Annotated in this window: 52 protein-coding genes and 1 pseudogene (1 of these 53 running past the window's edge); 34 read left to right on the top strand and 19 right to left on the bottom strand. The window is 63.9% G+C overall.

The features are described 5' to 3' along the window. Both AC1DZ8_RS25660 and AC1DZ8_RS25655 read left to right on the top strand, forming a co-directional pair. Positions 1-505 carry the 3' end of an IlvD/Edd family dehydratase gene (locus AC1DZ8_RS25660; protein ID WP_477300901.1) on the top strand. 1208 nt of this gene lie to the left of the window's left edge, so only the last 505 of its 1713 coding nucleotides appear in the window; its start codon lies beyond the left edge, outside the window; it ends in the stop codon at positions 503-505. Positions 506-514: 9 nt separating this feature from the next. After that, a complete protein-coding gene (locus AC1DZ8_RS25655; RefSeq protein ID WP_477300903.1) occupies positions 515-1417 on the top strand; it encodes a dihydrodipicolinate synthase family protein in 903 nt (300 codons plus the stop codon). Between the two features lie 36 nt (positions 1418-1453). On the opposite strand, the gene AC1DZ8_RS25650 is transcribed toward AC1DZ8_RS25655, so the two are convergent. Further along, entirely contained in the window at positions 1454-2401 is a 948-nt protein-coding gene (locus AC1DZ8_RS25650; protein WP_477300905.1) for a GlxA family transcriptional regulator, read from the bottom strand. Positions 2402-2488: 87 nt separating this feature from the next. Between AC1DZ8_RS25650 and AC1DZ8_RS25645 the strand changes: the two genes are divergently transcribed. From AC1DZ8_RS25645 to AC1DZ8_RS25615, 7 genes are all read left to right on the top strand, one after another. After that, entirely contained in the window at positions 2489-3196 is a 708-nt protein-coding gene (locus tag AC1DZ8_RS25645) for a DJ-1/PfpI family protein (RefSeq protein ID WP_477300907.1), read from the top strand. Positions 3197-3318: 122 nt separating this feature from the next. Continuing rightward, complete coding sequence (locus AC1DZ8_RS25640; RefSeq protein WP_454574738.1) at positions 3319-4053, top strand: FadR/GntR family transcriptional regulator; 735 nt, start codon at positions 3319-3321, stop codon at positions 4051-4053. Continuing rightward, entirely contained in the window at positions 4050-5246 is a 1197-nt protein-coding gene (locus AC1DZ8_RS25635; protein ID WP_477300909.1) for a PLP-dependent transferase, read from the top strand. The genes AC1DZ8_RS25640 and AC1DZ8_RS25635 overlap by 4 nt, the downstream gene beginning before the upstream one ends. A 26-nt stretch (positions 5247-5272) precedes the next feature. Then, a complete protein-coding gene (locus AC1DZ8_RS25630) occupies positions 5273-6550 on the top strand; it encodes an ABC transporter substrate-binding protein (protein WP_477300911.1) in 1278 nt (425 codons plus the stop codon). 210 nt (positions 6551-6760) lie between these two features. Further along, positions 6761-7684 (top strand): carbohydrate ABC transporter permease, encoded by a 924-nt coding sequence (locus AC1DZ8_RS25625; RefSeq protein WP_477300913.1) that lies wholly within the window; start codon positions 6761-6763, stop codon positions 7682-7684. Further along, complete coding sequence (locus AC1DZ8_RS25620; RefSeq protein ID WP_477300915.1) at positions 7684-8532, top strand: carbohydrate ABC transporter permease; 849 nt, start codon at positions 7684-7686, stop codon at positions 8530-8532. Before AC1DZ8_RS25625 ends, AC1DZ8_RS25620 begins: the two co-directional genes overlap by 1 nt. 3 nt (positions 8533-8535) lie before the next feature. Next, positions 8536-9603 carry an ABC transporter ATP-binding protein gene (locus AC1DZ8_RS25615; protein ID WP_477300917.1) on the top strand — a complete coding sequence of 356 codons (1068 nt, stop codon included), beginning with the start codon at positions 8536-8538 and terminating at the stop codon, positions 9601-9603. Between the two features lie 25 nt (positions 9604-9628). Here AC1DZ8_RS25615 and AC1DZ8_RS25610 read toward each other — a convergent pair whose 3' ends face one another. After that, entirely contained in the window at positions 9629-10471 is an 843-nt protein-coding gene (locus AC1DZ8_RS25610; protein ID WP_477301469.1) for an AraC family ligand binding domain-containing protein, read from the bottom strand. A 248-nt stretch (positions 10472-10719) separates the two neighbouring features. Here AC1DZ8_RS25610 and melA (AC1DZ8_RS25605) point away from each other — a divergent pair, with 248 nt between their 5' ends. The 6 genes from melA (AC1DZ8_RS25605) (at position 10720) to melA (AC1DZ8_RS25580) (ending at position 19704) form a co-directional block, all read left to right on the top strand. Next, complete coding sequence (melA, locus tag AC1DZ8_RS25605; RefSeq protein WP_477300919.1) at positions 10720-12186, top strand: alpha-galactosidase; 1467 nt, start codon at positions 10720-10722, stop codon at positions 12184-12186. Between the two features lie 96 nt (positions 12187-12282). Continuing rightward, positions 12283-14391, top strand: coding sequence for an ABC transporter substrate-binding protein (locus tag AC1DZ8_RS25600; RefSeq protein ID WP_477300921.1), 2109 nt, complete (start codon positions 12283-12285; stop codon positions 14389-14391). A 101-nt stretch (positions 14392-14492) separates the two neighbouring features. Continuing rightward, positions 14493-15500 (top strand): ABC transporter permease, encoded by a 1008-nt coding sequence (locus AC1DZ8_RS25595; protein WP_477300923.1) that lies wholly within the window; start codon positions 14493-14495, stop codon positions 15498-15500. Beyond that, positions 15501-16634, top strand: coding sequence for an ABC transporter permease (locus tag AC1DZ8_RS25590; protein WP_477300925.1), 1134 nt, complete (start codon positions 15501-15503; stop codon positions 16632-16634). 10 nt (positions 16635-16644) lie between these two features. Beyond that, positions 16645-18312 carry an ABC transporter ATP-binding protein gene (locus AC1DZ8_RS25585; RefSeq protein ID WP_477300927.1) on the top strand — a complete coding sequence of 556 codons (1668 nt, stop codon included), beginning with the start codon at positions 16645-16647 and terminating at the stop codon, positions 18310-18312. Between the two features lie 21 nt (positions 18313-18333). After that, positions 18334-19704, top strand: coding sequence for an alpha-galactosidase (gene melA, locus AC1DZ8_RS25580; RefSeq protein WP_477300929.1), 1371 nt, complete (start codon positions 18334-18336; stop codon positions 19702-19704). A 32-nt stretch (positions 19705-19736) separates the two neighbouring features. Here the strand turns inward: melA (AC1DZ8_RS25580) and AC1DZ8_RS25575 are convergent. After that, positions 19737-21382, bottom strand: a pseudogene (locus AC1DZ8_RS25575) (acetolactate synthase large subunit). Positions 21383-21653: 271 nt separating this feature from the next. Here AC1DZ8_RS25575 and msuE point away from each other — a divergent pair. After that, positions 21654-22214 carry an FMN reductase gene (gene msuE / locus AC1DZ8_RS25570; RefSeq protein WP_477300931.1) on the top strand — a complete coding sequence of 187 codons (561 nt, stop codon included), beginning with the start codon at positions 21654-21656 and terminating at the stop codon, positions 22212-22214. A 282-nt stretch (positions 22215-22496) separates the two neighbouring features. Then, positions 22497-22826: a YciI family protein gene (locus AC1DZ8_RS25565; protein ID WP_112562143.1), complete on the top strand. Its 330-nt coding sequence runs from the start codon at positions 22497-22499 to the stop codon at positions 22824-22826. Here AC1DZ8_RS25565 and AC1DZ8_RS25560 read toward each other — a convergent pair whose 3' ends face one another. Then, positions 22827-23858, bottom strand: a complete 1032-nt coding sequence (locus tag AC1DZ8_RS25560) for a hydroxyacid dehydrogenase (RefSeq protein ID WP_477300934.1) — start codon at positions 23856-23858, stop codon at positions 22827-22829. A 201-nt stretch (positions 23859-24059) separates the two neighbouring features. On the opposite strand from AC1DZ8_RS25560, the gene AC1DZ8_RS25555 reads away from it, so the two are divergent. From AC1DZ8_RS25555 to AC1DZ8_RS25535, 5 genes are all read left to right on the top strand, one after another. Continuing rightward, complete coding sequence (locus AC1DZ8_RS25555) at positions 24060-25121, top strand: LacI family DNA-binding transcriptional regulator (RefSeq protein ID WP_477300936.1); 1062 nt, start codon at positions 24060-24062, stop codon at positions 25119-25121. A 75-nt stretch (positions 25122-25196) separates the two neighbouring features. Beyond that, positions 25197-26186, top strand: a complete 990-nt coding sequence (locus AC1DZ8_RS25550; RefSeq protein WP_477300937.1) for a sugar ABC transporter substrate-binding protein — start codon at positions 25197-25199, stop codon at positions 26184-26186. Positions 26187-26251: 65 nt separating this feature from the next. Next, complete coding sequence (locus tag AC1DZ8_RS25545; RefSeq protein WP_477300939.1) at positions 26252-27244, top strand: ABC transporter permease; 993 nt, start codon at positions 26252-26254, stop codon at positions 27242-27244. Further along, on the top strand, positions 27241-28017 hold the full coding sequence (locus AC1DZ8_RS25540) for an ATP-binding cassette domain-containing protein (protein ID WP_477300941.1): 777 nt from the start codon (positions 27241-27243) through the stop codon (positions 28015-28017). The genes AC1DZ8_RS25545 and AC1DZ8_RS25540 overlap by 4 nt, the downstream gene beginning before the upstream one ends. Before the next feature lie 4 nt (positions 28018-28021). Next, on the top strand, positions 28022-28876 hold the full coding sequence (locus AC1DZ8_RS25535; RefSeq protein ID WP_477300943.1) for a sugar phosphate isomerase/epimerase family protein: 855 nt from the start codon (positions 28022-28024) through the stop codon (positions 28874-28876). Between the two features lie 171 nt (positions 28877-29047). On the opposite strand, the gene AC1DZ8_RS25530 is transcribed toward AC1DZ8_RS25535, so the two are convergent. The 8 genes from AC1DZ8_RS25530 to pcaQ all read right to left on the bottom strand — a co-directional run bounded on the left by AC1DZ8_RS25530 (position 29048) and on the right by pcaQ (position 37320). After that, a complete protein-coding gene (locus tag AC1DZ8_RS25530) occupies positions 29048-30493 on the bottom strand; it encodes an aldehyde dehydrogenase (RefSeq protein WP_477300945.1) in 1446 nt (481 codons plus the stop codon). 87 nt (positions 30494-30580) lie between these two features. Beyond that, positions 30581-31366: a coniferyl-alcohol dehydrogenase gene (locus AC1DZ8_RS25525; RefSeq protein WP_477301471.1), complete on the bottom strand. Its 786-nt coding sequence runs from the start codon at positions 31364-31366 to the stop codon at positions 30581-30583. Between the two features lie 2 nt (positions 31367-31368). Further along, positions 31369-32433: a branched-chain amino acid ABC transporter permease gene (locus AC1DZ8_RS25520; protein ID WP_477300947.1), complete on the bottom strand. Its 1065-nt coding sequence runs from the start codon at positions 32431-32433 to the stop codon at positions 31369-31371. Further along, positions 32430-33326: a branched-chain amino acid ABC transporter permease gene (locus AC1DZ8_RS25515; protein WP_477300949.1), complete on the bottom strand. Its 897-nt coding sequence runs from the start codon at positions 33324-33326 to the stop codon at positions 32430-32432. Before AC1DZ8_RS25515 ends, AC1DZ8_RS25520 begins: the two co-directional genes overlap by 4 nt. After that, positions 33323-34045, bottom strand: coding sequence for an ABC transporter ATP-binding protein (locus AC1DZ8_RS25510; protein ID WP_477300951.1), 723 nt, complete (start codon positions 34043-34045; stop codon positions 33323-33325). The genes AC1DZ8_RS25515 and AC1DZ8_RS25510 overlap by 4 nt, the downstream gene beginning before the upstream one ends. Then, a complete protein-coding gene (locus AC1DZ8_RS25505; protein WP_477301473.1) occupies positions 34042-34716 on the bottom strand; it encodes an ABC transporter ATP-binding protein in 675 nt (224 codons plus the stop codon). The genes AC1DZ8_RS25510 and AC1DZ8_RS25505 overlap by 4 nt, the downstream gene beginning before the upstream one ends. An 89-nt stretch (positions 34717-34805) precedes the next feature. Continuing rightward, complete coding sequence (locus AC1DZ8_RS25500; protein WP_477300953.1) at positions 34806-36104, bottom strand: ABC transporter substrate-binding protein; 1299 nt, start codon at positions 36102-36104, stop codon at positions 34806-34808. A 298-nt stretch (positions 36105-36402) separates the two neighbouring features. Further along, complete coding sequence (pcaQ, locus tag AC1DZ8_RS25495) at positions 36403-37320, bottom strand: pca operon transcription factor PcaQ (protein ID WP_477300955.1); 918 nt, start codon at positions 37318-37320, stop codon at positions 36403-36405. 93 nt (positions 37321-37413) lie between these two features. Here pcaQ and pcaD point away from each other — a divergent pair, with 93 nt between their 5' ends. From pcaD to pobA, 6 genes are read left to right on the top strand one after another with little or no spacing between them, the layout of a single operon-like run. Continuing rightward, entirely contained in the window at positions 37414-38223 is an 810-nt protein-coding gene (gene pcaD, locus AC1DZ8_RS25490; protein ID WP_477300957.1) for a 3-oxoadipate enol-lactonase, read from the top strand. Beyond that, the gene (gene pcaC, locus AC1DZ8_RS25485; protein WP_477300959.1) at positions 38216-38629 is read left to right on the top strand and encodes a 4-carboxymuconolactone decarboxylase; all 414 of its coding nucleotides are present in this window, start codon (positions 38216-38218) and stop codon (positions 38627-38629) included. Before pcaD ends, pcaC begins: the two co-directional genes overlap by 8 nt. Beyond that, the gene (gene pcaH, locus AC1DZ8_RS25480) at positions 38619-39374 is read left to right on the top strand and encodes a protocatechuate 3,4-dioxygenase subunit beta (RefSeq protein WP_477301475.1); all 756 of its coding nucleotides are present in this window, start codon (positions 38619-38621) and stop codon (positions 39372-39374) included. Before pcaC ends, pcaH begins: the two co-directional genes overlap by 11 nt. Further along, a complete protein-coding gene (pcaG, locus tag AC1DZ8_RS25475; RefSeq protein WP_477300961.1) occupies positions 39374-39988 on the top strand; it encodes a protocatechuate 3,4-dioxygenase subunit alpha in 615 nt (204 codons plus the stop codon). The genes pcaH and pcaG overlap by 1 nt, the downstream gene beginning before the upstream one ends. An 18-nt stretch (positions 39989-40006) precedes the next feature. Next, positions 40007-41059, top strand: a complete 1053-nt coding sequence (locus tag AC1DZ8_RS25470) for a 3-carboxy-cis,cis-muconate cycloisomerase (protein WP_477300963.1) — start codon at positions 40007-40009, stop codon at positions 41057-41059. Then, complete coding sequence (pobA, locus tag AC1DZ8_RS25465; protein ID WP_477300965.1) at positions 41059-42231, top strand: 4-hydroxybenzoate 3-monooxygenase; 1173 nt, start codon at positions 41059-41061, stop codon at positions 42229-42231. Before AC1DZ8_RS25470 ends, pobA begins: the two co-directional genes overlap by 1 nt. Before the next feature lie 13 nt (positions 42232-42244). Here pobA and pcaF read toward each other — a convergent pair whose 3' ends face one another. From pcaF to AC1DZ8_RS25450, 3 genes are read right to left on the bottom strand one after another with little or no spacing between them, the layout of a single operon-like run. Continuing rightward, on the bottom strand, positions 42245-43450 hold the full coding sequence (gene pcaF, locus AC1DZ8_RS25460; RefSeq protein WP_477301477.1) for a 3-oxoadipyl-CoA thiolase: 1206 nt from the start codon (positions 43448-43450) through the stop codon (positions 42245-42247). Positions 43451-43452: 2 nt separating this feature from the next. Continuing rightward, entirely contained in the window at positions 43453-44241 is a 789-nt protein-coding gene (locus AC1DZ8_RS25455; RefSeq protein ID WP_477300967.1) for a CoA-transferase subunit beta, read from the bottom strand. Beyond that, positions 44238-45095 carry a CoA transferase subunit A gene (locus AC1DZ8_RS25450; RefSeq protein ID WP_477300969.1) on the bottom strand — a complete coding sequence of 286 codons (858 nt, stop codon included), beginning with the start codon at positions 45093-45095 and terminating at the stop codon, positions 44238-44240. The genes AC1DZ8_RS25455 and AC1DZ8_RS25450 overlap by 4 nt, the downstream gene beginning before the upstream one ends. Before the next feature lie 118 nt (positions 45096-45213). On the opposite strand from AC1DZ8_RS25450, the gene AC1DZ8_RS25445 reads away from it, so the two are divergent. From AC1DZ8_RS25445 to AC1DZ8_RS25425, 5 genes are all read left to right on the top strand, one after another. After that, positions 45214-45984, top strand: a complete 771-nt coding sequence (locus tag AC1DZ8_RS25445) for an IclR family transcriptional regulator domain-containing protein (RefSeq protein ID WP_477300971.1) — start codon at positions 45214-45216, stop codon at positions 45982-45984. Between the two features lie 118 nt (positions 45985-46102). Next, complete coding sequence (locus tag AC1DZ8_RS25440) at positions 46103-47191, top strand: Gfo/Idh/MocA family protein (RefSeq protein WP_477300973.1); 1089 nt, start codon at positions 46103-46105, stop codon at positions 47189-47191. A gap of 57 nt (positions 47192-47248) precedes the next feature. Then, entirely contained in the window at positions 47249-48163 is a 915-nt protein-coding gene (locus AC1DZ8_RS25435; protein ID WP_477300975.1) for a sugar phosphate isomerase/epimerase family protein, read from the top strand. 18 nt (positions 48164-48181) lie between these two features. After that, positions 48182-49276 carry a fatty acid desaturase family protein gene (locus AC1DZ8_RS25430; RefSeq protein WP_477300977.1) on the top strand — a complete coding sequence of 365 codons (1095 nt, stop codon included), beginning with the start codon at positions 48182-48184 and terminating at the stop codon, positions 49274-49276. Between the two features lie 74 nt (positions 49277-49350). After that, the gene (locus tag AC1DZ8_RS25425) at positions 49351-50154 is read left to right on the top strand and encodes a 3-methyl-2-oxobutanoate hydroxymethyltransferase (protein WP_477300979.1); all 804 of its coding nucleotides are present in this window, start codon (positions 49351-49353) and stop codon (positions 50152-50154) included. Here the strand turns inward: AC1DZ8_RS25425 and AC1DZ8_RS25420 are convergent, their stop codons facing one another. Then, the gene (locus tag AC1DZ8_RS25420; RefSeq protein WP_477300981.1) at positions 50155-51663 is read right to left on the bottom strand and encodes an HAL/PAL/TAL family ammonia-lyase; all 1509 of its coding nucleotides are present in this window, start codon (positions 51661-51663) and stop codon (positions 50155-50157) included. It lies immediately after the preceding gene. Then, a complete protein-coding gene (locus AC1DZ8_RS25415; protein WP_477300983.1) occupies positions 51660-52661 on the bottom strand; it encodes an ornithine cyclodeaminase family protein in 1002 nt (333 codons plus the stop codon). Before AC1DZ8_RS25415 ends, AC1DZ8_RS25420 begins: the two co-directional genes overlap by 4 nt. A 119-nt stretch (positions 52662-52780) precedes the next feature. On the opposite strand from AC1DZ8_RS25415, the gene AC1DZ8_RS25410 reads away from it, so the two are divergent. Beyond that, positions 52781-54214 carry a DHA2 family efflux MFS transporter permease subunit gene (locus AC1DZ8_RS25410; RefSeq protein WP_477300985.1) on the top strand — a complete coding sequence of 478 codons (1434 nt, stop codon included), beginning with the start codon at positions 52781-52783 and terminating at the stop codon, positions 54212-54214. A 381-nt stretch (positions 54215-54595) separates the two neighbouring features. On the opposite strand, the gene AC1DZ8_RS25405 is transcribed toward AC1DZ8_RS25410, so the two are convergent. Together AC1DZ8_RS25405 and AC1DZ8_RS25400 are read right to left on the bottom strand one after the other, a co-directional pair. Beyond that, positions 54596-55483 carry an amidohydrolase family protein gene (locus AC1DZ8_RS25405; protein WP_477300987.1) on the bottom strand — a complete coding sequence of 296 codons (888 nt, stop codon included), beginning with the start codon at positions 55481-55483 and terminating at the stop codon, positions 54596-54598. Beyond that, the coding region (locus tag AC1DZ8_RS25400; protein ID WP_477401823.1) for a vWA domain-containing protein at positions 55483-56645 on the bottom strand (1163 nt) is incomplete at its 5' end. The genes AC1DZ8_RS25400 and AC1DZ8_RS25405, both read right to left, overlap by 1 nt.

Raw genomic sequence — 56645 nt, 5'->3', positions numbered from 1 at the left:
CGTCGTGTTCGAGGACATCGACGACTACAAGGCGCGCGTCGACGATCCGTCTCTCGACATCGACGAGACCTCGATCATGGTGCTGAAGAATTGCGGGCCCAAGGGTTATCCGGGCATGGCCGAGGTCGGCAACATGGCGCTGCCGCCGAAGCTGCTGAAAAAGGGCGTGCGCGACATGATCCGCATTTCCGACGCCCGCATGTCCGGCACCGCCTTCGGCACGGTGGTGCTGCATGCGGCGCCTGAGGCCGCTGTCGGCGGTCCGCTGGCGCTGGTCCGCAGCGGCGACATCATCGAACTCGACGTCGAGGCGCGGCGGCTGCATCTCGAAGTCTCGGAACAGGAGCTGGCACGGCGTCGTGAAGCCTGGCAGCCGCCCGTACCGGCGATGCGCGGCGGCTACCAGAGCCTTTATGTCGACCGTGTGCTGCAGGCGGATCGTGGCGCCGATCTTGATTTCCTTGTCGGCAGCCGCGGCCACGCCATTCCACGCGAAAGCCATTGAGGCCGACCGATGCCGAATTTCCGGCCTGACGATTTCCACGGCATTCACGCCATTCTTTACGCGCTGTTCGACGCCCAGGAAAAACTCGACCGCGCGGCGATGCGCAGGCAGGTCGAGATTTGCCTGGCCAGTGGCGTGCATGGCACGGCAGCGCTCGGTCTCGCCACCGAAGTCGCAAAGCTGACTGAGGCCGAACGGCGCACGATCATGGATTGGACGGCGGAGGACGCTGCCGGCAAGGTGCCGCTCGCCTTCACCATTTTCGGCTCGTCGGTTGCCGAACAGGTCGCGCAGGTCCGCCACGCCGAAAGCGTCGGCGCCGACTGGGTGATCCTGCAGCCGCCACCCGGCGGATCCTACGGAGCGGAATATATCCGCTTCTTTGGCCGTGTCGCCGAAGCCACCGACCTGCCGGTGGCGATCCAGAATGCGCCCGCCTTTTTCGGGCGCGGCCTGACAGCGGATGAAATCCGCGACCTCGTTATGCTTCACCCCAACATAAGGTTGATCAAGGGCGAAGGCCCGGCCACCGACATTGCCGGGCTGATCGAACGCACCGAAGGCCGTATCCCGGTCTTCAACGGACGTGGCGGGCTGGAACTGATCGACAATTTCCGCATCGGTTGCCGTGGCATGATCCTGGCGCCTGATTGCATCGACCTCGCCGTGCGCGCCTGTGAGGCGTTCCGCGCCGGTGACGAAGCCGTGGCCGAGGCCGAGTACGCAAAGATGTTGCCGGCGGCGGTCTTCGTCATGCAAGGCATCGAGAACCTGATCTGCTACGGCAAGCGGCTGTTCGGCGCCCGCGCCGGTGTGCAGATACACGACCGGGCGCCGGCGATGCGGCCGAGCGAGGTCGGCCTTGCAATGGTGGAGCGCTTTGCTTCGGGTCTCGGCAGATTGCCGGGATAAGTAAGCATCAGTGCCCGCAGGCGCGAGCGGTCGCGATCAGAAACGCTCGCGATAGGCGCGCGGGTTGGTGCCCAGCACGCGCAGAAAGCCGCGCCGCATCGTTTCTTCCGAGCCGAAACCGCAGCGGCGCGCGGTCTGGTTGACGGGCTGGCCGCGCTCAAGCATCCGTCGCGCTGCCTCGATGCGGATCTCCTCGATCGCCCGGGCGGGTGTCCGGCCCGTGGCTTCGCGATAGCGCCGCGAGAAACTGCGCGGGCTCATATTGGCGTGGTCGGCCAACTGCATGAGCGACAGGTCGCCCGAAAGGTTTTCAAGGATCCAGCCATGCAACCGGTCGAAGCGCCCGTCGCCTTGCTGCAGCTTGAGCGTCTGGCTGAATTGCGCCTGGCCGCCAGGGCGTTTCAGGAAGACCACCAACTCGCGCGCCACCGCCAGCGCCGTGTGCCGGCCAAGATCGGCCTCGACGAGGGAGAGGGCGAGATCGATCCCCGCCGTTACGCCGGCCGATGTCCAGACATTGCCGTCGCGGATGAAGATCGGATCGGGTTCGAGGCGAACCGCGGGAAAGCGGCGGGCGAACTCAGCGCAGCGTCCCCAATGGGTCACCGCGCGACGCCCGTCGAGCAGGCCCGCCTGCGCCAGCAGCATGGCGCCGCTGCAGACCGAAGCGGTTCGCGTGGCATCGCGCGAGCGACCGGCGATCCACTGGACCAGCACGGGATCGTCGCAGGCCGCGTTGACGCCCCATCCGCCGGGCACGATCAACGTATCGGTCTCGCCTCCGTGCGCCGGCAGCGCTGCTGCCTCCAGCACGAGACCGGCCGATGTGCGGATGCGCGGCGAGGCGGCGACGACCGTGACCTCATAGGGCGCAGGCTCGCCGGCCTGCCGCTTGTAGTCGTTGGCGCTGGCAAAGACCTGAAGCGGTCCGCTGACGTCGAGGAGCTGGATGTCGGGATAGGCAAGCACTTCGATACGGCGCATCGGGTTTGGCCTGAAACGAGGGGTGAATGGCAATCGTGCCAAAACATGATGCCCTAGATTGGCGGAAGTCAACCCACGGAGATTTCCATGACCCTTCGTTTCGGCATCCTCGTATTCCCCAACGTCCAGCAGCTCGACCTCACCGGTCCCTACGAAGTCCTGGCAACTGCCAAGGGCGCGGAAGTGGAATTGATCTGGAAGGATCGCAACCCGGTGATGTCCTCGACACGGCTGTCGCTCACGCCAACGGCGACCTTCGACGATTGCCCGCCTCTCGACGTGCTGTGCATTCCGGGCGGAGGCGGGGTCAACCCGCTGCTGGAGGACCAGACAGTCCTCGATTTCGTTTGGGAGCGCGCGGCGCAGGTGCGCTACATCACCTCGGTGTGCAGCGGCGCCCTGGTGCTTGGCGCGGCCGGGCTGCTGAAAGGCAAGCGAGCGACGACGCACTGGTATGCCCATGATTTCCTTGAAGAGTTCGGGGCGATCCCGGTCGATGAGCGTATCGTGGAGGACGGCAAGCTCATCACCGCCGGCGGCGTTACCTCGGGCATCGATTTCGGGCTGGCGCTGGTTGCGAGGCTGCTTGGACAAGAGGAGGCCGAGATCGTGCAGCTCTCGCTCGAATATGCCCCGGCGCCTCCGTTCCAGTCGGGCACGCCTGCCGAGGCTTCGCCTGCCGTGCTGGCGCAGGCAAAGGAGCGCCTCTCTGGTTCGAGACGCGTTCGCGAGGAGATGTTCGCGCGCTGGCGCGCCGCCCGCGCGGCCGCCGAACCGGCGCGCATCCACGGCTGAGGCGGCACGGCCGAGGGCGCATATGGTCGTCCCTCGGCCCAGTTGCGTTTCCGCTGTTGACAGGTCTCTTCGTCTGTGCAGAAATTGGTTGGACCATTGAACCACTTTGAGTTTGCACAGGCGTGACCGAATTCAGCCTTCCGCCGATCCAGACGACAGCCCGCGACGATGCGGTGCTGAAGGCGTTGGCTGGCTTCGTCATGCGCGAAAAGCTGGAACCCGGCGAGCGGCTGCCGACCGAGCGCATCCTCGCTGAGCGCCTGAAAGTCAGCCGCAACACGGTACGCGAGGCGTTGACGCGCTGGGAAGGGCTTGGCCTGGTCGAGCGCCGGCAGGGCTCAGGTACCTATCTCAAGGCCGCAGTCTCGCTCGACATGCTGCACATGCCGCTGACACTCGCCGGCGGCAATGATTTCACCGGCCTGATGCGCACGCTGGAAATCCGCCGCGCGCTGGAGGCGGAAGCCGCAGCCCTTTGCGCCATTCGCGCCGACAAGGACGATCTCGCCGAGATCGAGCGCAAGCTCGACATCATGGAGGAGGAGTTTCTCAACCGGGCCGGCATGTCGTCGGAAGAGGACTGGGAATTCCATCAGGCGATCTATCGCGCCTGCGGCAATCCGCTGTTCGAGCAGATCATCGCCGCCATGCACGAGCTGTTCCACCGCTTCTGGGAGCATCCGCTCGGCGTGCGCGATTTCGGCCACGCCAGCTTTCCCTACCACCGCACCATGTTCGATTGCATCGCTGCGCACGACCCGGAAGGCGCCCGGGCCGAGGCGCTGAAGCTGATTGCCACCGTCGAGGACGACCTGAAGCGCGGTGCGGCCAACCTCAAACTTTCGGACCGCAAATGAACGAGCACAGCTTCGACCCAGGCATTTCCGGCAGCGACTATCTCGCCGAGGCGGCGACGCTTCTGGCGCATGACGATCCGTTCCCCGGCAATGCCGTGGTGCCGCCGATCTACCAGACCTCGCTGTTCACCTTCGGCAGCTATGCGGAGATGGCCGACACCTTTGCCGGGCGGCGGAAACAGCCGATCTATTCGCGCGGCGACAATCCGACGGTGATGGAATTCGAGTCGCGGGTCGCGGCCCTTGAGGGTGCGGAAGCCGCGCGAGGCTTCTCCAGCGGCATGGCGGCAATCAGCTCTACTGTGCTCGCCTTTGTCGGCGCCGGCGAGCGCATCGTTGCGGTGCGCAACTGCTATGGCGACGCCTACCGGCTGTTCGAGCGGCTGTTCCCGCGTCTGAATATCAAGGTGGACTATGTCGACGGTTCCGATCCGGATGCAGTCGCGGCAGCACTTCCGGGCGCCAAGCTGCTCTACCTGGAAAGCCCGACCTCGATGATGTTCGAGCTGCAGGATCTCGAACATCTGACGCGGCTGGCGAAAGAGCAGGGCATCGTCACCACCATCGACAATTCCTGGGCGACGCCGGTGTTCCAGAAGCCGATCCTGCACGGCGTCGATCTGGTGCTGCACTCGGCCTCGAAATATCTCGGCGGCCACAGCGACACCGTCGCCGGCGTGGTGGCGGGCTCGGCCGCCCACATCAAGCACATCAACGACCAGACCTATTCGCAGCTCGGCGCCAAGCTGTCGCCCTTCGAAGGCTGGCTGCTGCTGCGCGGCCTGCGTACGCTGCCGCTGAGGCTGCCTCATCACATGAAGAGCGGGCTCACCATCGCCGAGCGGCTGAAGGCGCATGACAAGGTCGAGCGGGTCAACCATCCCGCCTATTCCAACCACCCCGGCAAGAAGACACTTGCCGGCTATGCGGGGCTGTTTTCCTTCGAGGTGACGGAGGATGTCGACATTCCCGCTTTCGTAGATGCGCTGAAATTCTTCCGCATCGGCGTCAGTTGGGGCGGTCATGAAAGCCTGGTCGTGCCGGCAAAGGCCTCGCTCGAGCAGACGCCGGGTCTCAATTCGATGGCGCGCTTCGGCGTCAGCCCCCGAACCATCCGCTTCAATGTCGGATTGGAAAGCGTCGAGGATCTATGGGCCGACATCGCCCAGGCCTTCGACAAAGCAAAAAAATAACTGGGTTCAAAATGGGAGTTCTGAACATGAAAAGACTGAGCATCATGCTTGCCACCGCTGCCGGCCTGGCAATTTCCGCCAGCGGCGCGCTGGCTGACACCACCCTCAAGCTGGTCGAGGTCATCACCAGCCCGCAGCGCACCGAATTTCTGAAGAAGCAGATCGCCGAGTTCGAGGCCGCCAACGCGGGCGTCAAGGTCGAGGTGGTCTCGCTGCCCTGGGGCCAGGCCTTCGAGAAATTCCTGACCATGGTGCAGGCCGGCGATACGCCTGACATCGTCGAGATGCCCGAGCGCTGGATGGGCCTCTACGCCACCAACGGCCAGCTTGAGGATCTCGGCCCCTACATGGCCAAGTGGGACGACGCCAAGACGCTGGGCGACCGCGCCAAGCAGTTCGGCTCGACCGTCAACAACACCCAGTTCATGATCCCCTACGGCTACTATGTGAATGCGCTGTTCTGGAACAAGAAGCTGTTCAAGGAAGTTGGTCTCGACGGCCCGCCGGCGACGCTTGACGACTTCATTGCCGACTCCAAGAAGATCTCCGCGATTCCGGGCAAGTACGGCTATTGCCTGCGCGGCGGCCCGGGCGCCTTCAACGGTATGCACATGTTCATGAACATCGCCGCCGGCAAGGGCGGCTATTTCAACGAAGACGGTACCTCGACCATCAACGACGAAGGCTCCGTCAAAGGCCTGCAGATGCTGGCCGACATGTACAAGGACGGGCTGGCGCCGAAGGATGCAGTGAGCTGGGGCTTCAACGAGACCGTCACCGGTTTCTATTCCGGCACCTGCGCCATGCTCAACCAGGATCCGGATGCGCTGATCGGCATTGCCGACAAGATGAGTGCCGACGATTTTGCCGTGGCGCCGCTGCCGGTGGGGCCAAGCGGCAAGTCCTATCCGACGCTGGGCTATGCCGGCTGGGCGATGTTCGCCAATTCGCAGCATAAGGACGATGCCTGGAAGCTGATGGCGACGCTGTTGTCGCCCAAGGACAATCTGGAATGGGCCAAGGAAGTTGGTGTCGTGCCGATCCACAACGGCGCCGACCAGGATGCCCACTTCAAGACCGAGCAGTTCAAGGGCTGGTTCACCGAGCTCAGCGACACCTCCAAATATGAAATGGTGACGCCGCCGACACATCTGGAAAACCTCGGCAACTTCGTTGACCAGGTGGCGATCAAGAATTTCCAGGAAGTGCTGCTCGGCCAAAAGTCGGCCAAGGAGGCGGCCGACGCATGGGCCGCGTTCCTGACCAAGGAACAGCAGGACTGGCTGGCCAAGAACAAGAAGTAGGCGCCGTATTCCTTCTCTCCGTTCACGGAGAGAAGGTGGGATGAGGGGCAGCGCGAGCACCCCAAGGCTGGCGCAGCCCCTCATCTGCCTGCCCGTCCTCCGCAGCAGCTGCGCTGCAGCTACGGAGGGTGAACCGGCATATTTCCGCGTGAACGATGAGGACGCTGGTCGCCAATCCCGGCGCTCCTCCAGGAGACGATTTAGCACCCGATGACCTATGCCGTGTCCGAAATACGATCCGCAGGCCGGCCGCGAAAGAAGCGGCTGACGCACGCTGCCATCGAGCCCTGGCTTTACCTCTCGCCGGCGATCGTGCTTCTGGTCGTGGTGCTGCTTGTGCCGCTGATCATCGGCATCAGCTATTCCTTCCGCAAATTCTCCGCCTTCAAATCCGAATATGTCGGCCTTGGCCAATATGAGGCGATGCTGTCCGACCAGGTGCTGGGGCAGGCGCTGGTCAACACGCTGTGGTGGACCGTCGCCAGCCTGTTCTTCCAGTTCTTCCTCGGGCTTGGCCTGGCACTGCTGCTCGACAAGCCGTTTATCGGCCGCAAGTTCGTGCAGGCGGTGGTGTTCCTGCCCTGGGCGGTGCCGTCCTTCCTGTCGGGCCTGACCTGGGCCTGGCTGTTCAATCCGATCATCGGCCCGCTGCCGCACTGGTTGTTTGCGCTCGGGCTCAAGGCAGAGCCGACCAACGTGCTGTCCGATCCGGCCACCGCCATGTGGGGGCCGATCGTCGCCAACATCTGGTTCGGCATTCCGTTCTTCGCCATCACGCTGCTGGCGGCATTGAAGTCGATCCCGTCGGAACTGCATGAGGCGGCCGCCATCGACGGCGCCTCGCCATGGCAACGCTTCACCAAGGTGACGCTGCCCTTCCTGGCGCCGACCATCGTCATCACCGTCATGCTGCGCACGATCTGGATCGCCACCTTCGCCGATCTGATCTTCGTCATGACCGAGGGCGGGCCGGCGGGATCGACCAGCACGGTGCCGGTCTACATCTATGTCAGCGCCTTTAAGTCGCTGGACAAGGGCTATGCCTCGGCGGTCGCGGTGCTGCTTTTGGTCCTGCTCATCGCCTATGCGATTGGGCTGATCGCCATCCGCCGCTTGCTGGTGAGGCACGTCTGATGATCGCCGGGCGCTCCACCTCTTCACGCATCTTCAGCGGCATCGGCCTCTACGCGGCGATTGCCGCCTACATGATCTTTGCGCTGTTCCCGATCTTCTGGACACTGAAGATCTCGGTGACGCCGGAGCGGCTGCTCTATTCCGAAGGCATCACTTTGTGGCCCTCGGAAACGACCTTCCGCAACTTCATCACCGTGCTCGAAGCCTCTGACTTCCCCCGCTATTTCCTCAACAGCGTCATCGTCTCGGTGTCGACGGCGGCATTCGTCACAATCATCGCCACGCTTGCCGGCTACGCCATGTCGCGCTTCACCTTCCGCGGCAAGGCGACATTGGCGATCATGCTTCTGCTCACCCAGACCTTCCCGCTGGTGATGGTCATTCCGCCGATCTACCGGGTCATGGGGCAGCTCGGCCTGACCAACAGCCTGGTCGGCCTGATCATTATCTACACCGCCTTCAACACCGCCTTCGCCACCTTCCTGATGCAGTCCTTCTTCGACGGCATTCCGAAGGATTTGGAAGAGGCGGCAATGATCGACGGCTGCACGCGGGCGCAGGCGATGCGCAAGGTGATCGTGCCGCTGACGCTGCCGGGCATGGGCGCCACGCTGGGCTTCGTCTTCACCGCCGCCTGGAGCGAATTGCTGTTCGCGCTGATGCTGATCTCCAGCGACGATCAGAAGACCTTCGCCGTCGGCCTGCTCACTTATATCGGCAAGTTCGCCGTCGACTGGGGGCAGATGATGGCGGCGTCGATCCTGGCGCTGATCCCGGTCTGCATCTTCTTCGCCTTCCTGCAACGCTATCTCGTCACCGGCCTCACCGCCGGCGCGGTCAAAGGATAATCGATGGCTTCCGTCACGCTGCAAAACGTCGAGAAGGATTACGGGTCGCTGCGCATCCTGCACGGCGTCGATCTCGAGATCGCCGATGGCGAGTTCGTCGTGCTGGTCGGCCCTTCCGGCTGCGGCAAGTCGACCTTGCTGCGCATGATTGCCGGGCTGGAGGAAGTGTCGGGCGGCGAGATCCGCATCGGCGAGCGGCTGGTCAACGATGTCGCGCCCAAGGACCGCGACATCGCCATGGTGTTCCAGTCTTATGCGCTCTATCCGCATATGGACGTGTCATCGAATATGGGCTTCAGCCTGCTTTTGAAGAAGGCGGAGAAGACGACGATCGACGGCAGGGTAGGGGCGGCCGCCAAGCGGCTCGGCCTAGATAGCTTTCTGGGCCGCCTGCCGCGGCAATTGTCCGGCGGCCAGCGCCAGCGCGTCGCCATGGGCCGCGCCATCGTGCGCGATCCCAAAGTGTTCCTGTTCGACGAACCGCTATCGAACCTCGACGCCAAATTGCGCGTGCATATGCGCGCCGAGATCAAGGCGCTGCACCAGCAGCTGAAAACCACTTCGGTCTATGTCACGCACGACCAGATCGAAGCCATGACCATGGCCGACCGCATCGTCGTCATGCATGACGGCTACGTCCAGCAGGTCGGCCATCCGCTCGAGCTCTACGACCGGCCGGTCAACACCTTCGTCGCCGGCTTCATCGGCTCGCCCGGCATGAACTTTCTGCCGGCCGAGGTGGCCAAGGGCGGCAAGGTGGACGCGGTGCTGGCCGACGGCCAGAAGCTGCGATTGCCTGATGGTCTGCCGCTCAAGGACGGCGACAAGCTCACCGTCGGGCTGCGGCCGGAACACATCCAACTCGTGGACGATGGAGCGCTCAAGGCCGAGGTCGAAGTGGTCGAGCCGCTCGGCCTGTCGACGCAGTTCTATGTCAGGTTCGCGGGGCAGCTGGTCTGCGTCTTCGTCATGGGGCGCAGTTCTGTCCGGCCGGGCGACACAGTGCGGCTGTCAGCTGATCCGGCGGCGCTGCATCTCTTCGATCCCGAAAGCGGCAACCGCATCGGGTGAGGGCGACTGAAGCCGGCAGTCCCTCCTAGCGGTGGTTGCCCAGGCTGGCATACATGCCGGTGGTGCGGAACTGCGTCGGGTTGATGCCGTAGAGCCGGCGGAAGACTTTCGAGAAATAGTTGGCGTCCTCGAACCCGCATAATATGGCGACCTCCTTAACCGGCAGGAAGTCGGCCTTGGTCAACAGCTTTGCCGCTCGCTGCAGCCGCTGCTGCAGCACGAATTCGGCCGGCGGAATGCCTTCGCTCTCGGCGAAGCAGCGCGAGAAATGCGCGCGGCTGAGGCCGCTGATCTGGACGAGGTCGGCCACCGGCAGAGGCTTGTCGAGATTGGCGTTGATGTGGTCGATGACCGGCTGCATCGCGCTCTGTTTCTCGGTGAAGGCGTGCGAGCCGAAGACATCGTCGTAAAGTGCCATCGCCGCCTCATAGGCGATCGCTGAAGCAGACCCCGGCGACGCGCCGCCCTTGATCAGGCGCAGGCTGCAATCGGCGAGATGATCGATCGTCTCCGGCTGCAGCCGGAATACCGGGCCGGAGACGCTGAGAATGGATTTGTGGATGCGCAGCGCCTCCTCGCCATTCATCGAGATCCAGAAATATTCCCATCGGTCGCCCTTCTCCAGCCAGTAGCGATGGTTGTGCGGCACCAGCACGAGCAGCGTGTCGTTGGCCTGCAGACGGTAGTTGCGGTTCTCATAGCGCAGCTGGCCGGTGCCGCTGATCGTGTGCTGCAGCACGGTGAACGGTGTCTGGCCGCGCTTGCGCCCGTCCCAGTCGTAGGTCACGCCTTCGCGCACCTCATAGCCGGTGCTGGTCGGCATGGCGTGCAGGCGCTGGCGGCCGCGCGGCAGCGAGATGGTCCGCATCAACTGTCCGTTGGCGATCAGATCACGCAGCACAAAATTACCCTCGAAAGCATAATCGTTCTCTGGCCGTGCCCGCGAATAACGGCATAATCCAAATCCTGAGAACGCGAAAGACCCGCGGTCGAGGAGCGGGCGGGAGGAGAAAGAGCCGGAATTCCGGCTTCAATGGCATGCGCGCCAGTGGCGCGCCGCCATGCACTCCTCCTTTTGCTCCTTGCCTGGCATTCGATTGGATCGAGGTGAAGGTGATGAGTTTCAAAATCGCTATTATTGGCGCCGGCAGCGTCGGCTTCACCAAAAAGCTGTTCACCGACATTTTGTGCGTTCCGGAATTCGCCGACATCGAATTCGCGCTGACCGATCTCAGCGAGCACAATCTCGGGATGATCAAGGCGATCCTCGACCGCATCGTCGAGGCCAACAAATTACCGACAAAGGTGACGGCGACCACCGACCGCCGCAAGGCGCTCGAAGGCGCGCGCTATGTCATCAGCTGTGTGCGGGTCGGCGGGCTCGAAGCCTATGCCGACGACATCCGCATTCCCTTGAAATATGGCATCGACCAGTGCGTCGGCGACACGATCTGCGCCGGCGGCATCCTCTACGGCCAGCGCAACATTCCGGTCATCCTCGACTTCTGCAAGGACATTCGCGAACTCGCCGAGCCGGGCGCGAAATTCCTCAACTATGCCAACCCGATGGCGATGAACACCTGGGCGGCGATCGAATACGGCAAGGTCGATACGGTCGGCCTCTGCCACGGCGTCCAGCACGGCGCCGAACAGATCGCCGAAGTGCTCGGCGCCAAATCCCGCAGCGAACTCGACTATGTCTGCTCCGGCATCAACCACCAGACATGGTTCATCGATTTGCGCCTCAACGGCCGCAAGATCGGCAAGGACGAACTGATCGCCGCCTTCGAGGCGCATCCGGTCTATTCGCAGCAGGAGAAGCTGCGCATCGATGTGCTGAAGCGCTTCGGCGTCTATTCGACCGAAAGCAACGGCCATCTCTCCGAATATCTGCCCTGGTACCGCAAGCGGCCGGACGAAATCACCCGCTGGATCGACATGTCGGACTGGATCCATGGCGAGACCGGCGGCTACCTCCGTTATTCCACCGAAACCCGCAACTGGTTCGAGACGGAATATCCGCAATTCCTCGAAGCGGCGTCGCAGCCGCTCGACGCGTCGAAGCGCTCCAACGAGCATGCCAGCCGCATCCTCGAAGCGCTGGAGACCAACCGCGTCTATCGCGGCCATTTCAACGTCAAGAACACCGGCATCATCACCAATCTGCCGCAGGACGCCATCATCGAGTCGCCCGGCTTCGTCGATCGTTTCGGCATCAACATGGCGTCCGGCATTACGCTGCCGGAAGCGTGCGCGGCCACTTGCATTTCGTCGATCAATGTCCAGCGCATGTCGGTGCATGCTGCGATATCGGGCGACATCGACCTGTTGAAGCTCGCCGTGCTGCACGATCCGCTGGTCGGTGCGGTGTCGACGCCGGAAGAGGTCTGGCAGATGGTCGACGAGATGGTCGTCGCCCAGGCGCGCTGGCTGCCGCAATATGCCGATGCCGTGCCGGCAGCGCAGGAGCGGCTTTCCAAATCGAAGGTGAAGACCCGCGACTGGGCGGGTGCGGCGCGGCGCAACGTGCGCTCGATCGAGGAACTGCGCGCCGAAAAGACGGCACTGAAACAGGCCGGCTGAAATGCTTGCAGGCGAACCGCGGGAGGCCGGTTCGCCGATCAGCCGTCGTGAAGTGATGCAGGCAGCAGCAGACGTCGAAACATCTGGGAGGACACGATGAGGAACTTTCGCAGAATTGGCATTCTCGCCGGGCGCAGAATTGGCATTCTCGCCGGCCTGACGTTCAGCGTCTCGGTATTGGCGTTCGGCGCATACGCATCCGAGCCGACCACTCCGCCCGTACCGGCGCAGTTTCCCGCCGAGGGCAAGATCAAATACGTCGCCCGCGATTCCATCCTGGAGTTCAAGGCGCTGCCCGAATATCACGAGCCCGACTGGGTCACCGAGAAATACGTCAAGACCGGCAAGCTGCCGCCGGTCAAGGATCGCCTGCCGAAGGAGCCGCTGGTGTACAAGACCGGCAACATGCCGGACGGCATCGGCGTCTATGGCGACACCATGCGCCACGTCATCGGCGGCCGGCCGGAAGGCTGGAACTATGGCGCCGGCCAGACGCAAGGCTGGGGCGGCATCGACATCGGCCTCTCCGAATGCCTGACGCGCACCGCGCCCTTGTTCCAGGTCGAGGCCAAGGACACCGAGCCGCTGCCAAACCTGGCCAAGAGCTGGGAGTGGTCGAAGGATGGCCACAAGCTGACCATGCATCTGATCGAAGGCGCCAAATGGTCCGATGGCGTCGCCTTCAACGCCGACGATCTGATGTTCTACTGGGATGACGAGGTCGTCGATCCCAATGTCTCGCCGCTGAACGGCGCCACACAGGAAACGTTCGGCGTTGGCACGACGCTGAAGAAGATCGACGACTACACCGTGGAGTGGACCTTCAAGGAGGCTTTCCCAAAACAGTATCTCTACGCCATGGCCTACGGCACCTTCTGCCCCGGTCCGTCGCACATTCTGAAGCCGCAGCACCCGAAATATTCGAAGAACACCTACGAGCAGTTCAAGAACGCCTTCCCGCCGGAATATATGAATATACCGGTGATGGGCGCCTGGGTGCCGGTGGAGTATAGGCCCGACGACATCATCGTCATGCGCCGCAACCCCTACTATTGGAAGGTCGACGAGAAGGGCAACCAGCTGCCCTACCTCAACGAGCTGCACTACAAGCTGTCGACCTGGGCCGACCGCGACGTCCAGGCGGTGGCGGGCGCTGCCGACTTCTCCAACCTGGAGCAGCCGGAGAATTTCGTCGCCTCGCTGAAGCGCGCGGCGGACAAGGATGCGCCGGCCCGTCTCGCCTTCGGCCCGCGCCTGATCGGCTACAATCTGCGCATGAACTTTTCCGCCAATGGCTGGGGCAATCCGGACGAACGCGGCCAGGCAATCCGCGAGCTGAACCGCAATGAGGACTTCCGCAAGGGTGTCACCATGGCGCTCGATCGCAAAGCGCTCGGCGACTCGCTGGTCAAGGGTCCGTTCAACGCCATCTATCCCGGCGGCTTCTCCTCCGGCACCTCGTTCTATGACCGCAATTCGACCGTCTACTATCCGTTCGATCTAGCAGGCGCCAAGGCCGAACTCGCCAAGGCTGGCCTGAAGGACACCGACGGTGACGGCTTCGTCAATTTCCCCGCCGGCACCGCCGGTGGCAAGAATGTCGAGATCGTCATGCTGGTCAACAACGACTACACCACCGACAAGAGCCTGGCGGAGGGCGTCGTCGGCCAGATGGAAAAGCTCGGCCTGCGCGTCGTGCTCAACAGTCTCAACGGCACCCAGCGCGACGCCGCGCAATATTCCGGCCGCTTCGACTGGCTGGTCCGGCGCAACGACCAGGAGCTGACCGCCGTGGTGCAGAACACCGAGCAGCTCGCTCCGGTCGGTCCGAAGACGAGCTGGAACCACCGCGCGCCGGAGAGCGGCGAGGTCGACCTGATGCCGTTCGAAAAGGAGCTTGTCGACATCGTCAACAAGTTCGTCTCCAGCCAGGACAATGACGAGCGCGCCAGCCTGATGAAGACGTTCCAGAAGATCTCGACCGAGCATGTCTACAATGTCGGGCTGACCGAATATCCCGGCGCCCTGATCCTCAACAAGCGCTTCTCCAACGTCCCGCAAGGAACGCCGATCTTCATGTTCAACTGGGCCGAGGATTCGATCGTGCGCGAGCGGTTGTTTGTTGCCGCCGACAAGCAGCAGAAATACGAACTCTTCCCCGAGCAGCTTCCCGGCAAGCCCGGCGACAAGGGTCCGACAAACTGAGTTACCTCCCCTGGCTGACGCCCGGCCGCGCTGCGCGCGCGGCCGGGATGGAGTAAGGTCAGCGGCAGAGAATCCTTAACCTGCAACAAGGAGGCGAGACGGTGCTGCGATTCCTGGCCATGCGCATAGCATCGGCAATACCGGTTCTCGTCATTCTGAGCCTGGTCACTTTTGCCATCATCCAGGCGCCGCCGGGCGACTATGCCGACTATATCCGCTCGCAGCTCATCAACCAGGGCGGCGCGTCCTTTGCGGAAGCCGATGCGCAGGCGCAGGCCTACCGGGTCGAGCACGGCCTCGATAAGCCGCTGCCGGTCCAGTACCTGAACTGGATGGCCGGCATCGTCACTCGCGGCGATTTCGGCTACAGCCTCTACTACAACAAGCCGGTCGGCGACGTGGTCGGCGAGCGGCTGCCGCGCACGCTGCTTCTGGCGCTGGTCTGCCATCTGCTCGCTTCGGTGCTCGGCATCACCTTCGGCATCTGGGCGGCGACGAGGCAGTACACCTGGATCGACTCGACCCTGTCGGCGATCTCCTTCCTCGGCATGACGGTGCCGCGCTTCCTGATGGCGCTGATCATCGTCTATCTCATGGTTTTCCAGTTCAACGTGTCGGAGATCGGCAGTTTCTTCTCGCCGCAATATGGCGGCGCGCCGTGGTCGTGGGCGAAATTCGCTGACCTCGTCAAACATGTCTGGCCGGTGGTGGCGATCGCCACCTTTGGCGGGCTCGCCTACAATATGCGCGTCATGCGCGGCAATCTGCTCGACACGCTGAACGCCCAGTATGTCGAGACGGCCAAGGCCAAGGGGCTTACCGGCGGCGCCGTCGTCATGCGCCATGCCGTACCCAACGCGTTGCACCCGCTCATCATGTATCAGGGCGTGGTGCTGCCCTATATGCTCACCGGTGAGATCGAGACGGCGATCATCTTCGCGCTGCCGACGGTCGGGCCGGCCATTGTCGGTTCGATGGCGGTCGGCGACGTCTATGTCACGGCGACGTTCATGATGGTGCTTTCGGCGACGCTGATCGTCGGCAACATCATCGCCGACATGCTGCTTGCGCTGCTCGATCCGCGCGTGCGCCAGTTTGGGGAGAGCTAGATGCTGGCACGCGACCCATCTCCGCCGCCGCCGGCCGAAGGAATTGCGGTTACGACCCAGCGCGGCAATGAGAGCTACATGGCGCTGGTCTGGCGCCGACTGCGCCGCTCCTGGACCGGCATGGCCGGGCTGATCCTGGTCGTGCTTCTGGTGGTGATGGCGTTGTTTGCCGATTTCTTCGCGCCGATGGATCCCAAGGTGACCGATGTCGCCTTCGCTCCGCCGCAAGTGATGAGCTTCCACGACAGAGACGGCAATTTCGTGCTCCAGCCGCGGGTCTATGCACTGGCGGATTCCGCCGATCTTGACCCGGTCACCTTCCAGCCGGTCGTCGGGCCTGACTACGACCATCCGCGCCTGCTCGGCTTCTTCGTGAAGGGCGCCGAGTACCGGCTGCTCGGGCTGATCCCCGCCGACCGGCATTTCTTCGCCTCGACCGACGGCCTGCCGGTGCATTTTCTCGGCACCGACAAGTTCGGCAGAGATGTGCTGTCGCGCGCCATCCAGGGCTCGCGCGTCTCGCTGATGATCGCGCTGACCGTGGTCTTCATCATCACCGTCATCGGCACCACTGTCGGCATGGTCTCCGGCTATTTCGGCGGCAGGTTCGACATCTGGGTGCAGCGCTTCGTCGAGCTGGTGCTTGCCTTCCCGCAGCTGCCGCTTTATCTCGCGCTGACGACGCTGATCCCGGTGACTGCGCCGACCAACGTCTTTCTCGCCTTCGTCATCATCGTCATGTCAGCGCTCGGCTGGGCGCAGATGTCGCGCGAGGTGCGCGGCAAGACGCTGGCGCTGGCGCGGATCGACTATGTGCGCGCCGCCATGGCGGTCGGCGCCACCGACATGCGCATCATCATGCAGCACATTTTCCCCAATGTGATGAGCCACGTCATCGTCGCCGTGACCATTGCGATCCCGACGGTGGTGCTGCTCGAAGCCTTTCTCGGCTTCCTCGGCTTCGCGGTGAAGCCGCCGCTGATATCCTGGGGGCTGATGCTGCAGGACACCGCGACCTATTCGGTCATCGGCACCTATCCCTGGATCCTGTCGCCGGTCGGCTTCGTGCTGATCACGGTGTTCGCCTTCAACGCGCTGGGCGACGGCCTGCGCGATGCCGTCGATCCCTATTGAGGTGGCTGAAATGACCGTCGCGCTCGCACAATCCTTCGCGCCAGCCGTCCGGCTCGACCATGCCGGACGCCATGACCAGCCGATCATCGACGCCCGCAACGTCGAGGTCGCCTTCAAGGTCGAGCACGGCGTCGTCGAGGCGGTAAAGGACGTCTCGTTCCAGCTCTATCGCGGCGAGACGATCGCTATCGTCGGTGAGTCCGGCTCCGGCAAGTCGGTGACCGCGCGCACCGTGATGGGGCTGTTGTCAAAGCGGGCCACGGTCTCTGCGAAATCAAGCGTCGACTATTGCGGGCAGGACATACTGAAGTTTCCGGAGAGCGCCCGGCGCAAGCTGCGCGGCAACCGCATCTCGATGATCTTCCAGGAGCCGATGAGCTCGCTCAACCCGATCTACACGGTCGGCAGCCAGATCGTCGAGGCGATCCGGGTGCATCGCAAGGTGAGCCGCAAGCAAGCCTGGGCGCGGGCGCTCGAATTGCTGCGGCATGTCCAGATCCCCGAGCCGGAAGCGCGCATCAAGCAGTATCCGCACCAGATGTCGGGCGGGCAGCGCCAGCGGGTGATGATCGCCATGGCGCTCGCTAATGATCCCGATGTGCTGATTGCCGACGAGCCGACGACCGCGCTCGACGTCACCGTGCAGGCGCAGATCCTCAACCTGATCCGCAATCTGCAGAAAGAGCTCAGGATGGCGGTTATCCTGATCACCCACGATCTCACCGTGGTGCGGAAATTCTCCGACTATGTCTATGTCATGCAGCATGGCGAGATGTGCGAGCACAATGTCACCGAGAGGCTGTTCGCCGATCCGCAGCATGCCTACACCAAACGGCTGCTCGCTTCCGAGCCGCACGGCAAGCCGCAGCCGCTGCCGGAAAACAGCGGCACCATCCTCGAGGCACGCGACATGCGCGTCTGCTTCATGCTGCGCCATGGCTCGTTCCTGAAGCCGGACTGGCGCGAACTGGTCGCCGTCGACGATCTCGGCCTGAAACTTTGCCGCCACGAGACATTAGGGCTGGTTGGTGAATCCGGCTCCGGCAAGACCACCTTCGGTCTCGCTCTGCTCAAGCTCACCGAGGCCAAGCGCGGTGAGATCAGCTTCGACGGCCAGCCGATCCAGGGCCTGTCGCGCGCCGAAATGCGGCCGCTGCGCTCGCGCATGCAGGTCGTCTTCCAGGATCCGTTTTCCTCGCTCAACCCGCGCATGACGATCGGCCAGATCATCGAGGAAGGGCTGGTCGTCAACAGGTTAGGGGCGACGCGGCGCGAGCGGGTCGAGCGGGTGCGCGAGGCGCTTATCAGCGCCGGCATGCCCGGCGACATTCTTTCGCGCTTTCCGCACGAATTTTCCGGCGGCCAGCGGCAGCGCATCGCCATTGCGCGGGCCATCGCGCTGGAGCCCGAATTCATCCTGCTCGACGAGCCGACATCGGCGCTCGACCTCTCGGTGCAGGCGCAGATCATCGACCTGCTGCGCAAGCTTCAGGATGAGCGCGGCTTGAGCTATCTCTTCATTTCGCACGACCTCAAGGTGGTGCGCGCGCTTTGCCATCGCGTTATCGTTATGCAGAACGGCAAGATCGTTGAACAGGGACCCGTCGACGAGGTCCTCACCCATCCCAAGACCGCCTACACCGAACGGCTCGTCAGGGCCGCCTTCGACGTGGCGTAGAACAGTGCCGGAGGTTTAGAAGTGGCAAGACATCCCAGGATCACCTTCATCGGCGCCGGCTCGACGGTGTTCATGAAGAACATTGTCGGCGACGTGCTGCAGCGGCCGTCGCTGTCGGGCGCGACAATCGCGCTGATGGACATCAATCCGCAGCGGCTGGAGGAGAGCGCCATTGTCGTCAACAAGCTGATCGCGACGCTCGGCGTGAAGGCGAAGGCCGAGACTTATTCCGACCAGAAGAAGGCGCTTGCCGGCGCCGATTTCGTCGTCGTCGCTTTCCAGATCGGTGGCTATGAACCCTGCACCGTCACCGATTTCGAGGTGCCGAAGAAATACGGCCTGCGCCAGACCATCGCCGACACGCTCGGCGTCGGCGGCATCATGCGCGGCTTAAGGACCGTGCCGCATCTGTGGAAGATCTGCGAGGACATGCTCGCCGTCTGTCCAGAGGCGATCATGCTGCAATACGTCAACCCGATGGCGATCAACACCTGGGCGATTTCGGAGAAATACCCTGAGATCAAGCAGGTCGGCCTCTGCCATTCGGTGCAAGGCACGGCGATGGAGCTCGCACACGATCTCGACATTCCCTACGAGGAAATCCGCTATCGCTCGGCCGGCATCAACCACATGGCCTTTTATCTCAAATTCGAGCATCGCCAGGCGGACGGCAGCTATCGCAACCTCTATCCGGACCTGGTCCGCGCCTATCGTGAGGGCAGGGCGCCGAAGTCCGGATGGAACCCGCGCTGCCCCAACAAGGTGCGCTATGAGATGCTGACGCGACTCGGCTATTTCGTCACCGAAAGCTCGGAGCATTTCGCAGAATATACCCCCTATTTCATCAAGGAAGGGCGCCCCGACCTGATCGAGAAATTCGGCATTCCGCTCGATGAATATCCAAAACGCTGCATCGAGCAGATCGAGCGCTGGAAGGGACAGGCCGAGGCCTATCGCTCGGCCGACCGCATCGAGGTCGAGCAGTCGAAGGAATACGCCTCCTCGATCATGAATTCGGTCTGGACCGGCGAGCCGTCGGTGATCTACGGCAATGTCCGCAACAATGGCTGCATCACCTCGCTGCCGGACAATTGCGCAGCCGAGGTGCCGTGCCTGGTCGACGCCTCCGGCATCCAGCCGACCTATATAGGCGCGCTGCCGCCGCAACTCACCGCGCTGATCCGCACCAACATCAACGTGCAGGAGCTGACGGTGCAGGCGCTGATGACGGAGAACCGCGAGCACATCTATCACGCGGCGATGATGGATCCGCATACGGCGGCCGAGCTCGACCTCGACCAGATCTGGGCGCTGGTCGATGAGCTGCTGGCGGCGCATGGCGACTGGCTGCCGGCCTGGGCGCGTGGGAGCGCCAAAGTCCGGGCGGCCTGACAGCCGCTCCTGCGGCGGCTCTCACTGCGCCGTCAAGCCTCCGGCGCCGCCGGCAGCCGATGGCGCAGTTCCTCGACCAGGACGCGCTCGTTTTCCGAATAGTCGATCGGGACGACGACGAGATGCACGCCGCCGGCGGTGAACGCCGTTTCGAGGGTCGGCTTGAGGTCGGCAATGGCGCCGACCCTGGTGCCCTTGGCGCCATAGGCTTCTGCATATTTGACGAAGTCGGGGTTGCCGAAGGTCATGCCGAAATCGGGAAAGGCATCGACCGCCTGCTTCCAGCGGATCATGCCGAAGGCATGGTCCTCGATGATCAGCACGACCAGATTGAGCTTCAGCCTGACGGCGGTTTCCAGCTCCTGGCTGTTCATCATGAAGCCGCCATCGCCGCAGATCGCCATGACGCGGCGGCCGGGATAGAGCATTGCCGCCGTCATCGCCGATGGCAGGCCGGCGCCCATCGTGGCCAGCGCATTGTCGAGCAGCAGCGTGTTGGCGACGCGGGTGCGGTAGTTGCGCGCGAACCAGATCTTGTACATGCCGTTGTCGAGCGCCAGGATGCCGTCGGCCGGCATCACCGCGCGGATGTCGTGGACCAGGCGCTGCGGCGTAAAACGGTCCTCGGTGGCGCGGGCAGCGATGCGGCTCAGAATGCCTTCGCGCAGCGGCAGCAGCGCCTGCGCGTTGGGATCTTGCCCTCGATACGATCGGCCAGCAGCCTGAGCGAAGCGCCGATGTCGCCGATCACTTCGGTCTGCGGGAAATAGACCTGTTCGACATTGGCCGGCTGGTAACCGACATGGATGACCTTCGGCCCCTTGTCGCCCATGATGAAGGGCGGCTTCTCGATCGTGTCGTGGCCGATGGTGATGATGAGGTCGGCTTGTTCTATTGCCTCATGCACATAGTCGCGCTCGGAGAGAGCGGCGGTACCCATATAGAGTTCGGTGCCGCCGGGCACCGTGCCCTTGCCCATCTGCGTGGTGAAATAGGGGATGCCGGTCCTGATCACGAACTGGGCGAGATCGGAGGTCGAGCGTGGACGCGAAGCGGCCGCACCCAGCATCGCCAGCGGGCGCTGCGCCTTGATGATCATCTCGGCGGCGCGGTCGAGCGCCAGCGGGCTCGCCAGCGGCAATTCGACGGGATGCGGCGGGATCAGCGCGACATCGTCGCATTCCTCGGCCGCGATATCTTCGGGCAGTTCCAGATGCACCGGCCCCGGACGCTCCTCCTCGGCAATGCGGAAGGCCTCGCGCACCAGGGCGGGGATCGTGCGCGGCGAGATGATCTGGCGTGACAGTTTGGTCAGCGGCTTCATCGCCGCGACGATGTCGACAATCTGGAAGCGGGCCTGGCGCGACGACCGGATGCCCTTCTGTCCGGTAATCATGATCATCGGCATGGCGCCGAGCAGCGCGTAGGCGGCGCCGGTCGTCAGGTTCAGGGCGCCGGGCCCGAGCGTGGTGATGCAGACACCGGGCTTGCCGGTGAGCCTGCCATGGGTGGCGGCCATGAAGGCGGCTGCCTGCTCATGCCGGGTCAGGATGAGCTGGATCGACGATTTGCGGATGGATTCGACGACGTCGAGGTTTTCTTCGCCCGGAATGCCGAAGATGCGATCGACGCCTTCATTTTCGAGGGCGGCTACAAGCAGGTCTGAACCTTTGGGCACGAAGCATCTCCTGGGCAAAGCGGCGGCGAACCGCATCGGATACGATCAGACATAGTGCTGGTTAAGCCCTACCGCGAGGCGTAGCTGCCGCCAACGTCGTTTTGCGCCTACAGACCGTTCTGCTTCTCGCGGCCTGAGACCAGCGAGCGTGTCGGGAAAACGGAAAAAAATTCCCTGGGGATGGTGCTGGAGGGCCTATCCTTGCTTCTTGCGGCAGGCTGAAGCCTGTAAATGTGCGGTATGAAGCGTGTCCGCGAGAGGTGAGAGAAACATGCCCAATCCAACCGTCGTCGGGTTTTCCGGCAATTTCACCCGGCCGTCCAAGACGCGTGGCTTCGTTGACCAGGTCGTCAGGGATATTGCGCGCCAGCATGGCCTGTCGGCGAGCACCTACGACATTGAAGACCTCGGCCCCTCGCTCGGCGCTGCGAAATGGGCGCGCGATCTCGACGGCCAGGCGCGGGCGATTTTCGACGGCGTCGTCAATGCCGATGTCCTCGTGGTGGGTTCGCCGACCTACAAGGGCAGCTATACCGGCCTGTTCAAACACTTCTTCGATCTGTTCGATCCGGCGTCTTTACGCGGCAAGCCGGTGGTGCTGCTTGCCACTGGCGGCAACGATCGCCATGCGTTGATCGTCGAGCACCAGTTGCGGCCGCTGTTCGGTTTCTTCGAGGCGCTGACGCTGCCGACAGGCGTCTACGCCACGGACAAGGATTTTACCGACGGCGTGCTGCGGGCCGAACCCATACTGAAGCGCGTCGAGCAGGTCGTGGGCGAGGTCGGACTGGTGCTGACAAATCGCCCGGCTGCCGGCGTTGCCGCGGGATAGAGGCGAGCTCCAGCCTTAACGGCCTTTGCTCGGGAGTGAATGAAAAGGCCCGTCACCGACGCGAACCGTGACGGGCCTCCTTGGAGTACGCCGGGCCTCCCACTGCCCGGCTGTCTTTAAAAACTTCCCGGCGGCAGGATTGTTCCGCGGGATCCGTGCAAGTCCTTAAATCGTAGCCAAAATCAATACCTCTCCGACGGAGGCGGGAGCCTTCGATGTCCGGCAGGGGCGCCGGAACCGTCGCAGCGCCTGTCCATTATCCCTGAGATGGAGGAACCGCGAATGCCCAAATACATCACGATCGGCTATGGCGACCGAGCCGGATATGACCGGACGCCGCAGGATGTCAGGCAGGCAGCCCATGAGCATGATGCGTCGCTCAAGCAGCGCGGCGTGGTGATGGGCATTGCCGAAACACCGGTGCAGGTTCGAAATCCCGACGCCAGCGGCGTGCTGACCGAGACTGGCCCCTATCTCTCGTCGGATCTGCCCATCGCTGGCTTTTCGATCATGGAAGCCAGCGACATGGACGAGGCGATCGCGCTGGCTTCGAAATCACCCTGTGCCGTGGCGCATGGGGTGATCGAGATCTGGCCGCTCAACGAACGGTAATTAATTCCGGTCCGCCGGCTTCGACCGCATCCTCGACACCGTTTCGCGTTCGGCGCGCTTGGAGCGGAGCGGCGGCAGGCCGCGGTCGATCAGGTCCATGTCTTCCAGCACCATGTCGCCCATGCGCTTGAAGGCGATGTCGAGCGCACCGGCTCGGTGGGCGGAGCGCAGGAAGCCGGGGATGGTGCGGACCGGGTGATCCTGCGCCAGCGGCTCTTCGGGAAAGACGTCGCTGGCGGCGACGATGTGGCCGCTCTTCACCGCTGCCATCAGAGCAGGGAAGTCGACGACGCCGGCGCGGCTGAGCAGGATGAAGGCCGCACCCTTGCGCATCGAGGCAAAGGCATCGGCGCCGAGAAAGCCCTGGTTCTCCGAGGTCACCGAAGCGACGACGAAGACGAAGTCGCTTGATGTCAGGACATCGTCGAGCGAGGCCGGCTCGACGCCATTGTCGATTAGGATCGACGGCGGCAGCCAGGGATCGAAGACTTTGGTGCGGGTGCGAAAACCCGACAGCAGGCGGTTCAGTGCGCGGCCGAGATCGCCGAAGCCGATGATGCCGACATCGGCGCCCGACAAGAGCCGCGCCGTCAAATTGCCGTCGCCGCCCCAGAGCTCCTCGCCCTTGCGGAAGGCAAGGTCGGCATCGACGATGTTGCGGGCAAGGTTGAGTGCCATGGCGAGGCCAAGCTCGGCCACCGGCTCGGCAAAGACCAGGCCGGTGGTGACGACATGGATGCCGCGCGCGAACAGCGTCTCATAGGGCATGTTGTTGATGAGGTTGGTTTCGACATTGAAGACGCAGCGCAGCGCTTTCATCTGATCCAGCGTGTCAGCCGAAATCGGCGGTTGGCCGATGATGTAGCGGGCTTCGGCCAGCACATTGGTCGGCAGCTTCGCCACGCCGTCAGCTGTCGTTTCGACAATGCGGTAGTGCGCCTTGAGGCGCGCCAACTGTGGTGGGGTGAAGATCAGCTCGAGCGTGCGTGGTTCGGGCGCGCTGATGACCAGCGGCAAGGCCTTGTTCGGCATGACGATTCCTCCCGGCGCGATCCGCGTCGCGTATTTTGCTTGGCACTTGCCGCAATCCCAGAACCGCTTCACACTTCAGGGCGACATGTGCTCGTGGGACAAAATACCCACGATTAAACGATTTACAACTCCGAAAAATCGATTTACTCATTTCCTCAGCGGACGGAAATGCCTCGGTCCGCGCCTCGGGAGGGAGGACCAATGGCGCATAGGCAGGACCAGCAGCGGCGGGCGTCGATCCACGACGTGGCAAGCCGCGCCGGCGTGTCCGCCGCCACCGTCTCCAAGGTACTGTCCGGTGTTACCACGGTGAAGCCGGAAAACGCGCAGCGCGTCTTCGATGCCGTCGAGCAATTGGGTTATCGCATCGATCCGCTGGCCTCCGACATGCGCCGGGCCAAGCGCCGCATCATCGGTGCCATCATGCCCGAATTCGAAAGCGAATTTTTCGGCCAGATGGTCACCCAACTCGAGAGCCTCGCCGAGCAGCGCGGCTATACGCTGGTGGCGGCGTCGAGCCGCGAATCCGAAACGCGCGAAAAAGAGATCCTCGCCCGCATGCATGACTGGCGAGTCGCCGGCGTGGTGCTGGCGCCGGTGCGCAACGAGCATGGCCCGGCGGCCGACTTCATGAAGGCCAATGGCATGACCGGCGTGCTGATCGACCGTGTTCTCTCCGATGACGCCTTCGACACGGTGTCGGCCGACAGCGCCGCAGCCAGCGCCGAAGTGGCGCGCGAACTGATCGCCAAGGGCCATCGCCACATACTGGTCGTCGGCCTCGGCGAGCAGGCGGCGACGGTGCGCGCCCGCCTCGACGGGTTTCGCACCGCTGCGCTGAAACTGGCGCCGGATGCGCGCATCGATGTCGTGCTGGCCGAAACCGATGTCGAGCCGCTGAGAGCGCAGCTGCGCGAGTATTTCGCCAAAGGCGAACGGCCGACGGCAGTCTATTCGCTGTTCCTGAAGGGCACGCTGGTGGCGCTGTCGGAGTTCCGCCGTCGTGGCTGGCACTGCCCCAACGACATTTCGCTGGTCGGGTTCGACGACGCCGAATGGATGCAGGTGACATGGCCGGCCATCGCGGCCGTGGTGCAGCCGGTGCGCCAGATTGCCGGCCACGCCATGGAGGCGCTGTTTGCCAGGATTGAAGGTGGGGAGGGGCCGCCGATCGCGCGGCTCGAGCCTTGCCGGGTTTTGATGCGGGAATCCGTTGGCTCGCCAGGCAACGGCCCGCATTCCGGGGGAGGACACCGACAATAGCCCCCATTGTCGACAACCAGAAGCCGCACCTGGCCTAGGCTCGCGGCACGTGACATCAACCGGAGGATAATAAAAATGACATCGCGCATTCTGAAGATAAATCGATTTACTTTGGCTTTTGGCGTCGCAATGGCCCTCTCGGCCGTCAGTGTGGCCAAGGCAGAGGACGGCGAATATGGCGTGCTGATGAAGACGCTGGCCAATCCATTCTGGGGCGCGATGGGCCAGGGTGTGGAGGACGGCGCCAAGGCAGCAGGCGTGAAATATTTCCAGCAGGCGGCCGACAGCGACCAGGCGGCCGAGCCGCAGCTCAATCTGTGTAACACGATGCTCGAGCGCAAGCCGGTGGCGATGATCACCGCGGCCATCAACTCGACCAATCTGCTGCCCTGCCTGAAGGCGGCGCAGGATGCCGGCATCAAGGTCGTCGACCTCGACGGCAATCTCGACCCGGCGGTGCTCGACAAGGAAGGCATCAAAATCACCTTCCGCATCGGCTCCGACAATGTCGCGGCAGGCGGACAAGGCGCCGAATATCTGGTCTCCAAGCTCGGCAAGGATGCCAAGGGTCCGGTGCTGGTCATCGAAGGCCTGTCGGGCAACATCACCGGCGAGAAGCGCGCCAAGGGTTTTGCCGACAAGCTCAAGGAACTGGCGCCCGGGCTGGAAATCGTCGCCTCGCTGCCGGGTGACTGGGATCGCAACAAGGCGGCCTCGATCGCCACCGACACACTGACCGCGCATCCCGACCTCGTCGCCATTTTCTGCGCCAATGACGGCATGGCGCTGGGCGCAGTGGAATCGATCTATGCGGCAGGCAAGGGCGAGCAGGTGACGATCATCGGCGTCGACGGCAATTCGGATGCAGTCAAGTCGATCAAGGAAGGCCGGCTCAACGCTTCCGTTGCGCAGCTTCCCTATCTCGTCGGCAAGCAGGCGGTCGAGAATGTTAAGAAGGCGCTGGCCGGTGAAAAGGTCGAGGAAAGTATCGCGGTGCCCACTTTGGTGCTGACCAAGGATGTGATCGAGGCCGGCAAGGAGCCGATGCTCGAATACGTGAAATAGTCCTCCCGGACTGGGCTGGCGCGGGTTTGGCCCGCGCCAGCCACTTTATTTAAAGGTGAGGCAACATGGCTTCTGAAATGGCGCGGCCTGGTTTCTGGGCTCGGGTGCAGCGTGCGTCCGTCGAACGACTTCATATCCGCCTGGAATCGCTGGTGGTGCTGCTGGCGCTGAGTGCGGCGATGGCAGTGTTGTCGCCGTATTTCCTGTCGCTCAGCAATTTTCTCAACATCCTGCTCGCGACGTCGACGATCGGCGTGCTGGCCATCGCCGCCACCTTCGTCATCGGCTCGGGCGGGCTCGACCTGTCGCTCGGCTCGGTTATGGGGCTGGCCGGCGTTGCCGGCGCCTTCGTCGCCGTCAATCTCGGCTGGCCCTCGGTGTTCGCGGTCGTTGCCTGCATCCTTGCCGGTGGGCTTGCTGGTTACATCAACGGGCAATTGGTCACCCGCGCGTTCGTGCCTGCCTTCATTGTCACGCTCGGCATGCTCGGCATGGCGCGTGGCCTCGCTTTGATCATCTCGCAGGGCAGGGCGATCTACGGCCTGCCGGCCGAGATCGTCTATATCGGCCAGGGCCGGCCGTTCGGCATTCCGATGCCGGTCATTCTGCTGGTGCTCACCGCCATCGTTGCCCATTGCGTGCTCGCCTACACGCGCTTCGGCCGCCACACGCTGGCGCTTGGCGACAGCGAGGGCGCGGCACGCGCCGCCGGCATTCGCGTCGAGCATCACCGCCGCATCATCTACACGCTGTCCGGTGCGCTAGCCGGTCTGGCAGGCCTTTTGTTCACCGCCCGCGTCAATGCCGGCGACCCGACCGCCGGCATCAATTATGAGCTCACCGCCATCACCGCGGCGATCATCGGCGGCACCAATCTGTTCGGCGGCCGCGCCTCGATCCTCGGCACCATGATCGGCGCGCTGATCATGGGCGTGCTGCAAAACGGGCTGACGCTGCTGGCCGTCCAATCCTACTACCAGCAGATGGCGATCGGCGCGGTGCTTATCCTGGCGGTCTTCATCGACCAGTATCAGGTGCGCAAGGAGTCACGCGTATGAGCCTCCTTTCGCTGCAAGGCATCCGCAAGAGTTTTGGCGCGGTCGACGTTCTGCATGGCGTGGATCTCTCGATCGATGCCGGCGAAGTGGTCGGTTTGGTCGGCGACAATGGCGCGGGCAAGTCGACGCTGATGAAGACCATCACCGGCATCTATCGAGCCGATTCCGGCTCGATCGCGTTCGATGGCAAGGACATATTGCCGCTCGATCCCGGCCAGCGGCGCCGGCTCGGCATCGAGATGATCTATCAGGACCTGTCGCTGGCCAAGCAGCAGGATGTCGCCGCCAACATCTTCCTCGGCCGCGAGCCGGTAAAGAAATGGTTCGGCGTCATTCCGGGCTTTGTCGACAAGGCCGAGATGGATCGCCAGGCGGCGAAGATGATCGAACGGCTCGGCGCACATCTGCCGTCGATCAACCGGTCTGTCGGCTCGTTCTCGGGCGGCCAGCAGCAGACCGTGGCGATTGCCCGCGCGCTGACCTTCAACCCGAAGCTCGTCATCATGGATGAGCCGACGGCAGCCCTTGCCGTGCGCGAGGTGCAGAGCGTGCTCGACCTCATCCGCCGGCTGAAATCGGAAGGCATCGCCGTCATTCTGATCTCGCACCGGCTGAACGATGTGCTGTCGGTCACCGACCGCATCGTCGTGCTGCGCCACGGGCGGGCCGATGCCGATCTCGTCACCGCAAACACCAACATGACCGAAGTCGTCAGCCGCATTGTCGGTGGCGGCGATATCGCTGCTGCGGCGGCGCACGAACAACGAGGCTGAACTGATGAACACTTTTGGACTGCACACTTTCGCCATTGCGCCGGTCTGGGATCTCGATCTGATCGAGCCGCAGATGGAGCGGCTGAAAGGGCTCGGAATCGGTCTGCTCGAAATCCCGCTGCTGCGTCCCGAGGAGATCGACACCAAGCGCACCCGCGCTTTCGCCGAACGGCAAGGTGTCGAGCTCATCCCGTCGCTCGGCCTGCCGCGCGCGCTCGACGTGGTGGCGCGGCCGGACGAAGCGTTGGCCTTTCTCGAGCCGGCCTTTGCCGTGTGCGAAGCGGTCGGCAGTGAAGCGCTGGGTGGCGTTACCTATGGCACGATCGGCAAGACAACAGGTCGCGCGCCGACGGCGGAAGAGATCGATGGTATGTGCCGTTTCCTGGTGCGTGCTGCAAAAGCCGCCAAGGCGCATGGGCTGAAACTCGGCATCGAGCCGTGCAACCGCTACGAGACGCATCTGATCAATCGCGGCATCGACGCGACGCGGATCATCGAGCGCGTCGGCGCCGACAACATCTTTATCCACCTCGACACCTACCACATGCATATCGAGGAGGAGAGTTTTGCGGCCGGTTTCAAGGCAGCCGCGCCCTATCTCGGCTACGTCCATGTCTCGGAAGCCAATCGCGGCGTGCCGGGGCGTGGCATGCTGAACTGGGCTGCCTGCATGAAGGCCATCGCCGATATCGGCTATACCGGCGCGATTACGCTCGAAAGCATGAATCATGTCGATGTCGATATAGCCGGCGGGTTGGCGGTGTGGCGTCCGGTGGCGGACAATCCGGACGATGTCATCGGTGTTGGATTGCCGTTCCTGCGCGAGGAAGCGCGGAAGGCGGGATTGACGCTCGGGTGAGGGTTCTTCCCTTCTCCCCCTGTGGGAGAAGGTGGCCTCGCGAAGCGAGGTCGGATGAGGGGTGTTCCAGGGAACGCCGACCTCTCACTCCGCTGCAACACCCCTCAACCGTCTCGGCGCTAAAGCGCCGATCCACCTTCTCCCACAAGGGGAGAAGGAAGAAAGAAAGAATCAAAACGGATAGTGCTGGCCGGGATCCTCGATCGTCAGCCAGCGCAGGTCGGTGAATTCGGCGATCGAGGCCTTGCCGCCGAAGCGGCCATAGCCCGAGCCCTTGACGCCGCCGAACGGCATCTGCGCCTCGTCGCCGACGGTCGGGCCGTTGATGTGGCAGATGCCGGCCTCGATGCGGGCGGCAACGGCCATGGCGCGGCGGATGTCGCGGCTGAAGACGGCCGACGACAGGCCGTATTCGGTGTCGTTGGCGACGCGCACGGCCTCGTCTTCGCCCCTGACGCGGATCACCGGCTTGACCGGACCGAAGGATTCTTCGGCATAGACGCGCATGGCCGGCGTGACGTGGTCGAGCAGTGTCGCTTCGACCACGGTGCCGGTGCGCTTGCCGCCGGCCACCAGCTTGGCGCCCTTGGCGACCGCATCGGCCACCAGCTCTTCCATCTTGTCGGCGGACTGGCTGCTGATCAGCGAGCCCAGCACGACATGGCCGCGCGGGTCGCCTGCCGGCAGCTGCGAGGCGCGGGCGGCGAGCTTGGCGACGAACTCGTCGGCGACCTTCTCGTCGACCACCAGGCGTTCGGTCGACATGCAGATCTGGCCCTGATGCATGTAGGCGCCGAAGGCCGCCGCATTGACCGCAGCGTCGATGTCGGCATCGTCGAGCACGACCAGCGGCGCCTTGCCGCCAAGTTCGAGCAGAGCCGGCTTCAGGTGCTTGCCGGCGAGTTCGGCGATGATCCGGCCGACCTTGGTCGAGCCGGTGAAGTTGACGCGCCTGACCGCAGGATGCGCGACCAGCGCCTCGACGATTGCCGCGGCGTCCTTTGGGTCATTGGTAACGACATTGATAACGCCTTTCGGCAGGCCGGCCTCGACCAGCACCTGGCCGATCAGCCGGTGCGTGCCCGGGCACATTTCGGAGGCTTTCAGCACCACCGTGTTGCCGCAGGCAATCGGCATGGCGATGGCGCGCGTGCCAAGGATGACCGGCGCGTTCCACGGCGCGATGCCGAGGCAGACGCCGGCCGGCTGGCGGATCGCCATGGCAAGCGTGCCCGGCTTGTCGGAGGGGATGACCTCGCCCGAGATCTGCGTGGTCATGGCGGCTGCCTCGCGCAACATCTTGGCGGCCAGCATGACGTTGAAGCCGGCCCAGGGACCGGTGGCACCGGTTTCTTCCATCATCAATCTGGTGAATTCGCCGACCTTGGAATCCATCACATCGGCCGCCTTGGACAGCAAAGCGCGGCGCTCGCCAGGTCCAGTCTTCGACCAGCTCTTGAAGGCGGTGGCAGCGGCTTCGACCGCGGCGTTGGCATCGGCCACGCTGGCTGCGGCGGCGCGCGTCGCCAGCTTGCCGGTGAACGGATCCATGCGCTCGTACGACGCAGCACCCGACGCATCCCTTTTATCGCCGTCGATCAGAAGTCCGATGTCCATTGTTTTCTCCCTCGCTCTGATGGAGCGTCTTTTGTTGTTGACCATGATCTAATCCGAAAACCGGTTCCCACTTTTCGGGATCATGGTCTAGAAGCCGAGCACTTCGGCGTTGATCGATGCTTCGAGGCCGCCGTCAACCGGCACATTGGCGCCGTTGACCCAGCGCGCGCCGTCCGAGCATAGGAACAGCACGACAGGCGCGATATCGCCCGAGGTGCCGGCTCGTCCGACACGTGCGATATCGCTGTCGACGCGGGCATCGCCCAGCACAGTGCGAAATTGCTTCAGGATCGGCGTCTCGACCGGGCCGGGGCTGACCGCATTGACGCGGATGCCGCGGCTTCTGAACAGCTCCTGATGCGCGGCGCGTTGCGTCCACAACACGAGCAGTTCCTTGGAAACGGGGTAGCCTTCCTCGTTCTTGACCTGATGGTCGGCGACCACTTTGGCGACGTCGGGAAAACCTTCGATGCCGACCATCGACGCCGCGCGATTGAGGTTGGCGCGCCAGCCATAGCCGGCGATCGAGGCGACGTTGACGACGGCGCCGCCTTCGCGAAGCTTTGGCGCGAGGCCTTCTGAGAGCGCGCGCAGGCCGTAGAAGTTGACTGCCAGTGTCGACACCGCGCCGGTGTTGCCGGAGAGGCCTGCGACGTTGCAGAGCGCATCGATGCGCTGCGGCAGGGATGCAACGAGATCATCGACGCCGGCCTTGGACGAGATGTCCGCCCTAACGAAGCTGCCGACCGGTGCAGCCGGCTCACGCACATCGACGCCGATCACGTCCGCGCCGAGCTGACCGGCAAGCTCCGCGGTGCGGGCGCCAATGCCGGAAGCGACACCGGTGATCAGAATGGTCTTGCCGAAAAGCATGGTCACGCCTTCTCCCGATGTGCCGTGGTTTCGTGCGACTCTGTCGCCGTGTCCGCATCGCCGGCGTTTGCCGGGAGCCGGACGCGATAGCCGACCGGCAGGAGCCGGACGCCGAAGCGCTCCTCGATCGTTCCCCACAGGCCGCGCGGCAGGAACAGCGAAAACAACACCGCGGTGGCGCCGAGGCCGATCAGGTACCAGACGCCGGTGCCGCCGAACCAGGTCTCGATGAGGAAGAACAGCAGGGCGCCGAGGATGGCGCCTTCGAAGGTGCCGATGCCGCCGACCAGAACCATGAAGATCATGTAGGCGGTCCATTGGACGTTGAAGTAGGTCTTCGGCTGGAAGGTGATCGAGGTCGCCAGCCACAGCGCGCCGGCCATGCCGATGCCGAAGGCGGCGAGCACGAACAGAAGCCGCTTGGTGCCGGTGACACGCACGCCGACCGATGCGGCGGCATCCTCATTGTCCCTGATGGCGCGGATGGCCGCGCCGGTGCTGCCGCGCAGCAGACCGAACAGGATGGCAAGCAGCGCCGTCATCGAGGCCAGCGCCAGCCAGTAGATCGTCGCCCGCCTGGCGCCGGCGTCATAGACGTTGAGCGAGATCAGCGACGTCCCGGTCTCGCCCTGCACCAGCCGGTCGAGATTGACCAGGAGATGGGTGAGCGCCGCGATCACCCACATGCCGATGGCGAACTCACCATTCCGCAGCCGCAGCATGAACAGCGACATCGGCCAGGAGATCGCGCCGACAATGATCGCCGAGACGAACAGCGAGGCGAACGGGTTGAGGCCGGCATCGGCGAGACGAATGGCGAAATAGGCACCGAGCCCGAAGAACACTTGCTGGCCAACTGAGACCAGGCCGCCGAAGCCGGCAAGCGCATTCCACATCGCCGCCAGGATCACATAGATGAACAAGGCCGTCATGCGGTCGACCGCGCCGGCCGACAGGAAATGCGGCGCAACGCCAAGCAGCGCGATGATGACGACGACCGCAATCGCCGAGATGCGCGAAGCAGGTGTGCCGCGCTCGATGACGGGGGAGGTCGAAACCGCGCTCATGTCGTCTTCCTCGCGGGCAGGCGCAGCAGACCGCGCAGGCCGAGGCCCGACGTGGAGAGCCGGATGAACAGCACGATTAGGAAGGCGACATGGCCGCCGATGAGAAAACCTTGCGGATGCACCTGCGCGCCGAGCGTTTGGGCCAGCGCCAGCACGATGCCGCCGACCAGCGTACCCCACAGCGAACCCGCGCCGCCGATCACGGCCGCCTCGAAAGCGAACAGCAATTGCGGTGCGCCGGTATAGGGATCGAAGGTGGCGCGCATGCCCAGGAACGCGCCGGCAAGACCGACGGTGACCATGGCGATAGCGGCGGCAAGGGCGTTGGCGCGGCGCGCATCGACGCCGACGAGGCCAGCGGTATCAGGATCTTCCGAGGTGGCGCGGATCGAGCGGCCGAGCCTGGTGCGGGTGAGGAACAGCTGCAGCCCGCCAAGCAGGATCACGGCGGCGGCGAACATGATGACGGCGAGCTTGCCGACATAGATGCTGCCCGGCCATTCCCAGGAATCGTAGGAGAGGCTGCCGATATAGGGCGCCAGCGACCGTGTGTCGGCGCCGAACTGTTCGAACAGCGCATTGTCGATGACGATGGCGAGGCCGAAGGTGGTGAGGATCGGCAGCAGCGCGCCGCCGCGTGCGCTGCGCTCGAGCAGGAAGCGCTGCAGCGCCCAGCCGATCGCCGCCATCAGTGGCAGCACGATGAGCAGGCCGACGAAAGGCGAGATGTGGAATTGCGAGGCGAGCCACCACAGCGCATAGGCCGAAAACACCGCAAGGCTGCCATGCGCCAGGTTGATGATGCGCATCACCGAAAACATGAAGGAGAGGCCGCAGGCGATCAGCGCGTAGTAGCCGCCAAGCAGGATGCCCTGGACGATCTGGTTGCTCATGCCGGCACCGCGCTTTTCCGGTGCAGGCCGAAATAGGCCTTCGTCACCTCGTCGCGCGAGATCCCCTTGCTCGAACCCTCGAGCGCCACGCGTCCTTCGAGCATGCAAATGACTTTGTCCGAGACCGAGAGCGCGCGGTTGAGATCCTGTTCGACCAGGATGATCGTCGTGCCGGAGCTGATCAGTCCTTGCAGCGAAGCGTAGACGCGGTCGACCACTAGCGGCGACAGGCCGAGCGAGACCTCGTCGAGCAGCAGCAGTTCCGGATTGCTCATCAGGGCGCGGCCGATGGCCGTGGCCTGCTGCTCGCCACCGGAAAGATGCCCGGTCTTGGCATGGCGGCGTGACTTGAGGTTGGGAAAGGTGTCGAGCACTCGTTCCACGCTCCAGTCGCCGGGACGGCCGGCGGTCTTGCCAAGCAGGAGGTTCTCTTCGACCGTCATCTGGACAAACAGTTTTCGCCCTTCCGGCACCAGCGCTATGCCCATGCCGACGCGCTTGTGCGACGGCACGCCGGTGATATCGGCGCCGTCGAGGAGCACGTGGCCGGCCGTCGGCGGATGCGCGCCGGCGATCGCCCTGAGCAGCGTCGTCTTGCCGGCGCCGTTGGCGCCGACCAACGCCAGCGTTTCGCCGCGCTCGATCGTAAAGTTCACACCGCGCACCGCCTGCAAGAGGCCGTGGCGGACAACCAGGTTCTCGATTGCGAGCAGGCTCATTTCGGGCCTCCGCCGAGATAGGCGCGCACGACTTCCGGGTCGGCCATCACCGCTTGCGGCTCGCCGTCGGCGATGATCTTGCCGGCATCCATGCAGATCAGCCGCTCGGCCACCTGCAGCAGGATATGGACGATATGCTCGATCCAGACGATGCCGATCTTGCGCCGGCGCAATTCCTTGATCGTATCGACAAGCTCGCTCGCTTCGCCATCGGTCAGCCCGCCACCGATCTCATCGAGCAGAAGCAGCGTCGGTCTTGCGGCAAGCGCGCGGGCCAGTTCCAGCCGCTTGCGGTCGAGCAGGCCGAGCGTTTCGGCGCGGCGGTTGGCGACGCCCATCATGCCGCAGAGTTTCAGCGAGCTGAGCGCCTCCGCGTAGGCTTCGTCGCGGGCGAGACCAGCGCCATGCGACGCAGCGACGAAGACGTTCTCGAAGGTGGTCATGCCGCTGAATGGTTTCGGCACCTGGTGCGTGCGCACCAGGCCGAGGCGACAGCGGGCTGTGGCCGGCAGCGCTGTCACGTCACCACCCCTAAATGCGACGGTGCCGGCGCTGGGCGGAAAGGCGCCTGAAAGCACGCTGAGCAGCGTCGTCTTGCCGGCGCCGTTCGGGCCGACAATGCCGACGGCTTCATCGGCCGTCATGGCGAAGTCGATGTCATCGAGCACCACCAGCGCGCCGAAGCGTTTGTGGATGCCGGCGGCGCTGAGGATCGCAGTGTTTTGTGAACCGTCCACGATGCGATCCCCGAAACCGTCGCTCAGCCGTTATACGGCTGGAGCTTGGCCTCGACCGGCACCTTCGGGTCGGTGGCGTTCTCGGTCACGACATAGTCGAGCGGGAATTTGCTGCCGTCCTTGGCGGCCACCCACTGCGTGCCGATGATCGGGCCGGGCGAGACATTGGCGACCGGACCGCTGGTGAAGTCGACCTTGCCGATCATGGTCTCGGTGTTGAGCGTGCTCAGGGCCTTGGCGACCGCCGCCTTGTCTTTGGCGTCGGTGCTCACCTTCAGCGCTGCGAAGCCGGCGTCGAGAAGCGACATCGAGGCGCCAAGCTGCTGCGTCCACTGCTTGCCGCTCGCGGCCTCGTAGCCGTCGGCAAGCTCGGTTCCCGACACGCCGGTAAGCGGCGACTTGTAAGGGAAGGCCTTGTGCCAGTAGGCGGCGCTCGAAATCTTGTTGCCGAGATCGCCAAGCGCCTCGATGTCGGACGGGAACAGTCCGGTCTTGGCGACCTGGCAGATCTTGATCTGCTTGATCAGGCCTTGCTGTGCTGCCTGGCGCCAGAAGGCAGCGAAGTCCGGCGGAATCGGGAAGGAGTTGAAAATCTCGACGCCTTCCTGCTTGAACAGCGCGATCTGCGAGGAATAGTCGGTGGTGCCGGTCTCATAGGCGCCGGGATCGACGATGGTGAAACCCTGCTTGGCCAGCAGCGGCGCCAGATGGGCGCGGATGGCGTTGCCGTCGGCGTCGTTGGGATACATGACGCCGACCTTCTTGTTGGTCTCGATCAGGTTCCACTGGGAGATATAGGCCTTGAAGAATTCGCCGACGCCGAAGCCGAAATGATAGGTCCATTTGAAAGGCGAGGGGGCGTCCGGCTTGGCGCCGCGGCCGAAATACCAGGCCTCCCACGGCATCACAGTGGAGAGGCAAGGCACGCCTGCGGCTTCGCAGGCGTCGGCGACCGGATTGATCACCTCGGGCGTGGAGACGGCGAGCATCAGGTCGATGGCCTGGTTGTTGATCAGGTCCTTGGCGAGCTGACCTGCGCGAGAGGGATCGGACTGGGTGTCCTGGTCGATGATCTCCACACTGTATTTCTTGCCGCCGATGTCGAGGCCGCCGGCCAGCGCCTTGCGGGCGAGGTCGAGCACATAGCCGTCGGTCTGGCCGAAGCCGGCGAGCGGGCCGGTGCGCGGGCTGACAAAGCCGACTTTCAGCGTGTCGGCGGCCTGCGCGAAGGCGTTGCCACGGCTGAGCGCAAGGGCTGCGCCGCCGGCGAGAGATGTCGCGATGAACTGGCGCCGCGAGACGCCGGATTTGCTTGAGGTCATGCTGATATTCCTCCCTTTCCTGACGGTGCCTGGAGGCGACCGCCGGCCTGCTCAAAATCGGTGCCGCCCGTTGTTAGATCGGATATCGCCCCGGCTGGCTTTGAGGCGGCAGCGGAACGCTGCCAATGCCGGCAAACGGCACGATTTCGATCCTCCCATCGTCACAGTGCCCTAGGTGTTTGGTTTGGTAAAATGATATTTTGCGGTGTTTCGTTAACCCATGGGTTACGAAACTTGCCACGTTCCGCAAGTCCGCGACGGCTAAGCTGATCGCTGTGCCCTCGCGAGGACGGCTGCCTCAACTGCCTCGGCTGGCTGCCTCGCGGATGGTTTTCAGCAGGATGGCGAAGGCCGGCGAGGGGGCGGTGTCGGTTCGCATGGTCAGCCCGACGGGTCCCTTGGTCTCTTCGGTGTTGACGGGAAGCGTGACGAAGGCGCCGCTGGAGATTTCATTGGCGACGACGCCGGTCGAGATGATCCAGACGGCATCGCTCTGCCGCAGGAAGGCGCGGCCGAAGGAATCCGAGACGGTCTCGATCTCGGTCGCCGGCGCGGTCATGCCGTTGGTGATGAACAGGCGGTCGACAAAAGGGCGGATGACCGATTCCCGCGTCGGCATCAGCACCGGAAACTCGTCGAGGCGGGCGAAGATGTCCTGGCCCGGCTGCAGCAGCGGGTGGCCGGCCCGCACCACGAACAGAACCTGTTCGGAATAGAGATGCTCGAAGAAGAAGCCCGTCATGTTTTCCGGCGCTGCCAGCCGGCCGACAACAAGATCGAGCGCGCCGACGCGCAACTGTTCGAGCAGCACCGCATTCTCGCCGGTGACGATCTTGATCGCGGCGCCGGTGTTTTCACTCAGGAACAGGCTCATGGCGAGCGGCATGACCCTGGCCGACACTGTCGGCAGGGCGCCGATGCGTATCGGATGGCGGTTGATGGCGCCGTCCTGCCTGACCGAATCGACGCCGCGCTTCAGGGCGGTGATCGCCGTGCCGGCGTGGCTGAGAAAGATTTCGCCGAGCCGCGTCACCCTGATGCCGCGGCCGTCGCGTTCGACGACGGCGATGCCGAGTGCCTCTTCCAGTTCACGCAGCGTCTTGGTCACCGCCGGCGGGCTGACATGAAGGAAGTCGGCTGCCCTCGCCACGCTGCCTTGCCGCGCTACCTCAAGGAATGCCTGCAGGTGACGAAACCTTATGCGGCTTTCGGACATGGTTCTCGTAACCTCTCAGTTAATGAAACGGCGCAAAATATCATTTTACCAAACCAAATGCCTTGTGCAATGTGAACACGGAGGATCGAAATCGTGCCATTCGTCAACATTGGCGGCATCACGCTGCACCATCGTCACCTCAAGGCGGAGGGCAACGCGCGACCGGTCGTGTTCATCAATTCGCTCGGTACCGACTTTCGCATCTGGGACGAAGTGGTGTCCGGATTGAACGCTGATATGCCCTTGCTGGTTTACGACAAGCGCGGCCACGGGCTGTCCGATATTGGCGGCATCTCCTCGATCGACGATCATGTCGACGATCTCTCCGGCCTCATCGACCATTTTGGGCTGACCAATGTCGTCCTCTGCGGCCTGTCGGTCGGCGGCTTGGTCGCGCAAGGATTTTACGCGCGCCGCCCTGAACTCGTGGAAGGCCTCATTTTGTGCGATACCGCGCACAAGATCGGCACCGCCGACAGCTGGAACACCCGTATTGCAACCGTCGAGAGCAAGGGCATCCAGGCCGTCGCCGACGCCGTGCTCAAAATGTGGTTCACGCCAGCATTCCACACTGAGCGTGTCGCCGAGCTCGACGGCTACTGGAACATGATGACCCGGCAGGCCGTCGCCGGTTATGTCGGCACCTGCGCCGCGGTGCGCGATGCCGATTTCACCCAAGCCGCGCAGGCCATCGCGGTGCCCACGCTTTGCGTCGTCGGCGACCAGGACGGCTCGACGCCGCCGGACCTCGTTCGCTGGCTGGCTGATCTGATCCCCGGCGCGCGGTTCGAAATCATTCGCGACGCCGGCCACATCCCTTGCGTCGAACAGCCTGAGGCGCTGACCACCCTGATCCGAGAATTTCTCGCGTCGCTTCCTGAGAGAAAGCAGATCCATGGATGAAGTGTCCAAAAACGAAACCAGATACCGGGCCGGGCTGACGGTACGGCGCTCGGTTCTTGGCGACCCGCATGTCGACCGCAGCGAGGATGCTGTCACCGATTTCGACCGGCCGTTCCAGGAGCTGATCACCGAGGCGGCCTGGGGGACGGTGTGGGCGCGGCCGGGTTTTAGCAAACGCGAGCGTTCGATTGTGACGCTGGCCCTGCTCGCCGCACTCGGCCATGATGAAGAGGTCGCCATGCATGTGCGCGCCACCGCCAACACCGGTGCGTCGCGCGACGACATCTGCGAAGCGTTCCTGCATGTCGCGATCTATGCCGGCGTGCCGGCGGCCAACCGCGCCTTCAGGATCGCTAAGGAGGTGTTTTCGGACATGGACGGAAGCAGGAATGGCCATGCCAGCTGATGCCGGCTCGAACCGCAGGCCTAAGACCGGCGCCTTCTTCCAGCGCGACCGCAGTTGGCATCCGCCGGCGCTGACGCCGGACTACAAGACCTCGGTGCTGCGCTCGCCGCAGAAGGCGCTGCTGGCCTTCGACAACACCGCGTCCGAAATAACCGGTCCGGTGTTCGGCCACGCCATGCTGGGCGAACTTGACGCCGACCTGATCCACAATTTCGCCAAGCCGGGCGAGAGCGCCATCGGCGAGCGCATCATCGTCTATGGCCGTGTCCTCGACGAACGCGGCGTTGGTGTATCCGGCGCGCTGCTCGAATTCTGGCAGGCCAATGCGGGCGGCCGCTACCGCCACAAGAAGGACGGCTATCTCGCGCCGCTCGATCCGAATTTCGGCGGCTGCGGCCGCACCATCACCGACGCCGATGGCGGCTACGCGTTTCGCACGGTGAAACCCGGTCCGTATCCGTGGCCGAACGGGCCGAATGACTGGCGGCCGTCGCACATCCACTTTTCGGTGTTCGGCCATGGTTTTGCGCAGCGGCTGATCACGCAGATGTATTTCGAGGGCGACCCGCTGATCTGGCGCTGCCCGATCGTGCGCGGTATCCGCGACAAGGCGGCCATCGAGACGCTGATCGCCGCGCTCGACATGCAAGCAACGATCCCATTCGACGCGCGCGCCTACAAATTCGACATCGTGCTGCGCGGGCGCCGCGCCTCGCTGTTCGAAAACCGGCCGGAGGGCAATTGATGGCGCAGGCGCTCACCCGGCTGAAGGAGAGCCCGTCGCAGACAGCGGGGCCTTATGTGCATATCGGGCTGACGCCGAATTTCGGCGGCATTGGCGGTGTTTATGCCAGCGATCTCGGCGCCTCGATGATCAACGACAAGACCAAGGGCGAGCGGATCGGTTTGCGCATCCGCGTGCTCGACGGCACCGGCACGCCGCTCAGGGACGCGCTGATCGAAATTTGGCAGGCGGATGCGAACGGCTTCTACAATTCGCCGGCCGAATTGCGCGGCGATGCCGACCCAGATTTTCAGGGCTGGGGCCGTCAGCCGACCGACATGGAAACCGGCCTGTGCAGTTTTCAGACGATCAAGCCGGGGCGCGTGCCGTTCGGCGACGGACGGCGGATGGCGCCGCATATCAGCCTGTGGATCGTCGCGCGCGGCATCAACATCGGCCTCCACACAAGGCTCTATTTTTCCGACGAGGCCAAGGCCAATGCCGAGGATCCGATCCTGGCTCGCATCGAGCACAAGCTGCGCGTGCCGACGCTGATCGCCGAGCGGCAAGGTGACGCCTACATTTTCGATGTCCATCTCCAGGGGGAGAAGGAAACGGTCTTCTTCGACAGCTGACGGTCAGGAAACAGAGACATGACCGTATCGCCCTTCGACCATCCGCTGCTGTCCGGCCTGCTCGGCGACGAGGAGGCGGCGCGGCATTTTTCCGCCGACGCGGAAATCGACGCCATGCTCGATTTCGAGCGCGCGCTGGCGCAAGCCCAAGCCGAAAGCGGGATCATCGGCAAGGACACCGCGGCGGCAATTGTGTCTGTCCTGTTGTCCTACAAGCCGGATACCGCACGGCTGCGCGCCGGTGTGGCAAAGGACGGCGTGATCGTGCCCGAACTGGTGCGCCAGCTGAAGGCAGCGGTCGGCGCGCCGCACGACGCCAGCGTGCATTTTGGCGCGACCAGCCAGGATGTCATCGACACCGGTCTGGTGCTTCGCCTGCGCCGAGTGATCGACCATCTCGACTTGCTGCTGACCGAAAACATCGTCCGGCTGACGGCGCTGGAAGAGCGCTTTGGCGGCAGAGAGCTTACCGCGATGACGCGGATGCAGAAGGCGATTCCGATCCAGGCATCGGACCGCGTGGCGGTATGGCGCGCGCCGCTGCAACGGCATCAGCAGAGATTGTCGGAGCAATCGGTACGTCTGCTGGTGGTGCAATTTGGTGGCGCTGCCGGCACGCTGGAAAAGCTTGGCGACAAAGGGCCAGCGGTGCGCGCAGCCCTTGCCGCAAAACTTGGCCTCGGCGATGCGCCGCAATGGCACAGCCAGCGCGATGCGCTTGCCGAGTTCGCCGGCTTGCTGTCGCTCATCACCGGCAGCCTCGGCAAGTTCGGGCAAGACATTGCGCTGATGGCGCAGGCCGGCACGGAGATCGCGCTGAGCGGCGGCGGCGGCTCGTCGGCCATGCCGCACAAGCAGAACCCGGTGAAGGCCGAAGCGCTGGTGGCACTGGCGCGCTTCAACGCCACGCAGCTTTCCGGCATGCACCAGGCGCTGGTGCATGAGCAGGAGCGCTCCGGCGCTGCCTGGACGCTGGAATGGTTGCTTCTGCCGCAAATGGCGGTTGCGACCGCGGCCGCCTTGCGGCTCGCCGCCGAACTTGCCGGACAGATCGAAAGCCTGGGCCACTGATGCGCACAAAAATCGTCATCGTCGGCTCCGGACCGTCCGGCTTGTTGCTCGGTCAGCTTCTCAGCGGCATCGGCGTCGAGACGGTGATCCTCGAGCGTTCGAGCCGCGAACACGTGCTTGGCCGCGTGCGGGCAGGGGTGCTCGAACAAGGCACGGTCGAACTGCTGGAGGAGGCGGGCGCGGCGGCCAGGCTGCATGCCGAGGGCCTGCCGCATTCCGGCATCTCGCTCGCCTTCGGCGGCGGTCTGCACAGGCTCGATCTCACGGCGCTGACCGGTGGCAAACACGTCACCGTCTATGGCCAGACCGAGGTGACGCACGATCTGATGGACAAGCGCGAGGCGGTCGGGCTCACCACTGTCTACGAGGCGGCCAATGTCGCGCCGCACGGTTTCGACGGCGAGGCGCCTTACGTCACTTATGACAAGGATGGCGTCAGCCACCGCATCGACTGCGATTTCATCGCCGGCTGTGACGGCTATCACGGTGTCAGCCGCAAATCGGCGCCGGAACGGGCTCTGAAGACTCTCGAGCGGACCTATCCGTTCGGTTGGCTGGGCGTGCTGGCCGAGGTTCCGCCGGCCGATCACGAACTGGTCTATGCCAACCATGAGCGCGGCTTTGCGCTGTGCTCGATGCGCTCGACCCATCGCAGTCGCTACTATGTCCAGGTCCCGGCGGACGAGCGGGTCGAGGCCTGGAGCGACGACCGCTTCTGGGATGAGTTGCGCCGCCGCCTGCCGGAACAGACTGCGACCGCCGTCGTCATCGGCCCGTCCTTCGAAAAGTCGATCGCGCCGCTGCGTTCCTTCGTTGCCGAGCCGATGCGCTTCGGCCGGCTGTTCCTGGTCGGCGACGCCGCCCACATTGTGCCGCCGACCGGTGCCAAAGGTCTCAACCTCGCTGCCAGCGACGTGCGCTATCTCTTTGCCGGACTTCGCGAATTCTACCTGGACAAATCACTGGGCGGGCTCGACGCCTATTCGGCCAAGGCGCTGGCTAGGGTGTGGAAAGCGGTACGCTTTTCCTGGTGGATGACGACGATGCTGCACCGCTTTCCCGATACGGGCGATTTCGGCCAGCGCATCCAGGAGGCCGAGCTCGACTATCTCGTGCATTCGCAAGCGGCGTCGACCGCGCTTGCCGAGAACTATGTCGGTTTGCCGTATTGAGAGCGGCGCGATCTCAAACCCGCTCGAGCGCCACTGCGATGCCCTGGCCGACGCCGATGCACATGGTGGCCAGTGCATAGCGGCCGCCGCGCTCGAGCAGTTCCAGCGCCGCGGTTCCGGTGATGCGCGCGCCCGACATGCCGAGCGGATGGCCAAGCGCGATGGCGCCGCCATTCGGGTTGACGTAATCCGCGTCCTCGCCGATGCCGAGTTGGCGCAGCACGGCGATGCCTTGCGAGGCGAAGGCTTCGTTGAGTTCGATGACATCGAATTGTTGCGGTGTCAGGCCGAGGCGGGCGCACAGCTTCTTTGTCGCCGGCGCCGGGCCGATGCCCATGATCCGCGGCGCAACCCCGGCGGCAGCGCCGCCGAGGATGCGGGCGATCGGCGTCAGGCCATATTTCTTTACAGCCGCTTCCGAAGCGACGATCAGCGCTGCCGCGCCATCGTTGACGCCGGAAGCGTTGCCGGCGGTGACCGTGCCGCCCTGGCGAAACGGCGTCGGCAATTTCGCGAGCGACTCCACTGTGGTTCCCGCGCGCGGATGCTCGTCCTTTGATACGACAACCGCATCGCCCTTCTTCTGCGGGATGGTCACCGGGGTGATCTCCTTCGCCAACCGGCCATTGGCCTGCGCGGCAACGGCCTTGTCCTGGCTGCGCACGGCGAAGGCATCCTGATCGGGGCGCGACACGGAAAAATCCTCGGCGACGTTCTCGCCGGTCTCCGGCATGGAATCGACGCCGTATTGCTTCTTCATCAGCGGGTTGATGAAGCGCCAGCCGATTGTGGTGTCGTAAATCTCGGCGTGACGCGAAAAGGCCGACTCTGCCTTGGGCATGACGAAGGGGGCGCGGCTCATCGATTCGACACCGCCGGCAATCATCAATTCGGCCTCGCCGGCCTTGATGGCGCGGGCGGCGATGGTGACGGCATCCATGCCGGAGCCGCAGAGGCGATTGACGGTCGACCCCGACACTTCCTTCGGCAGTCCGGCCAGAAGCAGCGACATGCGCGCCACATTGCGGTTGTCCTCACCAGCCTGGTTGGCGCAGCCGTAAACGACGTCGTCCACCGCCTGCCAGTCGATGCCGGGATTGCGTTCGATCAGCGCCTTCAGCGGGATCGCGCCAAGATCGTCGGCGCGCACCGAGGACAGCGAACCGCCGAAGCGGCCAATCGGGGTGCGGATGTAGTCGCAGATGAAGGCCTCGGCCATGTTCATGCAGCCTTTTCTTTTCCGCTTCCCTCGTGCGCCGCCTTGGTGCGGGCCTGCAGGTCACGCAATGTCGACAGCTCGAGTTCCGTCGGCGCCGGCGTTTCGTCAAGCGCCTCGGCGAACTTTACGATCCAGCCACAGCTGTCCTGCACCTGCCGGCGCGTGACGCCGGGATGCAGCGACACGACGGTGAATTCCTTGGTTATGGGGTCCGGCTTCCAGATGGCGAGGTCGGTGATCAGCAGCGTCGGCCCAGCGGTGTCGATGCCGAGGCGCTGGCGATGATCGCCGCCGTCGCCATGACCGAAGGAGGTGAAGAAGTCGATCTTCTCGACCATGCCGCGCTTGGACTGCGCCATGGTGATGTAGATTTCCTTCGACGAGGTGGCGATCTCGGGTGCGCCGCCGCCGCCGGGCAGGCGGGTCTTGGGGTGCGCATAGTCGCCGATGACGGTGGTGTTGATGTTGCCGAACTTGTCGAGCTGCGCGGCGCCGAGGAAACCGATGGAAATGCGGCCGCCCTGCAGCCAGTAGCGGAACATTTCCGGCACCGAGACGGTGGTGACGGCCGTGTCGCAGAGCTCGCCGTCGCCGATCGACAGCGGCAGCACATCAGGCGCGGTGCCGATGGTGCCGCTTTCATAGATCAGCGTGATGTCGGGCGCATGCGTCAGCCGCGCGACATTGCAGGCGGCCGACGGCGCGCCGATGCCGACGAAGCAGACATCATCGTTCTTCAAGGCGCGGCTGGCGGCAATCGTCATCATCTCGTTGGGGCTGAAGCCGCTCATGCTGCGCTCCTCAGACGTTCGACGCGGGCCGCGAAATCGTCCGCCGTGCGCTCAAGGACATTGGCCTGCATCCAGGCCTGGAATTTCTCGCGGTCGGCGGCGATCTCGTCCCATTCGAGATAGGCGGCGTTGTCGCGTGCATAATAACCGTGCGTGTAGGAGGGATGCGAGCCGCCGGGCACGACGGATATGGCCGCGATGGTCCAGCGCGGCAGCACGGTGAGGTTGGGGTGAAGATCGTCGAAACTGTCGACCACTTCCTCGACCGTCACCACCGCGCGCTTGGCCGCGAGCACGGCTTCCTTCTGGATGCCGACAATGCCTTCGACCAGCACATTGCCTTTTTTGTCGGCCTTCTGCGCATGGATGAAGGTGACGTCCGGCCGTATTGAAGGAACAGCCGCCAGCACTTCGCCCGTGAAGGGGCAGGTGACCGATTTGATGTTCGGATTGACTGCCGCCAGCCCGGCGCCGCGATAGCCACGGAACACCGCGCAGGGCAGGCCGGCCGCACCCGCCTCATAGGCGTTGGCCATGCCGGCATGACTGTGTTCCTCGATCTCGATCGCTCGGGGAAAGCCGTTCTCGATGGAATCGCGGGCGCGCCGCAGCAGGCCGACGCCGGGATTGCCGACATAGGAGAAGACGATCTTCTTCGCCATGCCCATGCCGATCATCTGGTCGTAGATCAAGTCAGGGGTCATGCGGATGAGGGTGAGGTCGCGAAACCCCTGGCGGATTGCTTCATGCGCCGCCGCCGTCGGGATCAGATGGGTGAAGCCTTCGAAGGCAACCGCGTCGCCATCGTGCAGGTTATCGGCCACAGCCTGTTTGAGCGGCAGAAACTTGACCATCGCAGGGGAACTCCGAATAGGAAAAAGTTCGTATTGCGAACATTTGTTTTGTATGAGATACTTTTACGTCAAGTCGCCATGTCGAGTCAATGGCGACGCATTGTTTCGCGGAGGCCACATGGACGACGAGGCAACGACGCGCGACCATGTCGGTTCGCTGGAGCGCGGCCTTGCAGTCATGGAGATCCTGGCCCGGCATCCGGCCGGCATGACGCTGACCGAGATGGCGGAGGAGGCGGGGCTGACCCGCGCCGGTGCGCGCCGCTTCCTGCTGACGCTGACCGCGACTGGCTATGCAACGCAATCCGGCCGGCAGTTTTCGCTTTCGCCGCGCCTGCTCACCGTCGTCCGCACCTGGCTCGGCGGCGCCTCGCTGTGGACATTCGCGGCCCCGATCATGCGTGAGCTGGCGGGCCAGTTTAATGAAGCCTGCAACGCGGCCGTGCTGTCGGGCGAGGAGGTCGTCTATGTCGCGCGTATACCCGGCCGTCGCATCCTCAGCGTATCACTCGACGTGGGCACCAGGCTGCCGGCGCATTGCACCTCAATGGGGCGCGTGCTGCTTGCGGGGCTTGGTGCGGATGAACTGAAGGCCTTCCTTGCCGAAGCAAGGATCGAGCGGCGGACGCCGAAGACGATCACAAGTCGCGCAGCACTAGGCAAAGCGATCGACGCGGCGAGGGCGGATGGCTTTGCCATCGTCGATGAGGAACTGGAGCTCGGCCTGCGCTCGATCGCCGTGCCGATCTGCGACCGATCCGGGCGGACGGTGGCGGCAATCAACATGTCGACCCAGTCGGCGCGCTTTTCGGTGGCGGAGATGGAGCGGGATATCCTGCCGGTGCTGCGAAAGGCCAAGCAGCGGGTTGAGGAATTCTTCTTCGTCTGACCGACGCGCGAACTGTCCGAAGCCTGGCGCTGCCATGGTTCTGATGGGAATTGATGGAGCAGACCTTGGCTGATCGGCCGGCCATGGCGTTATATCCTGTCCTCCAGGGGAGGAATGGATGGCAGGCCAGGGTTTCGAGCCGGATGTAAGGGTTCGCACCAGCGAATACCGGATCGGCTGCATCGGCGCCGGCATGATCATGGCCGAGTGCCATCTCGCCGCCTATGCGCAGGCGGGCTTTCCCGTGGTGGCGATCGCCTCGCGGACGAAGGCCAGCGCCGAAAAGGTGGCGAAGCGCTGGGGCATCCCGACCGTCCACGACACGCCGGAACAACTGATCGAGAGTACTGAGGTCGAAATCGTCGACCTTGCCTTTCCGCCCGACCAGCAGCCGGCACTGATCCGCCATGCGCTGAAGCAAAGGCACATCAAGGCGATCCTGGCGCAGAAGCCACTGGCGCTGTCGGTCGAGGAAGCGGTCAAACTGCGCGACGAGGCAGCCAGGTCCGGCAAGATCCTCTCGGTCAACCAGAACATGCGCTACGACCAGTCGATGCGTGTGCTGAAGCAGATCATCGACAGCGGCGCGCTGGGCGACATCGTCTTCGCCCAGATCGACATGCATGCGATCCCGCACTGGCAGACTTTTCTTGCCGGGTACGACCGGCTGACGCTCGCCAATATGAGCGTGCATCATCTCGACGTCCTGCGCTTCCTGTTCGGCGATCCCTCTGAAATTACCACGCTGACGCGCAAGGACCCGCGCACGGCGTTCAACCATTCCGACGGCATCACCGTCTCGACGCTGCACTTTCCCTCCGGCGTGCTTGCCGTGTCGCTGGAGGACGTCTGGTCCGGCCCGCGCCAGGAAGGCTATGAGGACGACCAGCACATCAACTGGCGCGTCGATGGCACCAAGGGGGTCGCCAAGGGCACGATCGGCTGGCCGAAGGGCGTGGCCTCGACCCTGACCTATGCCTCGACCGAGACGACCGGCGGCAAGTGGGTCACCCCGAGCTGGGAGACGATGTGGTTCCCGCATGCCTTCATCGGCGTGATGGAACAATTGCAGCATGCGGTGAAGACCGGCACGCCGCCGGCGCTGTCGGTTGCCGACAATGTCAGGACGATGGCGCTGGTCGAGGCGGGGTATCGCTCGATGGCGGAAGGCCGCACCGTCAAACTGTCCGAGATTTCGATCGATTGACCATCTTGCCGCCGAATAGCGTTGCGGCTGAATCGCTTACCGGGAGGAGTTCACATCATGATGCAGGCAGGGATCTTCACCGGCTATTTCCCCTATGAGCTCGCGGAGTCCGCACGGCGCATCCGCGCGCTCGGCTTCAACACGGTGCAGCTCGATCTGCATTTCAGGGATATCGACCTGTCAGCTGGGCAGATCACCAGGGACAAGGCGAGGGTCGTGCGCGACACATTCCGCGACCACAATCTGCCGGTCTGCTGCCTCTCCGGCTACACCAACATCATCCACCCCGACAAGGCCGAGCGCGAGAAGCGGGTTGGCTATCTCAAGGAGATCATCCGCAGCGCGCGCGATTTCGGTTCGCCTTATGTGATCTCGGAAACCGGCACCTACAACACCGAATCCGACTGGGTGCATCATCCCAAAAACAAGACCGAGGAAGGGTTCGAGGAATGCCGCAAGGTGATCTCGGACCTTGCCCAGACCGCCTACGACCATGGCGCGGTGTTCCTGCTCGAAACGTATGTCAACAATGTCGTCGGCTCGGTGGAGGAGACGGTCAAGATGTTCGCGCAGGTCGACCATCCCGGCCTTGGCCTGCTGATGGATCCGACCAACTATTTCGAGGCGCACAACATCGACCGCATGGACCAGGTGCTGAACCAGGTGTTCGACACGCTGACCGACAAGATCCGCATCGCGCATGCCAAGGATGTGAAGCGCTCAGGCAGCGACAAGACGGAAAAGCATGCCGATATTGGCGATGCCGACGCGCATGAAGGGCTGACCTTCCGCGGCGTCGGCGAGATCGAACTGCCGGCGCCGGGCCTCGGTTCGCTGAACTACGATCTTTATCTGAAGCGGCTCAGCGAGAAGCACCCGAACATCCCGGTCATCATCGAGCATCTGACCGAGGATGACGTGCCGCGCGCGAAAACATTCCTCGACGGAAAGTTCCGCGCAAACGGGCTTTAAGGACAAGGCGAGACTGCTATGGCGACGGCGGCCAAGACAAAGCGCGATTACAGCCTGGTCGGCGAAAGCACCCGCCGGGCGATCGAGACCGGGCTCGCCTCCGCCGAGTGGTATCACACAGACGTGCCGCGCAAGGCGATAAAGGAGCTGATGCAGCGCTCCGACGGGCCGGCGATCCGCGACACCATCATCTGGATCGCTGCGATCCTGGGCTCGGCCGCCGGCATCGTCTGGTTATGGAGCACATGGTGGGTGGTGCCGTTCCTGCTGGTCTATGGCGTGCTCTATGGCTCGTCGAGCGACTCGCGCTGGCATGAATGCGGCCATGGCACGGCCTTCCGCACGCGCTGGATGAACGATGTCGTCTATGAGGTTGCCTCGTTCATGCTGGTGCGCAATCCGGTGCAGTGGCGCTGGAGCCATGCCCGCCATCACACCGATACCATCATCGTCGGCCGCGACGCCGAGATTGCGGTGATGCGTCCGCCGGATCTCATCAGGGCAGCGCTCGCCTTCACCGGCATCCTCGATGTCCGCTACGCGCTGCCGACGCTGGTGCGGCAGGCGTCCGGCAGATTGTCGGACGATGAGAAGAGCTACATCCCGGAGATGGAGCAGGCGAAGGCGATCACCGCGGCGCGCTGGCACATCGCCATATACGTTGCGACGATCGCTCTCGCGATCGCGCTGGGGTCATGGCTGCCGCTGGTGCTGATCGGCCTGCCGCGCCTCTATGGCAGCTGGCACATGGTGCTGACCGGCCTGTTGCAGCATATCGGGCTCGCTGACAACGTCGTCGACCATCGGCTGAACACGCGCACCGTCTACATGAACCCGGTCAGCCGTTTCATCTACTGGAACATGAATTATCACGTCGAACACCACATGTTCCCGATGGTGCCTTATCATGCCTTGCCGAGGTTGCACGAGTTGATCAAACACGACCTGCCGGTAGCGAACCCGTCGATGTGGCACGCCTATCGCGAAGTCTGGCCGGTGCTTTTGAGGCAGCTGAAATATGAGGACTATTTCCTCAAGCGCGAATTGCCGCCGACGGCGCGGCCCTATCGCGGCGAGTTCCACGAGGTCGATATGTCGGCGGCCGCCGAATAAAGCCACGCCTTCTATCCGGCCTGTTACATGGCCGGTAAGGTGGAAGATAAATTCCAGCAAACTGGGACATCCCGATGAGCCGAAAGAGACCGACCGTCGCCGATCTGCGCGCCATGAAGGGCAGGCGTCAGCTGACCATGCTGCGCGTCTTGACCATGGACGAGGCCGAGGCTGCCGAGCGGGCAGGGGTCGACATCGTCTCGGTGCCGCCGGAGCTGGTGCTCAACCCTGAGTATCGCGATGCGGCGCCGAGCCTGTTCACCATGCCCGGCGAGAACTTTTATGAAATCGGGACGGCGGACGATTTCCTGCGCTGGGCGTTCCGGCTCTACAAGGCGGGCGCCGACGCGGTCTATTGCAGTGCAGGCTTCGCCACCGTGAAGCGGCTGGCAGACGATGCGATTCCGGTGATCGGCCATGTCGGCCTCATTCCGTCGCGCGCGACCTGGACCGGCGGTTTCAAGGCCGTCGGCAAGACCGCCGACGCCGCCATGCAGATCTTCGAAGCGGTCAAGCAGTATGAGGCCGTCGGCGCGCTCGGCGCCGAGATCGAGGTGGTTCCGGTCGAGGTCGCTAGGGCAATCTCCGAACGCACCTCACTGATCATGCTGTCGATGGGGGCGGGCACGGGCTGCGATGCGCAATATCTGTTTGCCGACGATATTCTCGGCCAGAACCGGGGTCATATGCCGCGCCATTCGAAAGTCTATCGCAACTTCGCTGCCGAGTATGACCGGCTGCAGGCGGAACGTGTCGCCGCATTCTCCGAATATGTCGCCGACGTCAACAGCGGCGCCTATCCGGAAGACAAGCATGTCGTGCGCATGGACCCTGCCGAGCTCAGCCAGTTCATGAAAAGGGTGGACGCAAAGAGCTGATTACGCGGTTTCTTTGTCGACCGTCCCGGCGCCTTGCCATGTTCCGTCGGCGAGCAGGGCGTGGAGTACTTCGGCGTCCGCTCCCAGCGGCCGGTCTTCCCTGAGCATTGCCACATGTGCGCGCACCGCGGCATGGATCGTGGCGGTGCCCGGCGCGAGCTTAAGCCCGTCGCGGAAATCGACGGCCTGCGCGGAAGCCATCAGTTCGAAGGCAATCAACCGCCGCCACAGGCCGATCATCCCGGCGCATTTCGACACGGTGAGCGGTGTCTGCGTGGCAACGTCCTCGACGCCCTCGGATACGGCCAGGAAATCCAGCATGACCGGATTGGCCTTGTGGCGGATGCTAGCGAGGATCGCCGCAACCGTCTTCTGCAGCGGCACGAAGCCGGCTGAGGCCCCACCGACCGGCGAAAGATATTTCGGCAGGCCGTTGCGGCCGGAGCCTGTGAGCTGGATGAAACGGGCGGCGCTGGCCGCCGCACACTGGGCGATCGCCAGGCCGAGCGTCTCGAAGGCGAGCGCCAGCGACGTCGTGTGGAAATTGCCGGTCGACAGCACCTGGCCGTCATCGCCCAGCACCAGCGGATTGTCGGCGGCGGCGTTGAGCTCGATCTCCAGCGCCAGCCGCGCCTGGTCGATCGCCTGGATCAGCGCGCCATGGATCGACGGCATGCAGCGGATCGACAGCGGGTCCTGCAAGGTTGTCGGCGCCGCCTCCTCGTCGCGGGCAAGCAGATCGCGCAGGCCCTTTGCCGCCATTTGCTGGCAGGCGGCCGGCCGCGCCAGATGCAGGCGCGGATCGAGGATGGTGCGGTTGGCGCCGAACCCTTCCATGGTCAGAGCGCCCGCCTGCTGCTGTTGCGCAAAGGCGGAGAGCGCGTCGGCCAGCGCCAGCGCGCCGCTACCGGCTGAGACCGCCGAGGCGTTGATCAGCGACAGCCCGTCTTTCGGCGCCAGGCTGATCGGGGCGAGCCGCGCCATCATCAGGGCCTTGGCGGCCGGCATGCGACGGCCCTGATAGTCTGCTTCGCCGTCACCGGTGAGCAGACGGGCAAGGGCAGTCATCAGCACCAGATCGCCGTCGCCGATCGAGCCTAGTCCAGGCATCACCGGATGCACGCCGGCATTGAGCGCGTCGATCAGCGCGGTGAAAACCGCCGGCGAAATGCCCGAACCGCCAACCGAGAACATCGCGGCACGGGCAAACATGGTCGCCCGCACCGCCTCTTGCGGCAGCGGTTCGCCGACGGCGCCGCTGCGTCCCTCCAGCAACTGGCGCTGGAAGGCACTGGCGTCGCCTTCGACCGTGCTGCCGAGATTGGCGCCGAGGCCGGTGTTGAGGCCGTAAATCTTCTGGCCGGACGCGGCGGCCTGGTCGAGCACCTTGCGGGCCTTGTCGAGCCTCTCGATAACGGCAGGCTCGACCTCGACCTTGCGGCCGCCACGGGCAACCGCCGCGACATCCTCGACGCTGACGCCGGCGCCGGTGAGGACGAGCGCGCTCATGCGAAGCGCAGCCTCTGGCCGATGCCCTTATCCGCGGCCTTGGCCAGCATCGCCTTGCCCAGCGCAATATCGGACAGCGACAGGCCGCGATGCCAGAACAGGATCGTCTCGTCGTCGCTCTGCCGGCCCGGTTTGAGGCCGGCGGCAATCTGGCCGAGTTCGGCGTGCAGCGTCTTTTCGCTCAGCCGCCCGGTCTCGACATGGGCGCGCAGCGAACCGAATTTGCCGCCCTTGCACTGGCCCCAGTCGTCGACGACCATTTTCTGCATGATGTCGGTCAGCGACAGCTCCACCGCGCTCATCGTGCCATAGGGCACGACGAACGCGCCGGGCTTGATCCATTCGGTCTTGAGCAGCGGTTGCGGTTCCGAAAGCCGCGAAGCCTCGACGACGATGTCGGCGCCCTTGACGCAGCTCTGCCAGTCGGCGACCGCCGTGACTTTCTTGCCGAGGTCGGCGGAGAGTTTGGCGGCAAAACCGTCGCGGCTTTCCGGGCGGCGCGAATGGACACGGATTTCGTCGAAATCGAACAGATGGTCGAGCAGCCGCACATTCCAGTAGGCGGTGCCGCGCGCGCCGATATGGGCCAGCACCTTGGAATTCTTGCGCGCCAGATGCCTGGCGCCGATGGCGGTGACTGCGCCGGTGCGCATGTCGGTGATGACGGTGGCATCGAGGATGGCGCGCGGTGTGCCGGTGCGCGGATCGAACAGGTTCAAAATGCCGAATTCCGAGGGCAGGCCGTGCAGATAGTTGTCGACATAGTCGCCGACGATCTTCACGCCTGCCGCATCGAGCGGCGCGACGTAGCCGCGCAGCACGTTGAAATGGCCGTGGAAGGAAGGATCGGGTTCGAGATGGACGCGCGGCTCGATAACTGTCTGGCCGTTGCCTTGCGCGACCAGTCCAGCCTCGACGGCGGCGATGATTTCGCCGTCGGTCATCTCAAGGGCTTCGATATCGAGGGCATTGAGGTAGTCGATATAGATCGGCTTCATTTATGCGCGCACTTTCCTCCATCGCCCCGTCCATCCCATAGCAGGCTGCAGGCCGACACGGAAGTTTGTTGGCTAGGCTCTGGACTGGGCCAGCCATATGCTGTTCAACGCGGTTCGTCATGACTGCCGTTCCCGATACCGAAGCCTCGGCCGCAACCGCCAGCAATGCGCGGCGGGTCGCGCTGATCGTCGCCATCGCGTTTTTCATGCAGCTTTTGGATTCGACGATCATCTCGACCTCGCTGCCGCAGATGGGAGACTCCTTCGGCGTGCCGGCGGTGGCGATGAGCATCGGCATCACCGCCTATATGTTGACCATGGCGGTGTTCGTGCCGCTGTCGGGCTGGCTCGCCGACCGTTTCGGCGCGCGCAACATTTTTCTCCTGGCGATCGTCCTGTTCACGCTCTCTTCGTTCGCCTGCGGCTTCTCGCAGAGTCTCCCTCAATTCGTTGCCGCTCGCGTCGTGCAAGGCCTTGGCAGTGCGCTGATGACCCCGGTCGGTCGCATCCTCGTGCTGCGCAACGCGCCGAAATCGGAGCTGCTCAACGCCACGGCGCTGATCACCTGGCCGGCGTTGTTCGCGCCCGTCGTCGGGCCGGTGCTTGGTGGTTTCATCACCACCTATCTCTCCTGGCACTGGAATTTCTTCATCAACATCCCGCTCGGGCTGATCGGGCTGGCGCTGGTCGCCCGCTTCATCCCGGGCGACCGCGAGGCCGACCCCAAGCCACTGGACTGGCCGGGGTTCTTCCTGACGTCGCTGGGGCTCGCGCTGCTGCTCTACGGTCTTGAGCGGATCGCGCATCCTGAGGATGGCGCCTTGCCGACGGTGGTGTTGGTCTCAGCGGGCATTGTCGTAGGCTGGCTGGCGGTACGGCATCTCCTGCGGGCGCCGCATCCGCTGCTCGATCTCGGCGCCTTCAAGGTGCTGACCTTCGCCATCTCGACGCTCGCCGCCGGCACGATCTTCCGGGTGGCGATCAACGCCACGCCGTTTCTGCTGCCGCTTTTGTTCCAGGTCGGCTTCGGGCTTAGCCCCGTCGATGCCGGCCTGATGATACTGGCCTATTTCCTCGGCAATCTCGGCATGAAGACGGTGACGACGCCGACGCTGCGGCGTTTCGGTTTTCGCACGGTGATGGTTGTTAACGGCATCATCGCCTCGGCCTCGATCATGGCCTGCGCGGCGATCTCGCCTGACACGCCGCAGGCGCTGGTCGTGGTGCTGATGCTGATCGCTGGCCTGTCACGCTCGATGCAGTTCACGGCGCTGAACACGCTGGCCTTCGCCGACATCGACGCCGCACAGCGCAGCTCGGCGGCGACGCTGTCGTCCATGCTGCAGCAGATATCGATGCTGTTCGGTGTCGCGGTGGCGGCGGCGATCCTCAACCTGTCGCAGATCGTCAGGGCGCGGCCGGCGCTCGACCTCGTCGATTTTCGCATCGCCTTCGTGGCGATTGGCGCCATCGGGCTGGTGGCGGCGCTGCGTTTCCTGGTGCTGCCGCCCGGTGCGGGCGCCGAGGTTTCCGGGCACGCTCTGAAGAATTGACGTCCGAACTCTTCCGCCACGGAACTCGAATCGGCAAAGGGTTAGGCACGTTTGCTCGAGATCTGATTCAACGACTTGATCCACCGATTCAATAAAGGGAAATGCCATGGCCGCCACAAGACTTCTGACCGATCCCGGGGTCGAAAAAATCCCGGCGACGGGCTCTCGACCGCCGCCACGGGTCAGGCAAGCGCCTGATCCGTGGCGCCCTCACAATGCACGATTCCAAACACACAAGGGGTGCTGGAAGAAACGAGGCGTAGAAAGATCAAGAGCTTTCAGGCGCTTAGTTCTTTAACATAGCGATCCTTCCAACACCCCTCATCCGACCGAGCTTTGCTCGGCCACCTTCTCCCACAGGGGGAGAAGGGAAGACCGCTCTCACACCGGCCGGTACACCTTCTCCGCCGTATTCCAGAAGACATCCGCCTCGGCCGTCGCACCATGCTTGCCCACCGCCGCGCGGTGCGCCTTGATCAGTTCGGCGTGGCTGGTCCAGAGTTTTTCGATCGGGAAGTTCGAGCCGAACATCAGATGGTCTGCGCCCAGTATGTCGATCGCATTGTCGACGATGTAAGCGATCAGTTGCGGGTCGTTGCGGTGGACGAAAGTGCCGAGACCCGACAGCTTGGCATAAAAGTTCGGCGCGGCTGACAGGGTGCGCAGGCCGGCCTTCCAGGCCTCTGTCGTCTCCGGCCCCATGCCGGTCAGCATGCCGGCATGGGTGAGAATGAAATTGGTCTCAGGGTTCTCGCCGACCAGCGTCAGCCCGTCCTTCATCTGGGCGGGGAAAAGCTGCAGGTCGAAGGACAGGCCATAGTCCTTCAGCCGCGCCACATTGGCGCGCACCTTGGGGTCGATGACCTGATCGGCAGAGGCGGCGAAGCGGAAGGCCGGCGTCTCGTGCCAGTGGAGCTGCATGCGCACGCCGCGCAGCAGCGGATATTTTATCAGCCGGTCGATCTGATGGCGCACATCGTCGACCGTCATGTCGGCATAACCGACGATGGCGTGCGGCCAGCCGGTCTCATCAGCTGTCGTCTGCAGGAAGGCGACTTCCTTCTCGAAATCCTCTTTCGCCCAGTTGGTCTGGACATAGACGGCCTTCTCGACACCGGAACGCCTCTGGTCTTCGAGGAATTCCGTGATCGGATAGTCGCGGCGGATCGGCTCGTAAGGGCCGAAGATGCGCGGCACCATCGGGCCGACCAGCCAGGGCTGGTCTTGCTGGCGCCAGATGTGGAAATGCGCGTCGATGGCTTTCTGCATTACGAGACCCTTTTCCAGAATGTCGACGCCGCCGGGGCAGGGCGGGCGAGTGACAGGATGAAATCGGTGAGGCTGCTGAGCGACGAGCCGTCGATGAGATCGTCCAGCGCCGGCAGGATGGCGCGCAGCGCCGCCGTCGCAGGTTGGAAGCGTGGATCGCCGGCGAGTGGCGTTGCCAGCGAAAGCCGGAAGGCGCGGGCGCTCAGGCGTCGTATTGCGGTTTCGAGGTCGGCATGATCGCCGCGCTCCAGCGCGTCCGACAGGATGACCACCGCTGCACCTCGCGCGAAGGCCGAGAAGCGCGGGACAGAGAGGAAGGCGAGTAGCGTCGGTCCCATGCGTGTGCCGCCGTCCCAGTCGTCTACCAATGCCGCCGCTCGGGTGAGCGCCTGGCCGCGGTCGCGGATGCGCAGCGCCGAGGTGATGCGGGTGAGCCGCGTGCCGAAGGTGAAGATTTCCACCCTGTCCGCGCCTTGTACGGCGGCATGCGCCAGCTTGAGGTAGTCCGCCGTATGCAGCTTCATCGAGCCGGAGACATCGATCAAAAGCAGCAGCTTGCGTGGCACCGTCTGGCGGCGGCGAAGCTGCGGCGAGGGGATATCGCCATCGGCGCTGACGATTTCGCTGAGCGAACGTCTGAGGTCGAGCGTGCCGCGCGAACGGGTTCGCACGGTGCGGAAAGAGCGGCGCACGGGCAGTGCGGAGGCCAGCTTGCCGCGGAAGGTCGTGAGACCATCGTCGTCACGCTGGAAATCACGGCTGCTCAGTTGTTCGATCGCCGACGACAGTTCCCCGCCTTTTTCCTGGCGCGGGGGCTGGTTCTCTTCCTGGCGCGTGCCGTGATCGTCCTTGATGCGGGTTTCCTCGTCCTCCTCGCCTTCGATCGAGGGGCTGGCGTCGCCATAGAAATGGTTGCGGAAATGCGCTTCGAATTCATTGCGGCGGTCTGGCGAGGGGGCGAGCGTGGCAAGAGCTGCCTCGCGGATGTCGGACATCGAGCGAGGGCCGAGCAAGGTGACCGCCTGCATGAAGCTGGAGACTTGTTCGGGGGCGATTGCGAAGGCGTGGCGGCGCAGCAGCCTAGCGAAGTCCAGGAACGTTGCGGCGGCACGGGGCAGGTTTTCTCCGCGCATCATTCCTGCGCGCCCCCCTCTGTCCTGCC

The sequence above is a fragment of the Mesorhizobium sp. P2_F7 genome, from assembly GCF_056403695.1.
Note: the sequence above shows the minus strand (reverse complement) of the source record. Positions and strands in the feature narration are given on the sequence as shown.

Bases quoted from the DNA above. Each gene is read 5' to 3' on its own strand.
- AC1DZ8_RS25655 (WP_477300903.1), top strand. From the start codon at position 515: ATGCCGAATTTCCGGCCTGACGATTTCCACGGCATTCACGCCATTCTT.
- AC1DZ8_RS25650 (WP_477300905.1), bottom strand. From the start codon at position 2,401: ATGCGCCGTATCGAAGTGCTTGCCTATCCCGACATCCAGCTCCTCGAC.
- AC1DZ8_RS25645 (WP_477300907.1), top strand. From the start codon at position 2,489: ATGACCCTTCGTTTCGGCATCCTCGTATTCCCCAACGTCCAGCAGCTC.
- AC1DZ8_RS25635 (WP_477300909.1), top strand. From the start codon at position 4,050: ATGAACGAGCACAGCTTCGACCCAGGCATTTCCGGCAGCGACTATCTC.
- AC1DZ8_RS25630 (WP_477300911.1), top strand. From the start codon at position 5,273: ATGAAAAGACTGAGCATCATGCTTGCCACCGCTGCCGGCCTGGCAATT.
- AC1DZ8_RS25625 (WP_477300913.1), top strand. From the start codon at position 6,761: ATGACCTATGCCGTGTCCGAAATACGATCCGCAGGCCGGCCGCGAAAG.
- AC1DZ8_RS25620 (WP_477300915.1), top strand. From the start codon at position 7,684: ATGATCGCCGGGCGCTCCACCTCTTCACGCATCTTCAGCGGCATCGGC.
- AC1DZ8_RS25615 (WP_477300917.1), top strand. From the start codon at position 8,536: ATGGCTTCCGTCACGCTGCAAAACGTCGAGAAGGATTACGGGTCGCTG.
- AC1DZ8_RS25610 (WP_477301469.1), bottom strand. From the start codon at position 10,471: ATGCGGACCATCTCGCTGCCGCGCGGCCGCCAGCGCCTGCACGCCATG.
- melA (WP_477300919.1), top strand. From the start codon at position 10,720: ATGAGTTTCAAAATCGCTATTATTGGCGCCGGCAGCGTCGGCTTCACC.
- AC1DZ8_RS25600 (WP_477300921.1), top strand. From the start codon at position 12,283: ATGAGGAACTTTCGCAGAATTGGCATTCTCGCCGGGCGCAGAATTGGC.
- AC1DZ8_RS25590 (WP_477300925.1), top strand. From the start codon at position 15,501: ATGCTGGCACGCGACCCATCTCCGCCGCCGCCGGCCGAAGGAATTGCG.
- AC1DZ8_RS25585 (WP_477300927.1), top strand. From the start codon at position 16,645: ATGACCGTCGCGCTCGCACAATCCTTCGCGCCAGCCGTCCGGCTCGAC.
- msuE (WP_477300931.1), top strand. From the start codon at position 21,654: ATGCCCAATCCAACCGTCGTCGGGTTTTCCGGCAATTTCACCCGGCCG.
- AC1DZ8_RS25565 (WP_112562143.1), top strand. From the start codon at position 22,497: ATGCCCAAATACATCACGATCGGCTATGGCGACCGAGCCGGATATGAC.
- AC1DZ8_RS25560 (WP_477300934.1), bottom strand. From the start codon at position 23,858: ATGCCGAACAAGGCCTTGCCGCTGGTCATCAGCGCGCCCGAACCACGC.
- AC1DZ8_RS25555 (WP_477300936.1), top strand. From the start codon at position 24,060: ATGGCGCATAGGCAGGACCAGCAGCGGCGGGCGTCGATCCACGACGTG.
- AC1DZ8_RS25550 (WP_477300937.1), top strand. From the start codon at position 25,197: ATGACATCGCGCATTCTGAAGATAAATCGATTTACTTTGGCTTTTGGC.
- AC1DZ8_RS25545 (WP_477300939.1), top strand. From the start codon at position 26,252: ATGGCTTCTGAAATGGCGCGGCCTGGTTTCTGGGCTCGGGTGCAGCGT.
- AC1DZ8_RS25540 (WP_477300941.1), top strand. From the start codon at position 27,241: ATGAGCCTCCTTTCGCTGCAAGGCATCCGCAAGAGTTTTGGCGCGGTC.
- AC1DZ8_RS25535 (WP_477300943.1), top strand. From the start codon at position 28,022: ATGAACACTTTTGGACTGCACACTTTCGCCATTGCGCCGGTCTGGGAT.
- AC1DZ8_RS25530 (WP_477300945.1), bottom strand. From the start codon at position 30,493: ATGGACATCGGACTTCTGATCGACGGCGATAAAAGGGATGCGTCGGGT.
- AC1DZ8_RS25525 (WP_477301471.1), bottom strand. From the start codon at position 31,366: ATGCTTTTCGGCAAGACCATTCTGATCACCGGTGTCGCTTCCGGCATT.
- AC1DZ8_RS25520 (WP_477300947.1), bottom strand. From the start codon at position 32,433: ATGAGCGCGGTTTCGACCTCCCCCGTCATCGAGCGCGGCACACCTGCT.
- AC1DZ8_RS25515 (WP_477300949.1), bottom strand. From the start codon at position 33,326: ATGAGCAACCAGATCGTCCAGGGCATCCTGCTTGGCGGCTACTACGCG.
- AC1DZ8_RS25510 (WP_477300951.1), bottom strand. From the start codon at position 34,045: ATGAGCCTGCTCGCAATCGAGAACCTGGTTGTCCGCCACGGCCTCTTG.
- AC1DZ8_RS25500 (WP_477300953.1), bottom strand. From the start codon at position 36,104: ATGACCTCAAGCAAATCCGGCGTCTCGCGGCGCCAGTTCATCGCGACA.
- pcaQ (WP_477300955.1), bottom strand. From the start codon at position 37,320: ATGTCCGAAAGCCGCATAAGGTTTCGTCACCTGCAGGCATTCCTTGAG.
- pcaC (WP_477300959.1), top strand. From the start codon at position 38,216: ATGGATGAAGTGTCCAAAAACGAAACCAGATACCGGGCCGGGCTGACG.
- pcaH (WP_477301475.1), top strand. From the start codon at position 38,619: ATGCCAGCTGATGCCGGCTCGAACCGCAGGCCTAAGACCGGCGCCTTC.
- pcaG (WP_477300961.1), top strand. From the start codon at position 39,374: ATGGCGCAGGCGCTCACCCGGCTGAAGGAGAGCCCGTCGCAGACAGCG.
- AC1DZ8_RS25470 (WP_477300963.1), top strand. From the start codon at position 40,007: ATGACCGTATCGCCCTTCGACCATCCGCTGCTGTCCGGCCTGCTCGGC.
- pobA (WP_477300965.1), top strand. From the start codon at position 41,059: ATGCGCACAAAAATCGTCATCGTCGGCTCCGGACCGTCCGGCTTGTTG.
- pcaF (WP_477301477.1), bottom strand. From the start codon at position 43,450: ATGGCCGAGGCCTTCATCTGCGACTACATCCGCACCCCGATTGGCCGC.
- AC1DZ8_RS25455 (WP_477300967.1), bottom strand. From the start codon at position 44,241: ATGAGCGGCTTCAGCCCCAACGAGATGATGACGATTGCCGCCAGCCGC.
- AC1DZ8_RS25450 (WP_477300969.1), bottom strand. From the start codon at position 45,095: ATGGTCAAGTTTCTGCCGCTCAAACAGGCTGTGGCCGATAACCTGCAC.
- AC1DZ8_RS25445 (WP_477300971.1), top strand. From the start codon at position 45,214: ATGGACGACGAGGCAACGACGCGCGACCATGTCGGTTCGCTGGAGCGC.
- AC1DZ8_RS25440 (WP_477300973.1), top strand. From the start codon at position 46,103: ATGGCAGGCCAGGGTTTCGAGCCGGATGTAAGGGTTCGCACCAGCGAA.
- AC1DZ8_RS25435 (WP_477300975.1), top strand. From the start codon at position 47,249: ATGATGCAGGCAGGGATCTTCACCGGCTATTTCCCCTATGAGCTCGCG.
- AC1DZ8_RS25430 (WP_477300977.1), top strand. From the start codon at position 48,182: ATGGCGACGGCGGCCAAGACAAAGCGCGATTACAGCCTGGTCGGCGAA.
- AC1DZ8_RS25425 (WP_477300979.1), top strand. From the start codon at position 49,351: ATGAGCCGAAAGAGACCGACCGTCGCCGATCTGCGCGCCATGAAGGGC.
- AC1DZ8_RS25420 (WP_477300981.1), bottom strand. From the start codon at position 51,663: ATGAGCGCGCTCGTCCTCACCGGCGCCGGCGTCAGCGTCGAGGATGTC.
- AC1DZ8_RS25415 (WP_477300983.1), bottom strand. From the start codon at position 52,661: ATGAAGCCGATCTATATCGACTACCTCAATGCCCTCGATATCGAAGCC.
- AC1DZ8_RS25410 (WP_477300985.1), top strand. From the start codon at position 52,781: ATGACTGCCGTTCCCGATACCGAAGCCTCGGCCGCAACCGCCAGCAAT.
- AC1DZ8_RS25405 (WP_477300987.1), bottom strand. From the start codon at position 55,483: ATGCAGAAAGCCATCGACGCGCATTTCCACATCTGGCGCCAGCAAGAC.